Origin of the sequence: Vibrio sp. 10N.222.54.A3, from assembly GCF_041474095.1 — a bacterium.
Lineage (GTDB): Bacteria > Pseudomonadota > Gammaproteobacteria > Enterobacterales > Vibrionaceae > Vibrio > Vibrio crassostreae_C.
This window is the reverse complement of record NZ_JBFRTN010000009.1, coordinates 1-57671: the sequence shown is the minus strand read 5'-3', so window position 1 is coordinate 57671 and position 57671 is coordinate 1. Positions and strand designations below refer to the sequence as shown.

The window sequence follows — 57671 nt, the reverse complement described above, 5'->3', positions numbered from 1 at the left end:
TCAATCGCTGAAGAGATGGCGGTATCTGAAACGGCTTTTCTCGCGCTTAACACTATGACGCTTAAATGGTTCACTCCCGAAGTCGAAGTGAAGCTGTGTGGACATGGCACACTGGCAACGGTTCATGTGATGAAAGAACAAGGACTGCTTGAGACAGGTGATAAGGTCGTGTTTAACACCTTATCTGGGGAATTATCTGCCGCCGTTTGTGAATCGTCTATCGAGCTTGATTTTCCTAGTACACAGCTATCATTGCGTTCTGAACCCAACCTCACGCTGCTTGAACACCTAGGTTTAGATCCGCATCAAGTAGTTTCATTCAGAGAATTTGACTCTAAGCAGTTAATCGAAGTTTCCAACGAACAAGTGTTATTGGAGCTTTCACCAAACTTTGATGCGTTAAAAGGTATTCAAGGGCGAGGTGTAGTGGTGACAGCGTTGGCAGCAAATACGGAACTTGATTTTGTTTCTCGCTACTTTGCACCTTGGGTTGGGGTTAATGAAGATCCTGTGACTGGCTCGGCACATTGCGCATTGACGCAACACTGGGCAGAAAAGCTCAACAAAAGCAGTTTCAGTGCTTATCAGGCGTCTCGTCGTGGTGGCTATATGTCGACTGAATTATTGGCTAATGGGCGAATAAAGTTAATCGGCTCTGCGACCACTGTGATTAGTGGTGTGTTGAAGCTTTAGATTTTTATAGAAGCTTTAGAGCGCTGTTTGCTCTGTTTTGTTGTAACCGCCTAGTATGTTTTATTCGATTATTCACCGTGAAAGAAGCGGCTAGGGCGGAATGTTATTATTGAAGGAATCACCGTGTCTGCCTTTTATCTTTCCCAAGTATTAGTCGCGATAGTCATTTGTTTTGATCTTCTGTCATTCCAATTCAAGGAAAGGAAGAAAATCGTCACTTGTCTGTTCTTTGCTGGCGTTCTTATTTCGAGTCACTTTATCCTTCTTGAACAATGGACAGCGGCGAGCTTAATGACGATTGCCACGATTCGCTATTTGACGAGCGTATTTTCTACCTCGTCTAAGTTTAAATATTTGTTTTCTTCGATGTCGGTGGTCGCAACCGCAGTGACTTACTCAGGGCTGACCAGCATATTGAGTTGCTTTGCCTCCGTATTTCAGACCTTTGCTGCCTTCAATAAAGATGACCGTCGATTAAGAGAATTGATGATCATCGGAACCAGCTTTTGGTTGGTTCACAATTATTTAGTTGGTTCGCCAACAGCGGTTGTTATGGAGGCGCTGTTTATCTGCAGTAACTTGGTGGGCTATTACCGTTTTTACTTCAGAAAGAGTGCCACTGCTTAGGTTTACAACTGAAGCTAAGGCCCAAATTATTAATCAATTCAATACTAGCTAGGAGAGCTTGATGCCAAACATTTACAATGATGTTCCTTCATCAATACCCAATGAAATATTCAATGACCTGATTGCCAACGACAGTGTTCGAATTGAAAGAATATTGTCGCATGGACACAGCTCCCCGGAAGAGGGTTGGTATGATCAAGATGAGAATGAATGGGTGATGGTGATAGAAGGTCAAGGCGTCATCGAGTTTGAAGATGGACGCGTTGTTACCTTGTCTAAAGGGGATTACACCAATATTGCTGCGAGAGAAAAGCACAAGGTTATTGGCACAGATAAAGATACGGTGACGATCTGGCTCGCTGTGTTTTATCGTTGATATCTTGCTCTAAAGCTGAGGCTGTTAGGTTATAAAGCTTGCTGATTCAGCTGTTTATTTGCACCTCAGAAAGGACTTAAGACAAAAAGGAGTATGTTGTGGTTAGAATTCGAAACTATCAAGCGAGTGATGACAAAGCACTGTGGGAGATCTTCTTTCATACCGTACGTAACGTGAATGTTCGAGATTATTCTCAACAGCAAGTCGAAGCTTGGGCACCCAGTAGCTTTGACTTTGCGTTATGGCAAAAGCGTATGAATGGGTTACAACCCTTTGTGGCTGAGCTCGATGGCTGCGTTGTTGGCTATACTGACCTGCAACCTAACGGCTTGATTGATCACTTTTTCTGTCACCACGAATATCAAGGGAAGGGTGTCGGGAAAGCGTTGATGGAACATGTTTTCACTGTGGGTCGAGTTCGTGGCGTATCGAGATATTTCTCTGAAGTAAGTATTACCGCAAGGCCTTTTTATGAGCACCTTGGCTTTAAGGTAGTAAATGAACAGGAAGTCGAAATGCGTGGCGTAAAGCTGACCAATTACGTGATGGAAAAGATAGTTGAAGATGGACAAGGCAGCTGAAAAGGCGGACTCGTGTTCTTAGGGATACAGAAACCGAGTTTGAAATATTAATGAACCTTATTAAGGATAACTTTTTCTGATCTATTGATATTGTCGATGAGTTCAAATTGTGTGCAAGATAATTTGTCTAATCTAAACATTGAATGAATACAAGGAGTGTTGTTCATGAGTCATGTGAGTAGATCTAAACTATATACATTGGTGTCGATGTTGTCCTTCGCTGTTGGCGTTCTTGCCTTAGATGCTGGGGTGTCGGGGTTATTTCCTCTCTTTGTTGTCGTCATCTCATTTTTTTCATTCGTCATTAACTCGTTTCTTTGTTTGTTCGGAGGTAAACGCGAAGATGGCTTTGATGCCTATCAAAAAGCAAATCAGACTCGGTCTGAAGCACTGGTCAAAGGCTTAGAAGACTCGAGCAAATAAACCTATGCCTTCAGGCGAACGGTAATCTCATTTTTGATACAGTTTTCACCTGTTTTTGGTTCTCTTCTTCAAGAAAAATCATCACTTTAGAGATAATATCCACTTCAACTAATTTCAGTGAAGGAAGAAAAGTGGGTATTGAAGCTTTAGCGTTTGTGATGGACGCATTAATCACCGCATGTTGTATGTATATCGCCTCTAAAATGTCATTCGTGGTCGCAGATTTTAAATCCCTTCTTACTATTGCTGTAATTGTTGCTCTGGTGTCATTGATTCCGACAGTGGGCTGGGTGTTAGGGTTGATTCTGTTTGTGTTCTTACTCGGGAAAGCGACGCACTCTAGTATTGGTGACTGCATCTGGGTAGTGGTCTTCACGAAGGTGGTATCGATGGCGGCCTTTCTGATATTCGGGCGCTTGTTTATGTAATCCGGGTTCTTGCTTATATCAAGGCAGGCTTGGCTAGTTTGATACCGATCTTAACTTGGTATTTAAACGTCAAAAGGGTGTGAACCTGTCACACCCTCTAAGAACCTTTGATTTGTGTTCATCTTTATTATTTAGGCAGTAATACAGCATCAATCACATGGATAACACCATTGCTTGCTTCAACATCTGCCATCACGACCTGCGCTTTGTTGATCATCACGTTGCCGTGATCAATTCCTACCATTACCGCTTCGCCTTGCACTGTTACGGCACTATCAAGTTTCATCACTTCAGACGCCATTATTTTCCCTGGCACCACATGATAGGTCAGTACTGCAATCAGCTTGTCTTTGTTTTCTGGCTTCAACAGCATATCAACCGTTCCTTCTGGTAGCGAAGCGAACGCTTCATCCGTTGGCGCAAACACTGTGAAGGGACCGTCACCTTTCAATGTTTCAACTAAGCCTGCCGCTTTTACCGCTGCTACCAAGGTGTTGAAAGAGCCGTTTTCAGCCGCCACGTCAACGATATCTTTCTTCATTCCGTGGTGGTCAGCGTGAGCAAAAGCCGTAAAAAGAAGCGTCGCAACTAGCACTGACATGGTTTTGATTAATTTATTAAACATATTGTCTTCCTTTGAGTTTTGTCCGTTATTTTCGAGAGGTATTACGAAAGCACAATCGTGATAGATCAATTTGTTGTGTCTTTGAGTGAATGGTTAGCGATATCGACAGCGTCAAGCGAATAAACTTATATTGTTAAATGCTTGTTACAATTCCATTTTGATGCTTATAGTTATTTGATGCTTATAGTTATTTGGTGATTATTCAAGTAATGGATGTGAATATGAGGTTTGTTTTACCAGTAGTCTTTTCTGCATTGGCTTCAATGCCTGCATACAGTGGCCTTGCTCCAAGTGAAGGCTTCAGCGGTAACTTCAGTGTATTGGCCGGTTTCTACTCTGACAGTAGTAATTTGAGTACTGAACAAGATTCGAATCAAGCCACCAACACCCAGGAAGGGGAGAGTGAAAACCAAGGGCTACTCGGCTTTTTGGGTACTGTTCAATATACTTTTGGCGAATCGCTGACTCACCAAGTGTATGCGGGTACAACACGAGAGGATATTGCAACAGGTACCATTGCGTTTGAGATCGGTTATCGATATCAACTTTCTGGTGGCACCATATTGGATTTTTCTGTTCTTCCTACGCTTGTCTCGGGTAAGGCTTGGTCTGATCCTTACGCGGTTGGTGTTAATCGAAACGAAACCGATTTAAAAGGTAATGTTGGGCGATTGCAAATGACCAACATAGGCGGCACTGGCTTTCGAACGGATTTCGCGATTGGTGAGTCCGACGTTGATGATGAGCTGTCTGGGACTTCATTGGGGCTATCTGCTGAAGAGATAGCACTGCTTAATAGGGAACGAACCTATGTGTATGCCAAAGCAGGATACCCTTTCATCTTAGCTAACCAAGCGGGTGTGTTCGTTCCATCCATGGTGTATTTCCACTCTGATGCGGAAGGCGGAGCGTTTAGCTTTGATAGTTACGGTATTGAATTAAACTACGCCAAGAAGATTGGCCGCCACGGTTTTGTTGTCACGTTGGATGCACATGATCGTCAGTACGATGAAGCGAACCCAATCTATGGAAAAGCGCGTGAAGAGAACGAATACGGTGCTTTTTTAGCGTATGAGTTTGGTGGTTTGATGGGCTATAAAGATTGGGCATTCATTACTTTATTGGGCTTAAGAAGCATAGATTCTAATACCGATTTCTATAACTCCGAGCAAGTATTAGCGAGTGTGGGTGTGGATTATAAATTCTGATATTCACACTATGTTAAAAATACTCATCAAAGCAGAAGTTAAAGTTCAGTCTTTCTATTTATTTAATTATTTCGGGCACTTACATCTTTAAAGGTTGTAGGTGCCCGTTGCTATCCGTAATATGAAAATTAGCTTATGGACAAAAATAATATGATAAGGAAGCGCTTTGGAAATACAAATTAGACATCTTGAACCCACCGATAACCAAGATATTTTTGATATTTATCGACACTCGTCAGTTTCAGAAAATACCTCACAAAAGCCTTATCTTAGTTCTGATCAAGTGGAGCGACTGTTTGGCCATTCAGACCATTTCACTCTGGTTGCGGAAGTATCCGGTAAAGTAGTGGGCCACATTACTTTATTCATGACCACCAAGGTGAGAGACAGACATTGCGCTGGTCTTGGTATTGCTATTCACCCGGATATGCATGGTAAAGGGGTCGGTAAGGCTTTAATGCTAGAAGCGATCAATCAAGCCGATAATTGGCTAAACCTCGTGCGTCTTGAGTTAGAGGTTCATGCAGATAACCACTCCGCGATTGCTTTATATGAACGAGTGGGTTTTCAGTTAGAAGGCGCGAAAAGGCTGAGTACATTCAAAGCGGGTAAGTATATCGATATGTTACTGATGTCGAGAATTCGACCAGATTATCGTTGATATCGAGCTAAACGGGTTCCTGCTATACAAATCGGTTTTTACTATGTTACTAAGTAATTGATTAGTGAAATTCACACTGAACTCTGTATAGTAGCAACCGTTTGCTTCGTATAACCCCAATGATATGGTTTGGGGGTCTCTACCAGCTCCCGCAAAGTGCTGATTACGAAGGGTTTAGATCACAATTGTGTTCTTACTCTTTGTAATGGCGTTCAAGAAAACCTCCTGTCTATTATTCAGAGTAAGTGCACACCTAAAATCCATAGTAGGTGAAATATGAACGCATTTATTCAAGGGCTCCCAAAAGTAGAGTTGCATTTACACATTGAAGGTTCGCTCGAACCTGAGTTACTTTTCCAACTTGCTCAACGCAACGGCATTGATCTGCCTTATTCGTCCCCAGAGCAGCTAAGACGCGCATACGAATTTGATGATTTACAGTCATTTCTGGATATCTATTATCAAGGTGCTGATGCACTGCGCACAGAACAGGATTTCTACGACTTAACATGGGCTTATCTAGAACGCTGTAAAGCCGACAATGTTATCCATACTGAAATTTTCTTTGACCCTCAGACACATACCGATCGTGGCATTGCATTCGACACCGCTATTAACGGCATTCATCGTGCGCTTGAACAGGGTCATAAAGAGTTGGGCATCACATCTCAAATCATCGCATGTTTTCTGCGCCATTTATCTGAAGAGAGCGCCATTCAAACGTTCGCCGATGTGTTGCAGCATCAAGACAAGATCGTCGGGGTTGGGCTTGATTCTTCCGAATTAGGACACCCACCAGAGAAGTTCAAGCGTGTATTCCAACAAGCAAAACAAGCAGGTTTCTTAACGGTGGCGCATGCAGGAGAAGAAGGGCCTGCTCAAAATATTGTCGATGCGATTGAAATGCTCAGCGTGAGCCGAGTGGATCATGGTGTCCAGTGCATGACAGACGAAGCTCTAATCGAAGAGCTGATTGAAACCAAAATGCCACTGACGGTGTGCCCACTGTCGAATATTAAATTGCGTGTATTCGATGTGATGGAAGACCACAACATTGTCGAACTGCTCAGAAAGGGTGTGGCTGTAACGATTAACTCGGATGACCCTGCTTATTTTGGTGGTTACATGTCGGATAACTTTAATGCGGTGAGCAAAGCTCATGAGATGACGCATCAGGAGTTAGCGCTGTTTAGTTTGAATGCGATAGACGCGAGCTTTATTGAAGCGCCATTGAAGCAGCAATATCGAGAGCTTGTTCAAGGTTACTTAGCTAAAGCTGATTTTGACCAGAATTTCTAGCCGCTGTGCCCATTTACTAGCAGCTGAGTATAAAGCGCTAGGATGGCCAACTAAAGTGGATGGTAAAGTGTTATCGACTGAGTCTGCTTAATCTCTATAAGCCTAAATCATCTAGATGAAGACAAAAAAGAAGCTGGCAGTTTGCCAGCTTCTTTCATTTTTAAATTAAGCTCATTGAGCTACTTGTTCACGTAGTCTTTGAATTTCTGCTTGGTTTCAGCATCCGCTTTTTCGTACCAGAAATAGAGCATCTCTTCAGCTGTATTTGCTGCATTTCCGTCAATCTTTGCTGGAAGCGTTACCGGTTGTGCGACAGCAGCTGCTACGCCCGCGCTAGCACCTACTTTAAGTGCAGCGATGCCGCCTTTCTGGTTGTACTCCTTCGCTTCTTGTGGGTACTTACGACCAATCTGCATGCCATCTTTGATAAGTTTGTCTTGCTTAACACTGATTGCATTTTGGTTTTTATCAACCAGTTTCCAATCTAAGTTTTGAAGGCCTTTTTTCGCTTCGTTGGTGTTACGGAACTTAGGCATGTCAAACGTCAATGCTGTGTCTGTAGCATCAAAAGTAGCAATAATGGTATCGCTATCGACAAACTCTCGGTCGTTACCTTGGCTGAAAGCCAGTTGATATTTGAAAACGATTTGGTTTACGCCATCTGGAACGGTGATCGTTTTGCTCGAAGAGAAGAAACCACCGTCAAGATCGGGTTTAGCTTCATTTACAGCTAAGACTTCGACTAAAGCATCTGCGCTAGAAGGAACTTCAATTGTTACGTCAGCTAACACTTGTGGTGCTGCGATAATTGTCGAAAGCAGCGCAATGGATTGTAATGTTTTCATAGTCATACAGTTATTTAGGTGAGTAGTTCTACACTCGCATGCATAAAGAAGTATTTCAAGTTGCCTTGTCTCGATTTGGAAAAATTCACCGAAACTTAACCAAAGCCTAGTTTTTGAACGTGTCGACTGTATGGTTTCTGTGCGAGTGAGGGCGTGATCTTGAACTTTCCTCTGTCACGTCATCATCGACGTCCAGTGAGGCTTGAGGAGAAGGTAAAGAGATATAAATAGGAATAATTGCCGCCACCCAAATGGTATAGATGGTAATGACTCGGTTGAAGGCGACAAACCAGGTTTCGCTGCCGCTACCAGATAAGTAGTAACCCAATAAGGTAAGTAAGGTGCAGCCAATAGCCCACATCACGGCTGATAGTGGATCTTTCGTTGTGGCTGCGAGCAAGATTATCGTTATGTAGGGCACGGCCATGGCAATGCCCAAAGGAACATGACAGTCGACCACAAAAATGATTGTGGCACCGAGTGCTAAGAATAAATGTGGGCCAGTGCTAGGTAAATTTACATTCCATATCATATGACACCTTCTTTTACCCCGTTTTTCGTTGCTGATGGAGTTTGTGTATTAATCGTGTTGCTTGATGGCTGTTGACTATCAAGCGATTGATGAGTTGCTGAAGTAATTCAGCCTCGGGCATGATGTGCTTCTCCGTTACCTTCTCAGCTTCGGTTGCGAGCTCGAATACTTCACTCATTTCATACCTTGATGCAATCGCTTTAACCGCCTTTAATGTTCTGGATAGATCATCTTGCTTGGCATCCGAAAATAGCTCTATCAACTCATCGATTTCGTTTTCTAGCTCATCAACGAGAGAAGTTAAGCATTTGAGTTTCTCGTCTGTTTTAAGCTCATCGTTAGTTAAAAATTGGCTACGCGACAGTTCTTCCTCTGTGAGTGGCAATTTGTTCTTAGGGTGACGCGTTAACATCGTGATGTTACTTTTTTCCTTGTTTGGAAGATTGTGTGTGTTAACGGAGTGATGGCGGTTGACCTCAAACTGTTGGTGAAACTCGTTGATGGCGTTTTGTAAGCTGTTTTTCTGTAACGGTTTGGTGAGTACAAAGTCTGCGCCTGATTCGATGAATTCATCGTGGGCCTCTTTGAATACATCGGCGGTACATGCAAAAACAACCGTAGTCAGCTTGAGTTCGCCACGGATTTTTTGAATCGCTTCAATACCGTTCATGTTGGGCATATGGTTGTCCATTATGATCAGGTCATATTGGTTTGACGCCAACTTATCTAAGGCCTGTAAACCGTCGTAGGCATTCTCAACCGTTAAGTTTATCGACTCACAGAACTTCCTAATCACCATTGCGTTGATCTTGTTATCTTCGACTAACAATACTGAGAAGTCATCGAGAGTCTCATTGGTTTTGGTTGGCGTTTGGTCGATGACTTGTTCTTCAAGCTCATGCATTTCTAACGGCAAAGAGATCTTAAATTGAGTGCCCAAACCAAGCTGGCTGGAAACCTTAATTGTTCCGCCCATCAGTTCGACTAACTGCTGAACAATGGAAAGCCCTAACCCTGTGCCACCAAACTTACGGGTTGTTGAAAGCTCGGCTTGTTCAAAGGCGGTAAATATATGGTCGATTTTGTCTTCTGCAATGCCAATACCTGTGTCAGTCACTAATATATTCACGCTTGGTGGGGTAGTCGGTGCAATCAAGAATTCCACTTCAACCTTTCCTGACTCAGTAAACTTGACTGCGTTGCCTGCTAAATTAAATAAGATCTGACGTGTACGTGCAGAGTCACCAATCAACTGAATATTGGTAGGAATGTTATCTTTAATGATAAAAGCGAGGCCTTTGTCTTCTGCAAGAGGTGTCAATGTTTTATCAAGGTGTGTCACGACGTCGGTGACAGAGAACGGGCTGTATTCCAACTCCATCTTGCCTTGCTCCACCTTAGAAAAATCAAGAATGTCATTCAATATGGTGACGAGATGCTGACCAGAGTCAATGATGATTTGGGCGTGTTTACGAGTATTCTCGCTGTGTGAATCCTCCTTGATTATCTGAGCGATGCCTAATACGCCATTCATTGGGGTGCGTAACTCGTGGCTCATGGTAGCGAGAAAGAGAGATTTTGCTTCGCTGGCTTTTTCTGCTTTGTCTGCGGCTTCTTGATAGGAGAGGTTGTTTCTTTTGAGTTCGAAGACTCGAAAAATAAACATGGTGAATGAGAACGCTAAAGTCAGCAACGCCAAAACGATAATAAGCTTAACGATGATACTTTTAAGTTGGTCTTGCAGATCGGTAAACTCATGCTCAATATGTTCAATATACTCCATGCTGTGTGCTGAAAGTACTTGAGATAACAGCTGACTTTGTTGTTGGTTGAGTTCGGTAAACGTTTTATAAAGGTTCGCCAGCTCGGAGTTAACACCTGAATGGTTAATTTCGATTCCCCCAACCAACACACTCGCAAGAAGCGCGCTTTGAATGTCGATATTTGCGTTGTTTATCTCAGCATCAGTTGAGTTGCTCTCTGTGAGTTGTAGAGTCAAAGATTGCAAAATAAACTGACGAGCCACACTAAGTCCTACTAGGTTGTCTAGCGTATCTAAGTTCGACATTGAAGCATCGTAAAAGCGATCCAATAATTGCGCTGTCGGTAAGTGTTTAAAGAACGTAGAGTGAATATTCTCGCTTTGATAACTTTCTCTGAGTAGTTGCAACTCTCTTTCTAAAGCAACCAAATCTGCAGACATTTGATAAGGGTTGGAAATACCCGCAAGCGCTGCATTGGTGATATGATCACGCATTTCTAATACTTCATGGCCTAACTGCCGAATAGGCACTCCATATTCGGTGACCTTTTCATGCTCGGAGTAGGTCAGCATAATAAAGCTAATTAAGCCGATGAAAAGCGATACAAACAGTAGAAATATGAGTCTGATCTTATTCATTTTCAAACTCCACTAACATTTGAGGACGGTTACCGGTTAGGGATTCGAGGAAGACTTTAATATCGTTTATGGTCTGTTTTTCAAACGTTTTACCGAGTTGGCTTTCACCCATTATTTTGATCGCTTCTTCGAGTGTGGCTGTTTGCCCGTCATGAAAATAGGGTGCAGTGATCGCCACGTTTCTTAAGCTCGCAACACGAAATAAATCCTTATCTTGTGGTTTAGCGGTAAACATAAAACGACCTTGGTCTTCACTTCGCTCGGCTCCTGTTTTCGATAACCCAAAGTAACCAAATCGCATCACCATGCCTCCACCAATGTTGGTACCTTGGTGGCAACGAATACAGCCTTCTTCTTGAAAAGTTTCCCAACCTCGTTTGGCGGTTTCAGACAGTGCTGCGTTGTCACCTTGTAAATACAGGTCGAAAGGGGCATTGGGTGTGGTCAAACCCTGCATAAATTCAATAAGAGCAGCCTTAATTGAAGCTTCGTCAATGGGCGTTGATTGTTCTTGGAATAAGTCGATGTAAGTTTTCGATTGAGACACATAATCCGTAATATGTTGCCAGTTTGAATCCATTTCATCGACGTTGTGCACTGGGCCATCAATTTGATCGCCGAGATTATTCACCCGACCATCCCAGAAGAACCGATAGTTAAAGACTGCGTTAAAAACGGTGAGTGAATTTCTCATCCCTGCGCCGTTTACGCCAATCGAAACTGGAATCACCTCTGCGCCGTTGGTTTGCAGGCTATGACAACTTTCACAGCTCACACTGCGGTTAGAAGAAAGGTTCGGGTCTTTAAATAGCACCCAACCAATTTTGGCCAGTTCATGATTTATCTCGGGAGAGTTTGGAATCGGGGATATGGGTTGGCTTGAAGCGACGGTTTTATGTGCGTGCTTTTCTTCGGAATGTGCGGAGTGCCCTGAAGAGTGAGAGTCATCATGATCGCTTTCATGGGCGTGATCTTCTTGGTGTTCGAACGAGGTGTGCATTTTTGAAGAGGCCGCGTCATAAACTAGCATAGCGACTGAAACGACAATGACAGTGATGCTTATTCCTGCTAAATATGGCGTTTTCATAACATTAGTCCATCTAGTTTTGACAATTATGGCAATTCAGAATCCTTCTGATATCACCTTCATTTCACTTTCCAATGATAGGTGTTATTTATAAACCTAGTTGCGCATACTTGATGTTGCAAGACAAGTGGTAAGAAATTAAATCGCTTAGGTAGTTGTCTAGCGGGGATTGATCGGGAGATCTTAGTCAGAATTGAATGAAGCTCTTTCAATTGAATTTAAGCCGAATGGCGTTAAACGAAAAAAGCCGTGGTAACTCAAGTGAGTTATCACGGCTTTCGTACTCGATTATGTATTTACTATCAATCTTAGTGCAATACACATCTATACAGTTTGAACAATCTACACCGCCTATCTAAGCCTAAGCTTATTTAGCTTGCGCTGCTGCCGCTTCTAATTGCTTAAGTTTACCTTGAAGCATGTATGCATTCTGGTTGAAGTTACCAGGGTTCAGTACTTGGCTATTCTGCATAGGGTAATCTGGTAGCGTCGTCATAAACTCTTGAACCTGATTTCCTACTGGAACGAATAACCACATGTTGTCTGCCATCCAGCGTAGGTACATACCAGACTCGTGCGGTGCTTTCTCGAATGGGTCAGCACGTAGGTGAACAACTTGAGGCCAGTTTGGTTGGAAACGAACTGCATCCACAATGTTACCATCCATCACAGCAAACGAAATCTTGAAGTCATTCCAACGTACTGCGTTTAGCTCAGCGTTAGCAGAGAAGTAAAGCATGCTGTCACGAGGGCCTTTCTCTTCTTTACCTTGGAAGTAAGGCAGGAAGTTGTAACCATCTAGGTGTACGCGCCAGTTTTTACCGTTGTAAGTTGCACCTTTGTCAGATGCTAGCTTCTCAACCACTTTATCATCACCAGCGGCTGCTAGTAGAGTAGGAATCCAGTCTTGGTGGCCCATGATATCGTTGATTTTAGTTCCAGGTTTGATAGTCCCAGGCCAGCGAACTAGCTGAGGCACACGCATACCACCTTCGTAAGTTGTACCTTTCTCACCGTGGAAGTAAGTTGCGCCGCCATCAGGCCAAGAAACCGTTTCAGCACCGTTATCGGTAGAGTAAATTACGATAGTGTTGTCAGCGATTTTTAGTTCATCCAGCTTGTCTAGAAGCACACCAACATGGTCATCATGCTCTAACATACCATCAGCATAAATACTGATACCTGACTTACCTTGGTATTTCTCTTGTAGGCGAGTCCACACGTGCATACGAGTGGTGTTGTGCCAGATGAAGAATGGTTTGTCAGCTTTTACCGCTTTTTCCATGAATGCTAGAGATTCTTCTAGGAACTCTTCATCCGCATGCTCCATACGCTTACGCGTCATTGGGCCAGTATCTTCAATCTTACCGTCAGCAGTAGACTTGATTACACCACGAGGGCCGTAGTTCTTACGGAACTCTGGGTCTTTAGGGTAGTAATATGTTTCAGGCTCTTCTTCTGCATTTAAGTGGTATAGGTTACCGAAGAACTGGTCAAAGCCGTGGTTCGTTGGAAGGTGTTTGTCTTGGTCACCCATATGATTCTTACCGAACTGAGCTGTCATGTAGCCTTGTTCTTTAAGAAGGTCTGCGATCGTTGGAGCCCAATCAGGGATACCGTGGTCCGAACCTGGCATGCCGATAGTCAATAGACCAGTACGGAAAGGTTCTTGACCTGTTAGGAATGCAGCACGACCAGCAGTACACGATTGTTGACCGTAGTGGTCAGTAAATAGTGCGCCTTCATTCGCAATACGGTCAATGTTTGGCGTTTCGTAACCCATCATACCGTTGTTGTATGCACTGATGTTGAAAACACCAATGTCATCACCCCAGATAGCAAGAATATTCGGTTTTTCCGCTGCTGTTGCCGCTGAAGAAGCTGCTAATAAGCCAACACCTAATGCTAGTTTATTAATTTTAGTACCCATAAGGACTCCGATTCACTTTTAAGATTAATGCGTTAGAACAACGCATCGATGAGCAAATGTTATTCTCAAAATTCCGTTACGTCCTTTTATAGTGCTTATAACCAATCGTTATGATGCTTAGGTAACCTATTGATTAATATCAGCTCCAGTGGGTACGTAGAATAAAGCCTTAGTTTGTATGTGTGATCCTTATCATGTTTGTTGGCGTAAACCTTATCGATGATTTCTGTATCCGTATCTCAATAAAAATGACAAAAAGATTAATAGCTTAGGGAATCTCGCGCATGTGTAAAAAATGGACTATACGTTGTAGGGCAGGATGCAAATAACTTACGAAGAGGTTTCTATGACAGCGAAATATGGCGCTAAACGTCGATTAGCGATTTTGGGTACAGCGATGATGGCCGCGTCCAGCGCCACTTTTGCGGCTGAAAAGCCAAATATATTGGTTATTTGGGGGGACGATATTGGTCAATCCAATGTGAGTGCATACACCTTCGGTCTCATGGGTTACAAAACCCCGAATATTGATAGCATCGCGAAAGAAGGGATGATGTTTACGGACTATTACGCAGAGCAATCTTGTACTGCGGGTCGCTCTACCTTTATCACGGGACAAAGTGTATTACGAACGGGTTTGAGTAAAGTAGGTTTGCCGGGCGCAGACATTGGCTTACAAGCAGAAGACGCGACAATCGCAGAAATGCTGAAACCTATGGGTTACATGACAGGTCAATTTGGTAAAAACCACCTTGGCGATAAAGATGAATTCCTTCCAACAGCACACGGGTTTGACGAATTTTTTGGCAACCTTTACCACCTAAATGCTGAAGAAGAACCAGAGAATGAAGATTACCCAACCGATCCTGAGTTTCGTAAGAAATTTGGCCCTCGTGGTGTCATTAAGTCATTCGCTGATGGCAAGATTGAAGATACCGGTCCACTGACGCGTAAGCGTATGGAAACGGTTGATGAAGAAACACTAGACGCGGCACTTGATTTTATGGATCGCGCAGTGAAAGCGGACAAACCATTCTTCGTGTGGTGGAACGCGACACGTATGCACTTTAGAACGCACGTGAAAGCCGACAGTAAAGGCGTAACCGGTGTCGGTAACTACGCTGATGGTATGGTTGAGCACGATCGACACGTTGGGCAACTATTGAAGCAAGTGGATGAGTTGGGTATCAAAGACAACACGATTGTTTTCTACTCAACGGATAACGGCCCTCACATGAACTCTTGGCCTGATGCGGGTACAACCCCGTTCCGTGGTGAGAAAAACACCAACTGGGAAGGCGCATACCGTGTACCAGCAATGGTTCGTTGGCCTGGTAAGATTGAACCAGGAACCGTATCTAACGAAATCATGCACCATATGGACTGGATGCCAACCTTCGTTGCCGCAGCTGGTGATGACCAAATCAAAGAGAAACTACTCAAAGGTCATACTGCCGGTGATAAAACGTTTAAGGTTCACTTAGATGGTTACAACTTCCTTCCTTACCTAACGGGTGAAGAAGAGAAAGGCCGTCGTTCGGAGATCTTCTACTTTACCGATGATGGTGATTTAGCGGCGCTTCGTTACAACCAATGGAAAGCGGTGTTCATGGAGCAGCGTGCAACGGGTACCATGCAAATTTGGGCTGAACCGTTCGTGACGTTACGTCTTCCTAAGCTGTTTAACCTGCGTATGGACCCATACGAAAACGCAGACATTACATCGAATACATACTACGATTGGTTGTTAGACCATGCTTATATGTTCGTTCCAGCACAGGCGTATGTCGGCAAGTTCCTAGAAACCTTTGCTGAATACCCGCCACGCCAAAAAGCCGCGAGCTTTAGCTTGGATCAGGTAATGGAAAAACTTCAGGAATCTCATAACAAGTAAGTGATTGTTTGAGTGAAACTGAACAGATTGAAGAGCTCTTAGGAGCTCTTTTTTTATGCGCATACCGATGAGTAAATCCCGGTCGTGAATATGAGTCACAACTATCGAGCTCATTGCCACTAAATAATTGTAAATTCGTTGTTTTTACGTCTACCTTATTAAGCATAAGGATGTATAAAAACAAGGAATGTTATGTCTGCATGGTTGTGCTCACTGGTAAACGGATTGAAACACCAGCGAGTCGCAGTATTATCCGCAATCTTGTCTTCACTGATGTTGTCGCTGTTCAGTCTGAACGCCTATGCCAACGAGCAAGACCCTAATATCAACTCTGATATTTCAAAGGCCAACTCTGTAGCTTCGCACGTTAGCTCTGATGCTTTACCTATCGGCTCTAAAGCCACGTATGTCGGTTCGGAAGCGTGTGTTGATTGTCATAGTGCAGAAGTCGAAGCGTGGGAGGGCTCTCATCATGATATGGCGATGAAGCACGCTACAGACGAATCTGTATTAGGCGATTTCAACGATCAAACATTCACTCATGACGGTAAACCCAACCGATTTTTCCGCAAGGGCGAAGAGTTCTGGGTCAATATTGAAGGGCAAGACGGCCACTTTAAAGATTACAAAATCAGCTATACCTTTGCCTTTGAACCACTACAACAATACATGGTTGAATTTGAAGACGGCCGTGTACAGTTGATTCCTTTCGCTTGGGATTCTCGCACTGAGGGCGAAGGCGGTCAACGCTGGTTTCACCTCTATCCTGATACCACCAACACCGATGAATTCTACTGGACCAATAGCGGTCAAAACTGGAACTTCATGTGTGCCGATTGCCATTCAACGAATCTAGAAAAAAACTACGACAGCGCGAGTAATACCTACAACACTACTTGGTCTGAGATTAATGTTGGTTGTGAAGCGTGTCATGGCCCAGCGAGTGAGCACGTTGAAAAGGCTCAGCTAGCAAAAGCTAACGGTGGAAAGGATGCTCCAGTCTCGGCGCATTATGGTTTTGACCGCGACTTGTCGAAGTCGGTCAAAGAGTGGATCTATCAAGAGGGTAATTCAACCCTGCAACCAAAAGACATCATCCATACCAATCAAGTTCAAACCTGTGCTCAATGCCACAGCCGTCGTACTCAGTTAAATGAAACGGGTGATCACGTTAACGGGTCTTTCTTTGATAAGTATCGCTTGAGCTTGATTACCCCAGAGCTTTACCACAACGATGGTCAAATCTACGATGAAGATTACGTTTACGGATCTTTCCTTCAATCCGTGATGGCTGAAAAAGGCGTCACATGTACTAACTGCCACGATCCTCATACCGCTGAACTAAAAATTGCGGAAGAAGCCGTGTGTAGCCAATGTCATATTGCATCAGAATACACGCCTGAAAAGCACACATTCCACGAAGCGAATACTGAAGCTTCACAATGCACGACTTGTCACATGCCAGAGACGACTTACATGGAGGTCGACCCAAGGCGTGACCACAGTTGGCATATTCCACGTCCTGATATTAGCCAACACATTAAAACGCCGAACGTGTGCACTAGCTGTCATGCAGATCAAACCGACCAGTGGGCAGATAAGCAAATCGGTGAGTGGTTCCCAGATTCTAAGTATCGTAATCAGCAGCACTTTGCCGTTGCCTTTTATGCTGACTCGATAGGGCACAGAGGTGCAGAGGATGCGTTGGCATACTCGGCTCAGGACTCTAGCTTAAGCAATATCATTCGTGCATCGAGCTTAGAACGTTTGGGCGGTAATACGGGTAAGAATACGCTTATTTCGCTGGCAAGAGCGGTGAAACATGATGATGAAATGATCCGTTTGGGTGTGGTACAAGGCTCGTCTGGTTTCCCATTCACTGACCGTTGGCAAATTCTAGAGCCGCTACTGAAAGACCCTGTATTGTCGATTCGTTCAGAAACCGCAGGCGCATTAGTGCGTTATTGGGGAGTAATGAACCCTCTGCAGAAAGACCAAATCAAGCCTGCATTAGAAGAGTACATTGAAATACAGCAATTTAATGCCGACAGAGGATTTGGACGTACTAACCTAGGCAACGTTTACCGAGATTTAGGCCAGCACGACAAAGCGATTGAGTTTTATCTAGGCGCTATCGAGATTGAGCCTTATTTCGAAAACAGCTACGCCAATTTAGCGGATTTGTATCGAGCGCAAGGTAACGAGGCAAAAGCGTTGTCGACCTTGAAGCAAGGTATTGAAGCTCAGCCTAAATCGAGTGTTTTGCCATACAGCACAGGATTGTCTCTGCTTCGTGTGAAAGATTACGAACAAGCAACGGACTACCTTAAACAAGCCGCTGAAACTGCGCAAACCGACCCTCAATATTGGTATGTGTACGGATTGGCTTTGGAAAAATCGGATGTGCTTGCGGCAAGTCAATCACTGCATAAGGCTTACCAATTTAGCCGCAACCCACAGCACCTGTATGCCCAGTGTGAAGTGTTGGCGCGAAACAGTCATATACCGGGCGTACCAAAGGCGTTTGAGCAATGTATTTCATCATTGAGCAAAGTGGCACCGCCGGAAGCCATTAACCAATTGAAAGCTAGGTTTAAATAAAGCGATGAGGTGAGCTTGGCTATCGAGCTTGCTGCTTATTCCGCTTGTAACCAATTATCGCGTTTATAACTAATAGTTATGGGGCTTGTGAGTAGGATGTACGCAGCCAGATTGAATTAAGGGAAGACCTATGAACCATGCGCAACAAGCAATAAACCAACTGATTGAACAAACAGAGAAAAGTGTTATCGGTCAGAGCCACGTCGTTCGGGCTCTGGTGATAGGGTTATTGACTAATGGCCATGTGCTTTTAGAGGGACTTCCCGGTACAGCGAAAACTCGCTCAGTAAAATCGCTGGCGAATCTACTGAACACCAGTTTTGGTCGAATTCAATTTACGCCAGACCTGCTGCCATCTGATGTGACGGGCACGGAGGTGTATCAAGAGCTTGATGGAAAGCCTCAGTTGCATTTCCAACCGGGTCCTATTTTCAACAGCATTGTATTAGCCGATGAAGTGAACCGTGCGCCTGCAAAAGTACAGGCTGCTCTGCTTGAAGCGATGGCGGAAGGGACGATTACGGTGGGTGGTCAAACTCACATCCTACCAGATTTGTTCATGGTGCTAGCCACACAAAACCCAGTTGAGCAAGAAGGTACGTATCCACTGCCTGAAGCACAAATGGACCGTTTCATTATGAAAGTGACAGTCGACTATCCAGAAGATGAAGCTGAACGCGACATCATTCGACTTGTGCGCAGTGAGGAACTCGGTAGCGAGACCAGTTCAGAATTAGTCACGCCACAACATATTGAACCTGAGTTGGTACTTGAAGCTCGGCGCCAACTTCCAGACATTGCCGTTTCTGATTTAGTTGAGAACTACATTGTGGCCTTGGTGATGGCAACTCGTAAGCCAGAGCGTTACCCAGAATCAAACTTGTCTAAATGGATTGAGATTGGTTCAAGTCCGCGTGCTTCGATCGCGTTGGATAAATGTGCTCGCGCTTATGCATGGTTGCAAGGACGTGACCATGTCACGTTGGACGATGTGCGTGCCATGTTACCAACCGTATTAGGTCACCGATTCTCGTTGTCTTACGACGCATTGGCCGATGGTGTTGACCATCAAAGAGTGGTTGAAGAACTGCTCGATAATGTTGAGATTGGATAACTAGGGGGCGTCATGGCGAAGCCAACACAAGCTCCCAAATCGCAAGGCCTTGATCCACGACTGTATTGTGATTATTCAAGGTTAGTGCGAATTCAGGCTCAAGCTGAGTCGTTTTCACTGTTACCTCATTTAAAAGCGGGCAGCGTACTTTCGGGCAGACATAACTCTTTGTTCCGTGGTCGTGGTTTGAACTTCGAAGAATTACGTCATTACCAATTGGGTGATGATATCCGTAATCTCGATTGGAAAGTTACGATGCGAACGGGTAAGCCTCATGTTCGTAGCTATACCGAAGAGAAAGACCGTAATGTGATGATCTGTGTCGATCAGCGCAGTTCGATGTTCTTTGCGTCTCAAAACACCATGAAATCTGTTGTGGCTGCCGAAGTGGCGGCATTGTGTGGATGGCGAGTGCTGAAAGATGGTGATCGAGTTGGCTTCGTTTTGGCCTCGCACCAAAAACTGTTTCATACCAAAGCTCAGCGTTCTCAATCGGACTTATTGGCTCAGTTAAAACATCTTACCAAAGCGAATCAAAGCTTAGGTGTCAGTGTGAGCGATAGCGAAGGTGTTGGATTTAGCCAGTGGATTGAACTGATAAAACGAATGAGATTAAAGCAATCGACCTTAATCTTTATTAGTGATTGGCGAGATTGCCAAGAGCAACATCTTGACCGACTAAAGCAACTGCAACAATACAACGACATCTTAGCCATTATGGTCACCGATCCATTAGAACAATCATTGCCTCAAGATCTGGCAAGCGCAAACTGGTTGGTGGGTGATGGTCGCTTTCAACTTAATCTGGATAGCCAATCTAAGGTTAACCTCGCAAGTGAAAGCCTTGCCCAAAAAGCGGCACTTCAGAAACTGTCCCTTGCTAAATTGATGGCGATGAAAAACCTCCCCTATATAGAATTAGACACGTCGGGCAATCACATATCACAGCTGCAGAAACTAGTGGGAGGGCGCTAAATGGCTGTTGAACATACTCCCCCAAGTACCTATATCCTCCGCGAACTGCACGATGTAGCGATTCCTGACAGTGTGAGCTGGGCTCCTCAAACGATCGGCTGGAAGATCCTTGGCGTTATTCTGTTATTGGTCGCTATCTATCTGTCTTATCGCTTGGCGTTAAGGTGGTGGAATAACCGTTATCGCAAAGAAGCGCTTCAAGAACTCATGGTACTGGATGCAAGAGACAAGAACTCAACCGAACGAACCTTTAAAGTCCTCAAAGTGGTGCTTCGTTACCTAGACAGCAGTAATGCCAAGTTGTTTGGCCAAGCTTATGTGAACCGTTTGAACGCTTATCTGCCTGTTAGCGCCAACACGAGTGAAAACAGCAATGCGTTCTTTGCCGATGAAGTTTCGGAATTATGGATGCAAAGCCTAATTGACCCTAATGTGCGTTTGAGCTTTGAACAGCGTTTAGAGGTAATTCAAACCGCGATGATGTGGCTAAAACTTCACAAACCGAATGTACAGGTAACGGTTGAGGGGCAAGACAATGTTTGATGTTTTATCTGCCAGTTTTGAATTTGCGCATCCGCTGTGGTTTATTGCGCTGCCTTTACCGTTGTTGGTCTACTTTGCGGTGCCAGCTTATCGAACTAAGCAAATGGCGATTAAGGTGCCATTTTTTCGAGAATTGGTAGAAGCGATTGGGGAAGCACCGTCAGAAGGTGCAAGCCAGTTAACTCCAAGCTGGTGGCAACGAACCACGCTCATTATTACTTGGGCATTAGTGGTGTGCGCGCTCGCTAAACCAACCATTCTTGGTGAGCCGCAAGTTCGCGAACAATTAGGTCGTGATGTGATGGTAGTGGTCGATTTATCTGGCTCAATGGCAGAACAAGACTTTACCTCTAAGCGGGGCGATAAAATATCTCGTTTGGACGCGACCAAAGAAGTGCTGGCTGATTTTGCGACTACCCGAAAAGGGGATCGACTCGGTTTGATTCTTTTTGGTGATGCAGCGTTTGTACAAACGCCATTTACAGCTGACCAAGATGTCTGGCTTGAACTGCTTAATCAAACCGATGTCGCTATGGCAGGGCAAAGCACGCACTTAGGTGATGCAATTGGCTTGGCGATTAAGGTGTTTGAACAAAGCGAAAAGCAGAGTGCTGCCGTTCAAGATTCAAGTGTTGATGCCAACGAAAAAGAGAAGGTCGTGATCGTACTAACCGACGGTAATGATACAGGAAGCTTTGTTGAACCGATTGATGCCGCCAAAGTGGCGAAGGCGAAAGGCGTTCGTATTCACGTGATCGCCATGGGTGACCCACAAACCGTTGGTGAAGTGGCTTTGGATATGGAAACCATCAAACGAGTGGCTCAAGAGTCTGGTGGCGAAGCCTTTGAGGCGCTTAACCGCGACGAACTAACCAAAGCCTACGCTCAAATCGGTGAACTAGAACCACAATTATATGAAAGTACCACTTATCGCCCTAAACAGGGGCTGCACCACTATTTGATGGCGATTGTTGTAGTGATGTATTTGACCGCATTCAGCTTAGCAACGATACGCCGAAGATCGCTGCTCGCTTCTTCTGTTAAGAATTTGAAAGGAGAGAGTGATGCCTGATTCTCTCACGATACAACAGTTTTTTACCCAGTTTCATTTTATCCGACCATTGTGGTTGTTGGCCTTTATTCCAATGTTTTTCCTGTTATGGGTTCGTTGGAGAGAAGAGACCAAACCAACGTGGAAAGACATTCTACCTTCACACTTACGTGATGCTTTGACGATTGGCGAAACAGGCTGGCGTAAGCAGCTGCCATTGAAGCTATTGGTGGTGATTGTAACTATCGCCATCATTATCTGTTCTGGCCCAACATGGCAGCGTGAGGCTTCGCCTTTTGGTGAAGACAAAGCGTCGATGTTGGTTGTGCTTGATAACAGTGAATCTATGCTCGCTAAAGACTTACCACCGAGTCGCTTGGAACGATCTAAGCAGAAAATTAGAGACTTATTGGCAGCTCGCAAAGGCGGTAATACGGGCTTAGTGGTTTATGCAGGCAGCGCACACGTGGCGATGCCCGTCACGCAAGACAGCAAGGTGTTTGAACCGTTTCTAGCGGCTATCACACCCGATATCATGCCTGTTTCAGGTAAGTCAGCAGAGGAAGCACTGCCACTGATTAATCAGCAACTGTCTGGTGAGTTAGGCTCTTCTGTACTGTTGGTATCAGATGGTGTAAACCCAAGCACCATTAGGGCGTACGAGAGTTTCTTTAACGACAATCCGTATCAGTTGCTCATTCTCGCCGCAGGAAACAGTAATGTGGTGAGCGATAACCCTGTCGACCTAGATTCACTGCGTAACTTAGCGAGTAAGACGGGTGGACGAGTGATTGAAGTGACCGTTGATGATTCGGATATCCAACAACTGAACAGAGCGGTTGAAAGAAACATGCAGCTCAACGGCGAATCTTCAATGCCTTGGAAAGACATGGGCTATGGACTGCTTATTCCAATGGCTTTCATTATGTTGCTATGGTTCAGAAAAGGGTGGTTGGTGCAGTGGTGTGTCGTTGGTTTGATGATCACAAGCAGCATGTATTCACCAGACACTTTGGCGAAAACAGTCAACTTAACCGCTGAGAAACCCGTTGTGGTGGAGTCGGTTACTACTTGGGACAAAACAGCTCAATGGTGGTGGGACTTATGGTTAACGCCCGATCAGCAAGGTCAACGCCTGTTGAATCAGAAAGAATACCTTCAAGCTGCCAAACATTTTACTGACCCAATGCGAAAGGGCGCGGCTTATTACTATGCTCGTGATTTTAAGCTCGCTCACAGTGCATTCCTGCAAACAAAAACTGACCTTGGTTTGTACAATGCAGCGAGTGCGTTAGCTAGGCAGCGTGAATACCTTGCCGCACGAGACCTCTTGAAATCATTAAGTGAGAAAGAGGATCTGTCACCAGAACTAAGAACGGATGTGGAGAACAATCTTGCTGTGCTTAGTGGAATTGTCGAAGAGGTAAACCGAACCAGTGAAAGCCAGTCTGGAACCACAGATGGCCCTGAAGAATCTTTAGAACTCGAAGACGATCAGCCGCGAACGGGTGATGGCGCTGAAGAAGAAACGGTAGCGGAATTGATGCTTAAGGAAACACTTAACGCCAATGAAATCTTGGGCAGCCAAGAGCTTGCCGACAAGTGGTTAAAGCGAGTAGAAGCCGATCCTAAGTTCTTCTTGAAATCCAAATTCCAAATTCAGTTAAGAGATCCTGCGCCTTCCATCGAACAAGCGTCAAAACAGGAGCAAACGCAATGAGTCGATATGATTTAGCTCTTGAATCGATTCAAGTAAAGGTAGGGCGCTCAGAGTCCTTTAAACTAACCAAGACCTTGCTTGTGTCGATGGTTCTATTGATTAGCACTGTTTTCCCTACTTTTGTTTCTGCTGCAGATATCTTCGATCTCCAAAAAAGTGGTGACGTTGAGCTTATCGCTTGGGTAGGGGAAAAGCCAAAGTCAGGCGATAAGATAACGCAGACTAAAGTGAGCGTTAATGAGCAGGTAATTCTGAACATTGAGGTGGCGACGCCGCGTTGGTTAACGGGAGGGACTCGAATCGGCAGTATCGAAATCCCTAACGTGATCGCTAAGCAACGTAACCAACTCGCGACTAATTACACGGAACGGGTCAATGGCACTACATGGTCGCGTCAACGATGGGAAGTGACACTTTATCCGATGACTTCTGGCGAGTTTGTCATTCCAACCGTGCCGGTTCGTATCCAAGTTTCTGCTCCTGATGGTTCAAACGTGGGCGGCACGCTTTACACGCAGCCGATTAAGTTTGAAGCTTCGTTGCCTTCAGGTTTACTCGATAATGAAACGCCTTGGTTTTCTGCGACAGAAGTAGATATAGAGCAGCAATGGCAACGCTCAAGTGAAGAGCTAAAAGTTGGCGATGCTATTACTCGAACTATCACGATTAAGGCAAAAGACAGCTTTTCTGTGTTGCTGCCAGATGTGTTGAACAATGAATCGACCCAGCAGTACCAAGCTTACCCGCAACCTAATCGTTTAGATGATACTCAAGATCGTGGTAACTACCGTTCCAGTCGAATTGAGGAGACGGTTTATGTTATTCAGCAGGGCGGTGAATTTACGCTGCCAGAGTTTTCATTTCAGTGGTGGGACAGCAAAAATCAACGCCTTGAAACCGTGGTGATAAAAGGGAATCTGTTTGAAGCCAAACACACAGTCCAATCTTTCATCAAGGCTTACATGTCAGTGTTTATTAGCGTTGGTCTGGCACTGTTGTTCAGTGTGGCGTGCTTTGTTTCGGTTAAACGTTATTATGCGAACCGCCCAACACCAGGTTGGTTGGTACTACGTCGTTTACTCAAGCAAGGTAATTGGGCTGCATTAAGAACCTTTATCTACCGTCAATTGCGAAACCAAACCTCTCAGTTAGAACTGAATAAAGTGCAACTGGATAAAGCGCAACATGGTAAATCAAATGGACAAAAGCGTTGGCTAGAAGATAGCGAAGCCCTTCAACAAGGATGTGAAGATAAAAACGTATTCACTCGTTTATGGAAAGGGTTACGTAACTTGCCCAGTGACACATCAAACTCAAGCAATTCTCGTTCAATTGCCGCTCGCTTGAAAATCCCTAAAGCCTTGCCAGACTTGAAAGATAGAACTAAGTAGCAAACTTTAGTCATTCGCATCGAACATAATCGACAGGTTCTCTACTATGGAGAACCTGTTTCTTTAATATGGAACTGTATGAAAAGTACCGAGCTCAATCTAATTCCTATATTTGTCGCTATTTATGAAGAGCAGAACTTATCTAGAGCTGCTAATCGCATGGATATAAGCCAACCAGCAGTGAGTAAAGCACTTGCAAGGTTGAGAGATATCTATGATGAGCCACTGTTTCATCGCACCACATCAGGCGTAGAGCCAACCACATTCGCTATTGATATCTATCCTGCAATGGCCGCTGCACTTAAAAACTTTACTTCCACCTTATCCGCATCAAGAGACTTCGATCCTAAAACCTCAGGCCGCGTGTTTTCCATTGCCTGCGTCTCGGCGGCGAGCTACGAAATGATGCCAAAAGTCATGCGGTTAATCAGCCAAGTCGCACCAGGTATCGCGTTAGAGGTTCATCCTCTGTTTACCGAAGACTATGAGTCTGATTTAAGGCTGCAAAGACACGACGTGATTGTTGATATGACGCCTAAAGGAAGAACCATGCTTAAGCACGAGGTGATTTCTACAGAAGAGCTGGTGGTGGTGTGTAGTAGTGATCATCCTACGGTTGGCGATACCATCGATATGGAACAGTTCTTAGCACTCGAGCATGTGGTGGTCTCTAGGTGGCATGCGCGCAAAAGCTTATTAAGCTCTGAGCACTATAGTGACCTTGAGAAACGTAGAATCGTGTATCGCGCAGCGGGCGTTGTAGAGATGCTTCCTGTTATCGAAGGCTCTGAGTACATCGGAGTAATGCCTATTTCATCAGTGCATTGTTTTGCTGAAAAGTACGCGGTAAAAACACTACCATTACCCTTCGAGTTGGAAGACCTCGATATGTGTATGATTTGGCATCCAAGCCGTACTAATGAACCAAGCCATAAGTGGTTACGAGCTAAGATCAAAGCGGCAGCAAAAGAGTTATCAAGTTAGCCTATACAAGGACATAGCCATGGACAGCATTCGCGTGATTTTAAACGGAAAGAAAGCCAATATCCCGGAATTAAGGCAAGCCACCTTTGCGGCGAGGGACAATGATATTGACCTGCAAGTTAGAGTGACTTGGGAATCGTCGGACATGTTTCGTTTGGTAAGCGAGGCAATATGCGATGGTGTTAAGCGTCTGATTGTTGTCGGTGGCGATGGAACGGTGAATGAAGCCGTTAACGCGCTCAACCTGTTCCGTGCCAGTGAAAGACCACAACTGGCGCTTGTCCCAATGGGCACTGCGAATGATTTTGCTACCGCAACGGGAATACCTAACGATATTTCGGGTGCTTTTGAACTAGCGCTGGAAGGCAAGGCGTTTGCGGTGGATAGCGTGCGTGCGAATGACCGCTATTTTATGAATGTCGCTGCGGCGGGTTTTGGTGCTGAAGTCACAGCTGAAACGCCAGTCGAGCTTAAAGATTTTCTCGGTGGCGGTGCGTATACACTAACAGGTGTGGTGAAAGCACTTGGCTTTAAGCCCTACAGTGGCACGTTGCCCATAGACAAAGGCAGCTTTACCGGCGAGATCCTTGTGGGTGCTTTTTGTAATGGTCGCTTAGCGGGTGGAGGACAAGAGTTAGCACCCAATGCATTGATTGATGATCGCTGTTTACCCAGTCGGGTATCGAGCTATCACGCGCCACCATGGCAAGGTGGGTTATCCAAGTCAGTGAGAAGTTCGCCCCGCTGTATGCGGCCTTGAAGGAGAACCTACTTCAACAAGTGGTGGTTCAGGCGGATGAAACGCCGCTCAATGTGCTCAAAGAAGAGAAGCAGTGTTATATGTGGCTTTACTGCTCAGGCGCTGACTCGCCCGAAGCGGCACTGCCGAATGTGAAAAAATCGCCTTGTACGACTATCAAAACAGTCGCGCGAGGGTGTGCCCCGTGGACTTTTTAGGTGACTACAACGGTTATCTACAAACCGATGGCTACACGGCTTATCATGGTCTGCATCACGTCACTAATGTGGGGTGCTTAACGCAAGTTCATGGACGCGAAGAAGCTTCAAGGGGAAGGTAAATCGGGCAAGGCTGATAAAGTGCTGGCTAAATCCCAAAAACTCTACGGGATAGAATCACGCTTAAAAGGTGCGCCTGCCGAAGAGCGAAAAGCAGAGCGTTAAGCGTATGCCAAGCCGATACTGGATGAGCTTTACCAATGGATGACAACCCAGAAGGTGATAGGCTCTAGCCCACTAGGCAAAGCAATAAAGTACTAGCTCGGGCAATGGCCTAAACTCATTCGTTATATCGACGATGGTCACTTATCTATCGATAATAATCGCGCTGAACGCGCAATTAAACCGCTGGTTATTGGCAGGGAAAATTGGCTATTCTCCAACACACAAACGGTGCTGAGGCGAGCGCGATGCTTTACAGTATCGTCGAGACTGCAAAAGCCAACGGTCTTATCCTCTAAGACTACATGGTCAAGTGCATGAAAGAGCTCGCGAAAGCAGAGCCTGATATCGACGCACTTCTACCTTGGACCTCTTCGGGTCAAGTCAAAACAGACCTCAACAATATTGGCTTTGGCCTCGAAACTTACGTTTGGTGCTAACTATGCCATCGGACTCTAATAACATATTTGGGTTCTTTGATGAGTTTGAAGCTTCAGAAGGAGAGTCACAGCAACCCCCTATAGAGCTGTTTCAAGAACCCGTTGAAATTTTATCAACCCTAGATAGTCAGCCAAAGAAGGTACAACAAGAAGTCTTTGTGATAAATAAAAAGCGACATCCACTCACGGTAGTGAATATATGTAGGATCACGTCCTGCATAAGCGATTTATTCAAATTTAAAGAGTGAATTAATATCGCACCATAAAGAAAAATACTTCAAATACTCCAGAAATGAGCATGGCTGAGCATAGGGATTCTCAGGTTTGATGATACCAATATCAGGTCAGATGGCCGAACACATTTATGGGTACAACCATGAATTTAACGCATCGCTCACTCATGGTTATCGCTATCACTGTTGCTCTTTCTGCGTGGGGTAGTGATGAAACCAGCTCACGTCCTATTAAGCCAGAACCGCTTCAGACATTACCAACAGAGCAGGTTTCAGTATCCATCGGGGACGCGACTCTTTTCGCAAATAGAGAGTCTGTTGTGATCAATACCTTAGCAGGTGACGAGCAACGCGTATCCATTGAAGCGTTTAAAGGAATCACTTACGCCGATCAACAACGTTTTCAGCACAGTCACTCCGTCAATTAGAACACAATGCTGATAGCGCTATAGATGCGACACAATTTGGCGCCGTGTGCCCACAGCTTAAAATAACCTAGCAAGAGCAATCTGAAGATTGCTTGAATCTTAATATTTGGCGTCCTTCGGAGATCAATGGTTCAGAGTCATTACCCGTGTATGTCTTTATTCATGGTGGGGACTTTGAATATGGCGCAGGTTCTGATACCGACATTAACGGTGATACCGTCGTGGCTAAAAGATACCATTCGATATACGGGTGGCGTTGGCGCTGGAAAGGCGAACCTCGATATTTTCAAAGAGTTCAGTATAGGTGCGTCGTACAACAAAACGATTCAATTCGGCACAAAAACCTCGGGAGTCGCTGCGCTTCAGCAGCTCCAGTTTCGAGTGGCAAACACACCATTGATGCTGGGTGTGAAACAGATTATTGGCCAGAGCTCGGTAGAGTTTGAGACCAGTAATGAAGATGTGAATAACGCTATCAATGGCGTTATTCAATATTTTATGGGCGAAAGCTCGGTGACCTCTGGGCTGGGTGTTGTCGCGGAATACGATAATGCGATTGATAATCGTTGGACCGTTTCTGCGTTTTATGGCCTGGATAAAGCGACAGTAGAGGGCAGTCTGTCAGACGATGAAAGTGTCGATGCGTATGGTGCTGGATTTCGCTATCAGATAGCTTGCCGATATGGGTTACACATGGGGGTAGACCTCGCTTTTAGTGACGTTGACAGCGCGTTTTATATAACGGTTGGCAGTGGATTCTAATGATGGAAAGGTGGGTGTTAGTCAATCGATTGATTTTTCTACATGCAGCATAGTTTTCATAACAATCATGAACTAATATTCTTTTACAACAAACATAACAGGTATCAATATGAAAAATTACGACCCAAATGAATTGGACGCTACGCAAGTATTACTTGATGGTGTCGATACAGATAAACGTTCGACTTTGACTAAGTTAGCGGTTGGGGCTGCGGCACTGCCTTTTGCCTCTGTTTTACATGCAGCCCCTGAAAAACTGGTTGGCCAAAACATCAAACTGATGCCTAACGAGAAAGGGCCATTTGATATCGTTATCGAAAATGGCCGTGTTGTTGATCCTGAAACTGGACTCGACGCAATTCGTCACGTCGGTATTAAAGGTAAGCGTATTGCTGCAATCTCAGACAAAAAGCTGCAAGGCAAAACAATCATCGATGCTGAAGGTCTCGTGGTTGCACCTGGCTTTATAGATATGCACGCTCACGGACAACAACTTCCTGCTGCCCGTGCTCAAGCATTCGATGGCGTAACCACCGCTCTTGAGATGGAATCTGGTCTATTCCCAATCGGAACGTACTACGATATTACTGCTGCTGAAGGTCGCCCGATTAATTACGGCGCTTCTGTAGCATGGACTTACGCTCGTATTCAAGCAAAAGAACCTACGATGCCTGCTCCTGATGGTACGATTGTTTGGTTCCAGAAAGCTTTTTCTAAAAACAATTGGCAAAATACCCTAGCAACCCCAGATGAATTAAAACAAATTCTGGGCTCGGTTGAGCAAGGTCTTAAAGAGGGGGGCTTAGGCATTGGTATTAACGCGGGTTACGCACCAGGTTATGGCCACAAAGAGTACTATGATCTTGCTAAACTAGCAAAACGCTATGAAGTACCAACTTACACTCACGTTCGTTATCTAAACAGCGCAGAGCCAAAATCAAGCTTTGAAGCATACCAAGAACTCATTAGCCTGTCGGCGACAACGGGTGCACACATGCACATTTGTCACCTCAACAGCACGTCAGTACAAGATATCGAAGATTGTGCCGATTTAGTTCAATCCGCCATTGATCAAGGTTTAGCCGTTACTACTGAAGCTTATCCTTATGGTGCTGGCTCTTCCGTTATTGGCGCAGAAGTTTTCCGTGGTGACGATTGGTTACAACGTTGGGGTGTACCAAGCGCTAGCTACATGGAAGCGAATGGTAAAGCACTAAACCAAGAAAAAGTCACTGAACTACAAGCATCAGCGCCCGGTACCGTGGTTGTCATGCACTTCTTAAAACCCGATGAGAACAAAGAAGATCGCGCTAAAATGGACCGTTCAGTATTGTTCCCAGGTGCAGCTATCGCTTCAGATGCAATGCCTTGGATGGATGATAAAGGCGTATTAATTGAAGGTGATGTATGGCCACTTCCAAGCAACGCAATAGCTCACCCTCGCTCACTTGCTTGTTTCTCTCGTTTTATTGAAAAATATGTCGAGGAATACAAAGCGGTAACACTAGTAGAAGCGATGGAAAGAACTAGCTTAAACGCATGTCGTATTCTTGAGGATGCTGTGCCACAAATGGCAAATAAAGGTCGTATTCAAGTAGGTAAAGATGCTGATTTAGCTATTTTCAAACTTGATGAAGTAAAAGCCGTTGCAACATTTGATAAACCAAATGCCCTTTCTACAGGCATGAAATACGTACTTGTAAACGGGACACCTATCATTGAAGCTGGTGAAATGTTGTTAGATTCAAACCCAGGTGAAGCGGTTCGCAACAAAGTTACTGGCTAAGTTATCCTGACTTAAAAGGTTGGGCATTAGCTCAACCTTTTTTATTGCTTACCGAGTAAATATAGACAACGAAAATCGAAAGAGAGCATGCTATGAGCAAGAAGCCTATTCCAGTAACAATTTTAGCCGGATTTTTAGGAGCAGGGAAAACGACCCTACTAAACCATATATTAACCAATGCAAATGGAATGCGCATGGCTGTGATCGTCAATGATTTTGGATCAATCAATGTTGATGCGGAGTTAGTTAAATCTGAAAGTGAAAATATGATCAGCCTAGAGAATGGCTGTATCTGTTGTAACCTTGCAGAAGGACTAGTCGTTTCGGTAATGCGTTTACTCGCATTAGAGGAACGCCCAGACCATATTATTGTTGAAACTTCAGGTATCGCAGAACCCAAAGAAGTGGCACTTCAATTTGAAGATCCGGAACTGCAAGCACACGCACCTTTAAATGCAATCGTGACGACGATCGATGCGGAAAACATTTTAGGGCTAGAAGGCCCAATGGAGACGTTGTCGAAGCAGCAAATTCAAGTGGCTGACATTGTTCTGGTTAATAAAGTTGACCTAGTCGATGCTGATAAACTAGAGCAAGTCAAAGCATGGTGCCGAGTACAAGCTCCGTTTGCTAAATTGATTGATATTTCATTCGGCGAAGTGGATTTACCTATCTTATTTGATGCCCCTGAAAGTACGCGCTTTGTCACTAACAAAATAGCGGCTGATCAAAAGGAATGCCAGCACCATGATTGTCATGATGAGCACTGTCATCACGTGAACCATGATTTCGAAACATTCAGCTTTGAAACTGATAAACCGCTTAATCTACAAAGTTTGTATCCTCTACTGCAACAGTTTTCAATTGATGCTTATCGCATGAAAGGTATTTTAAATTTAACCGATCGTCCTGATCATCGCTGTGTATTTCAGTGCACGGGTCAGCGAGCCAATGTGACGGTTGGAGATGCATGGGAAGATGATGAATCTCGTTCGTCACGGTTAGTCTTCATTGGACCTAACGGTGGCCTTGATAAAGAGAGTATGCGTAAAAAACTGAACGCACTGGTGGCGTAGTTAGAACGGAAATGGAGTAGATGGCAAGCCTATCAACCTAGCGCTTGCCTATACCTAGCTTACCTCTGCCTACTTTGCATTGACTCATCCTAAGCATCCTTATCTTATTGAATTATTGGCTAATTTCGATTCTATTCGGTTTTTCCAAATCCATATTGCTCATTCCCCTCGCCATCTGAAACAAAATAGTCTTATCGATTTTCGAGACTCTGTTCATCAGTACCTTCTCAGAATCGTTTAACGTCAAAAAGCAGATAAAGACTCAATCGTGGGTTATTGGGGCGTGTTGATCAGCGATTGTTAGCTCGATGGTTAGTCCTCAATGATGGAATCAAAATGACGACTAAATATAGAATAAACCATGATTTGTCCCGCCATAATCGCGCCAAACATCAGCAAGGCGGACAGACCAATATTCGGAATGGGTAAAATGGAGGTCGCAAAGAAGGACTCACTTGCTCCGACAATGATTCGACTACCGGGGACAAGAATGATGATCCCTTGAATAATGTATATGAGTGGTGGAACGTGACGCAATTTTCCCATCCCCAACCCGTAAAGCGTAATGAGTATTGTGCTTACCCATGTACCTACAACCCAATCGGAAGTAAACCAATGTGGCCCCCACATGCCAATTGCCGCGACAGGAAGGCCTAAGAGAATTTCTGTCATACTTGCGTTGAAAATAAGGCCAATAGCGACAGAAATCCCGATCAGTGCGGTGACATGAAGAACGAATGGGATTTCATCAATAAATACCGGTACCGATAATGGTTGATTGATTATGTTGGCTAAGCCTAACCCCATAACAATGCCGATGAATATTTTCATTACTATGAGTGCGCTTTGTGCAAGCAGTTCGATACCTGACCGAAAGTCATTGAGAGCAAGACTGGCTAAGCCGTTGGTGACGGTTAACCCAGGAATAAAAAGGACAATGGAAGAAATGCACAGTGCCAATGTTGGTAAGCCGGGAACCTGTGCCGCTATCATACCGGTTAAAAAACTGGCTACTAAGGCGACAAAGAACTCGACAAGAATGCTTCTTGGCCCAGTCAGGAAAATTTGTGCTAGCCAGGCTATAGCGCCCAGAATAATGGATAAACCGACCGCCAGATAAGTACTGCCAACTAACATTAAATAACATGGCGGAAGCAATAAATTGGCAAAGCACAAGGTACGATTCGAGTAGGTTTCTGAACCTTCGTAATGGGAATGAGTCGAAAACCCTTTAAGCGTTGCGACTAAATCACGTAAGTTAACCGAGGGTGGTTTTTTGTTTTCCATCACGACTTTTTGCGTGGGTTGCTCAAAAATAGTGATGACTTTTGTCGGGGTCACATCAATAGAGACATCAATGTTCTGGCGTTTTGCATAAGCTTGAGTGTATTGAGCTACCGAGTAAGGCGCACAACCAGATTGATGTAATCGGTCCGAAAAGCTCAAAATTTCTTGCTGGCATTGTTCGATATGATTTGTTTGTTTCATTCTGTTTGTTTCTCAATAACCAAGGCGATATATGTTTGAGGGGCATTCTAATTCAATAGTATCCTCATTCAAGCGTAACCAATAGTCGTGTATAGAGGACGGGCTCCTACAAACGAACAAGGCAATGGTTAAAAAGATAGGATTCATTGAATGAGAGGTTATCAGTTTATCGTTGAGGTAAATCAGTCATTGTTGAAGCTGCAACCTCAAAAATAGATCCGCTCACGCAGCTATTTGAAGGCGTAAAACTCCAAATCCATGAGGTGATTGATTTAACTCTGAGGCTTTTAGAAAAGCTCGGTAATGAGTAAAGGAAACTAATATTTAGGAAATGGAAGCCTAAATAAGATTGATGATGAGCGTTAGAATCACAACTAGAATGGAACCGACATAAGCAATTTCAATAATGTTTGAATCAATCCAGTTGCAGTATGCTTGAATTGCTAAACTCAGTTTGTTTTTCATAATGGCCTTTGGAAAATTAACCGAAATCTACTGTAAATAATAGCTTATTATGAGTGAGCTTTGATGACGGTTTCAAAGGTTCCTTAGCGCTAACAGTGTGATTGCGGCGCTCAGGTATTAACAATATCGTCCCGTGGGTTCATGGGGCGGATACAGTCGATAAGGTTTAAGAGCAGAAAGTTGGGCTAAAAAAGAGGTTCGACCTAGTGAGTCAGAAACAGATAAACGGCTCTTTTATTGAGTGGGTGCTGGATTCGAAATCTAGCTCACGAAACCTTAGAGATTGAGTCTACTCAGTGATCTCTTGCAGCACTTCTCCGATTGACCCGCTTGGTTGGGTGATACCCAGTTTGTTCGAAAGCGTTGGCGCAATGTCATATGGCGTCACTGGTCGCGATACCTTCTTAGCTTCAACGCCGTAGCCTGCAAAGATCACAGGCACATGAGTGTCGTATTTCCACGGAGAACCATGTGTAGAGGCAATTTGGAGGCCTTCCATGTCGTTAATGTAGCTGCGCGGTGCAAATACTACGTACACGTCGCCAGAGCGAGCAGGGTGGTAGTTGTTTTTAATTAGCTGCATCACATGCGTATCCGGTACTCGGTTAGCCGCAATGTCACTACTTGATACAGCAAACGCAACACCTTTCACTTTTGCAATTTCATCCGCAATAGCTTCTTGGACCTTAGCCAGATCAAGCTTCTTCTCAGCGATCAGATCATGATTCAGATAGATGTAAGGTTGTGCGTACAAGCGAATCGCGTCTTTGGTTAAACCAAATTCATCCTTCAATCGTTTCTCAACACCACTCGAGAGTAGTGTGTCTTTATTGAAGTATTGAGCTTGATTGAAACCAAGCGCATTTGCCGCAGGTGAAGATTCAGGTACACCGTGGTCGGCAGACAGCACAATCAATGTGTTTTCTAGCCCGACTTGGTTATCCACGGTTTTGAAAAGCTTAGCGAGAGTCTTATCAAGTCGGATAAGGTTGTCTTCTGTTTCTAGGCTTTCAGGGCCGTAAAGGTGCACCACGTAGTCATTTGATGAGAAACTCACTGACAGATAATCGGTCACGTCGCCTTGGCCAAGCTTCTCTTGCATCAACAAGGTGCTAGCGAAGTTTTCCGTGATTTCGTCACCAGCAGGGCTGACGGTTAGCGTTGTGCTGTAGTACTTGTAACTTGCCGGGCCATAAGGATGAGGGAAGGTGCGTTGGAAGTCACCGAGTTTCACTTTGTGTTCGGTATCGTGTTCTTGCAACGTGTATTTATCACGCGGTAATGAGAGCTCCCATTTCTGTTTGGAATACTGAGCAGCAATCGCTTTCTCGTTCCAGCGTGATACCCAATCTGGATACTCGTCATAGTAATAGTTACTGGTGACAAACTCCGATTGTGCTTTGGAGAACCAGAAGGCTTTACCACTGTGTCCTGCCAATGAGATTGCGCCGCGGTCTTTCACTGATACACCGAATACTTTTGATTTGCCACTATTGGAAATCGTCAGTTCGTCACCAAACGTGGTGGAGAGTATTGGCTCTGGAGAGCGGCCATCGCCTTGTGCTGTCTTCTGCGTTGGGTCGATCTCTGTTGCTTTATCGACACCTGCACCAGAGGTCAGCATTTGGTAGTTACCGTCTTCTACGTTATACACCAAACGTTCTTCGCTACGGTCATACCAAACGTTACCTACCATGCCGTGTACGCTCGGTGGAGCACCTGTTGCAAGCGACACATGGCCCACGATCGTTTCCGTGTTGCCATGTTGGTAGTTTGCGTTGGTGTAGTAGGTACCATCATCCATTAAGTACCGGAAACCGCCTTCACCGAAGTTGTGCTTATATCGTTCGATTAGATCTGCGCGCAGGCCATCTACCGTGATTTGAAGGACTAGATTTGGCTTTTCCGCAGCTGAAGCTGGGAGAGCGCAGAGTAACGCGAGGGTTAGTCCTGAAAGCTTGGTGTATTGCATAGAGTTTCCTTATTCACTGTTGCCGCTGAGTTCTAATGTTTGGTCAGGTTTCCAACGTTTGGCCAGATTTGTAACGTGTGTGCATTGCGAATCGTATTTTTAGTATTGTTGGTGACGATTAGTGAACCATAACCTTCGGCATCTTTAGTTAGTTCGCTTCGTTAGCTAGTTCACATCCTTAACTAAACGCAGCCCCATATCTGACATAGTGATCGATTGGCTTGCGAAGTCACGACGGTAACTTTCAGATTCATTTTCGTCATAAGCAAAGCTGCCACCGCGAACCGATTTGTGTGATAAACCGACGTCGCTGTGTTTTGCGTTGTTAGGGTTGTCTGTTGGACCGAATCGGTAGAAGGTGTCATCGAAGGCATCGATAACAAACTCGCCCACGTTTCCTGTCATGTCATATAAGCCTAGTTCATTTGGTTTCTTTAGCCCGACTGGATGTGCGCTATTTTTAGAATTTGCTGAGTACCACGCAACATCATCTAAGTTATTGGAACCACTGTAAGTATAGCCTTTACTTTTATTGCCACCTTTGGCTGCAAATTCCCATTCAGCTTCAGTAGGAAGACGGTATTCTTCACCCGTTAATTCATTCAACTGCTCAACAAAATAGTTTGCTTGCTGCCAACTAAGGTTATTGACCGGAACTTGTGGGTTTTGGAAATAACTGAGAGATGAACCCATCACCGATTCGAACAATTCTTGAGTCACCTCAAACTTCGCAATATAGAAACTATCTACAGTTACATTACGTGCAGGACGCTCTGCTTTGGTCGCTTCTGGACCGTTCGACCCCATGGTGAATGTGCCGCCTTCAACCAACACCATCTCTTGGTCAATTTGTTGGGCGATGGGGTGTGTAGGCACGCTTGCACAGCCACTCAGAAGGATAGTCATGGTGACGCTGCTAATTGTTGCTAACTGTTTGTAATTAAGAAATTTCATCACGTGCCTCAGATGTTCGAAATAGGGTCTAATTCTAACGTTTAAGGTCATTCCTATTGGTTATAAAGGGTATAACATGTCACCTGATCGAATAGGAATTATGATGGGTCCAGAATACTAAAATAGGTAGGTAAATCATGCATATTACTCAAGGTCCACAATATAACGGTAAAGCGTCTAAGCGCTTGCATGTCATGGCTAAGCCGATTGGCGCAGCATGCAACATTGACTGTAAATATTGTTACTACCTAAGTAAGCAAGATTTGTTGGAGTACAAGAAAGGCAGTTCTCCAAGAATGGATGATGAGACGTTAGAAACCTACATCCGACAATACATCGAAGGTCAAAACACGCCAGAAATTATCTTCTCATGGCAGGGCGGTGAACCGACAATGCTAGGTTTGGCGTATTTTGAACGCGTGGTTGAGCTACAGAAAAAGTACCAACCTGAAGGTGTATTGATTTCAAACGATTTACAAACCAATGGTACCTTGCTGAATGATGATTGGGCGGAGTTTCTTGTGAAGAACAACTTCCTGATCGGTTTGAGTATTGATGGTCCCGAAATGCTGCACAATGCCTATCGTGTCAACAGAGCTGGCCGTGGCACATTCAAACAAGTGATGGCGGCTGTGGAGCTGCTGCACAAACACCAAGTGAAGTTCGCAACGCTTACCTGTGTGAATAACCTCACCAGTCAAAATGCACTTGAGGTCTATCGCTTCCTACGTGATGTTGTGAAGTCACCGCAAATGCAGTTTATTCCTATCGTTGAACAGAAAACGTTCCGAACGGTTGCACCACAAACATCCCAAGTGAGCGAACAGCTCAAACAAGGCGACAAACGCCTGATCCCCGGCCATAAAGATTCGATCATGGAATCGTGGTGTGTGTCGGATTTGGCTTGGGGTAATTTCCTTATTTCTGTATTTGATGAGTGGGCTAAGAACGACATCGGTAAGGTGTTTGTTCAGTATTTTGAAGCAAGTTTAGAAACGTGGATTGGGCGTCCGAACCCATTGTGTACCTTGAACGAGATATGCGGAAAGGGTTTGGCAATGGAGCCAAATGGCGATGTTTTCTCATGCGACCACTATGTTTACCCTGAGTACAAAATTGGCAATATTCATCACGAGAAACTTGATGATTTGGCGTACAGCGCACCACAGCAAAAGTTTGGTTTTGCTAAATCCCGCACACTGACCAGTCAATGTCAGCAGTGTGATTACAAGTTCGCTTGTCATGGTGAGTGCCCTAAGAACCGCTTTATCAAAACTCGTGCAGGCGAACCGGGCTTGAACTACTTATGTGCAGGTTGGCATAAGTTCTTTTCTCATGTCGATAAGTCGATGGCGTACATCGCTCGCGCGATGGGGCATCCGGTTGCTCATGGTAAATTCAGCGACTCAGTATTGATGGCGCATCGAGCAAAACAGGCGCAACAAGCTACGTTCGAGACCAAGTTTTAACTCGTTCTTTGGATCAACAGGTCCAAGATAAATTTAATCAGATACGAGTCTAAGGACAGGCTAAGTTCTCCAGTTTAAGGTAATACTATGATGAAGAAGAGTTTAGCGACGGCTGTTGCTTTATTGATTTCAACGTCCGCATTAATTTCAACGTCTGCGATGGCTGCGAATAGCGTTCAACAAACGGTTGACGCGCCAGCACAAAATATCAATCAAGTGCTTGAAATGACGGACACTCAAACCCGCATTCAACAGTTGTCTTACATGGCACAAGATCAGAATCAATCTGTTGAAAATCGTACTGGTGCACTGCAAGAGCTTGCTTCATATCCAAGCCAAAATGCGCTGGTGGCGGTGGCAAGAGGCTTAAAAGATCAAAACCCTGAAGTTCGTGAAGCGGCGGTTATCGGTTCTGAACCTTACCAACTTGAACATCGCTGGGCGTTAGTTTCACCCTTGCTAAAAGACAGCGATACCATGGTTCGCCATACGGCAACGTCAAACCTAGTCCGTGACTTCAATGCATTGGATGACGAGCAGAAAGCACAAATTGAACCACCAGTCATAGAGCTTATTAGCTTCTTGGAAACGCAAGAATCTGAAAAGTACCAATTACTGTTTGCTGATGTGCTTCGTTGGCACAATGACTGGGATAAGGCGGAAACGGTTTATCTAGAGCTGATCAATACGCATCCAAAAGAAGCGCAAGTTTGGTTGAGCTACGCAGATAATTTTCGAGCTCAGAACAAAGATAAGCAAGCAGTCGAAGTATTAGATCGTGGTTTGGAGAGCGTGCCAAACAACGCCGCTCTGCATTATTCGAAATCGTTGACTCTGGTTCGCCTTGAAGACAAAACTGCGGCAGCCAAAGAGATTGAAGTGGCTGCGAAGCTAGCGAAAGATAACAGCTACTACTGGTACCTAAATGGGGTATTACAAGAAGAGTTGGATATCGACAAGTCGACTAAATCGTTCGAGAAAGCATATTTGATCTCTGGTTCTCCAGAGCAGCTATACGCGGTATGCGATATCTATGTGCGCTACGGAAATGAAAAGACCGATGATTGCTTAGGTGAGCTAGGTAAAGTAGCTCCTGACTATGTTATTGATCAGTTGAAAGATAAACGAGTAGCGCCAAGCTCATAATATCCTAATGAGTAATTAGCGAAGCCTATAATGAAAAGCCAGTCGACACGTTCGACTGGCTTTTTCGCATCCATGAACTGCTTAGACGAGGTTCAAGCAACTAAAGACAAAATAAGGGCAAGCCTGTTACTTGCCCATTTCGTTTTATTATTCACCCATAGAGCTTGATGCACGGCGTCTGTCGGTCGCGCCATAGATCTTGCCATCTTTGACTTCAATGGCATTCAAGCCACTGACGACTGGAATGACATGCACCGGATAACCGAGCTGCATGAACTCTGGTACTAACATTTCGGCGTAGGTTTTCTTTTCGACGAGCAAACCCGTTGGGTCGTAAGGTTTGGTGCGATCAATCTTGGTCTTTGTCTTTTTGGTAAAACAGCGCAAAAGTACCGCCGCCAATCCCAGTCATATCCGGTTCAACCGCCGACATTGTCATCTGCATCGCCACCATTGCATCGACTGCATTACCTCCTTGCTTGAGTACCGAATACCCAGTGCTGCTTACATATGGATTCGTTGCACTTACCATAAACTCTTCGCCAGTTTCGTCTGGCGTAATTGGAAAAGGATTTGGGTTAGCCGCGAAACCGACCGCTGAAACCAAACTTAAAGATAAAGTCGCTATTCGCATGCGTTCTCCGTTTAAGGTATCTGTTTATTCGCTCTTAGGTTGACCAAATTAAGGTAGTGAAGTTCTTTAGTTTGCAGCCTTCTTACACAATATTGACGGCTCTGACATTAATCGCCAAACAAACTAAATGTTTTTCTATTAAAGGATAGTTAAGACCAATGTTATGGCTTGTTAAGCATGACAATTCAAAGACATTAAAAAGCCCAAGGTTATTTGATTACCTTGGGCTTTTATTTAATGGTGATTGTCTAATTTTGGGTTAGAAGACGAAACTCAACATGATGGTATAAAGGACGGCATCTTTGTCATCAAAACCAGTAAGTGCGTTGAAATTCTCAACAAAGGCACCGTTTGCTTTACGAGCCTCAAAATATTGCACTTCGCCATTGATGGAGACGTTAGGTAACACATCGTAATCCACACCAATTAGGTAGCTGTTTCCTGTTAGGTGTTCGTGAGAATCAAACTCTGCTCCGTAAACGACGTATGGAGTGAATAAATCTAGTCTGTAGCCCAAACTAGCGTACATCGAGGACGAGATGTCACTGATCTGTCCTTCACTTGTCAAAACAAATTGACCCAGTTCGTATTCTGCTCCTAATGACCAAAGTTGAATGTGTTGGTTGTCTTGTTTGCTACTGAATGGAGCTGTTATCGAAGTCCCAGGGATTGTAATCGTGCCAGAAACGGTTTGATCAAAATTGGAGTCGAGGAATGACAAGTTCCAACGATAGTTTTCACCGCTCAATTGAAGATTGGCACCGAACATTCGGTTGGTTTCAAATTCCAGTTTTGTAGTCGAGTTGAAATCTACGTCATTTTTATCTTTTATGCCGATAAACGGAGTAAGTAAAAGAGTAGCTTCGTCACTGACATCGTGAGTCCAGCTCACTTTTATGCCATTGAAAGCTGTGATTCCGAGAACGCTGTTATACACCTCTGTAGGTGGCCTCGCGGTCATATAGGCTTGGCCTACATAGTAGTACTCAGAGGCAAGGAATAATGGTAGTCGTAATCGACCAATGCTGACATCAAAGTCATTAAATTCATAACCTAAGTAAGCCCACTCTAGCTGCGGCTCACTCCAATCATATTGGGGTGGCTTGACAACTTGCACGGAAGCTTTGAATGAGTTGTAGAAGTAATCGAGTTGAACACCAAATGTGGTATCACAGTCGTAACAGCTCTCATCAGTAAAACCGCGGTTGATGATTAATGGATTATCGTTATCCGATGTTGCCCAAGACGTTGAGCCAAAGCCACTCAAGGATAAATTATCGGTAAGTTCGATATTCGCAAAAGCCGGAGAGGCCATTGAGGCACATAACACTGACGTAATTATTCTTTTCATATTATTTCTCCGAACTTATAACGTAGAGAACGTTGGCATTTTGAGGAACCGAAGAGAGTGGGGAGTAACCAATACGGTTTGGTTTGTCATCAAGCCAGTCGACTAAGCTGTCGGTTGACGCCGTTTTGATTTCTCTTGGATAACGCGCTTTTCCTGAAAAAGATAAACCAGCCCAGTGTGCATTCATTTGAGCGGCATTTTTTCCAAGCAAAAGCTGATAAAAGTCCTCTCTTTCGGCACTGTTCTCAGGCCAATCAGACAGTTCAACACGTTTGCCATTGAGGTGCTTAGTTTTCCCTCTATAGAGCTTTCGCGCTTTGTTTATTGATATCTCTTCAAATCCGGAGTCTAAAGAAAATATGGCATAATCTTCAGCGGCGTGAGCAGGGCTTAGAAAAAGCAAGCTTCCTAATAGCCCTACCGCGACTGGCAACATGACTCTGCGGGGAAGTGTTTTTATTGTTCTAATCCAATCCATGAGGTATCTCCTAACAAGTCGCACTTTCTATTTGATGGAATAGCTTTTCTTTTCTTACGGGCTTCGCTACGTATCCATCCATTCCGGAATCAAAGCACTTTTGAATATCATCATCGATAACACTGGCGGTTAACGCGATAATAGGAGTTTTGCTTAAGCCTTGGTTTTTCTCGTGTTCTCGAATCTCCTTAGTTGCCGTGAAACCGTCCATAACAGGCATCATGCAATCCATCAAAATAATGTCGAAGCTACTGTCGTTCTGGTACATATCAACGGCAATTTGTCCGTTGTCTGCAATTTCAAAGGCATATCCGGCCTTCTTCAGCATGATAGAAGCTACTTTTTGATTGACGCGGTTGTCTTCGACTAGCAAGATTCTCTCTGATTTGCTCGGAATTGCGTTTTGTTCCGCTTCTTCAGGCAAAGTACGTTTGGTCGCAGCCCCGTTGATAATTGGAGTGACAGTTGCAGGTTGTTTCTTAGGTTGAGCTTTATAGGAAGCTGGTAGTGGCATAGCTTCTACCGCGGTGAGTACTTTCTCTTTAAGCATTTCGAACTTGAATGGTTTTGGTACATAGTCATCCATACCAACGTCGAAACACCTCTGAATATCGTCATCGATGACACTGGCGGTCAATGCAATGATAGGGATGCGTCGCGTCGCTTCTGTTTCTTTTTCAATTCTTCGGATGTTGCTTGTTGCATCAAAGCCATCCATAACCGGCATCATGCAGTCCATGAGTATCGCCGCGTAATGAGGATTAGCGGTGAACATGTCCACAGCTTCTTGACCATTATTAGCGAACTCGAATTCAAAACCACTTTTACCGACATGAAGACCAGCAATTTTTTGGTTGATCTTGTTGTCTTCAACGATGAGGATTTTGTGTTGGATCTCGACTGATGTCTGGCTTGCTTCTGATAGTTCCGCCAAACCTCGTGTATCACAAAGCTCAATAGCTTTAATTAAACGCAAGCCGAGTAGGGGCTGTGCGACTTGTGCAGTAACGCTGTCACCAAGATCCGCTGGCTCACTTAAGAAGGAACGTATCAAACAGATAGTGATGCCGTTTTGGTGCAGCTTTTCTAAGTTATCTGCGTGGGTATTAGCTAGGAATGCGTCATCTTCGGCGAAAACAACAGTAATAGGTTTAGTGTGTTTTTGAGTGGAGAGCTGCTCTGTAATTGCCGTTATATCATTCGTTTTATCGGTAACCTTCAAACCATAAAGGTTAAGGTCGGACTCGATTCGCTCGGAGAGCATGTTTTCGTTACCCAGCACATAAATATCAGCCGTTGCTGTACTTGGTTTTGGCAGTATCAAGTCAACGGGTAATTCTAAGTCGAAGTAGAAACAGCTGCCTTCCCCCTTGACTGAATCGAGCTGAATCTGCCCGCCCATCAGTTCGACCAACTGTGTACTGATGGCGAGGCCAAGACCAGTACCGCCAAATTGACGTGTAGTTGAGTCATCTTCTTGAGCAAAGGGCTCGAATATTTGCTTCTGTTGTTGTTTATCGATACCAATACCTGTGTCGCGAACGGCAAATCGAATGGTGACATTATCATCAGATTGTTCGAGTGTTTTGATCGACAGTGTTACGCCACCTTCAGCCGTAAACTTCACTGCATTCGACATAAAGTTCATTAGGATCTGTCTTAAGCGGTGATCGTCGATCATCACGCGAGCTGGTGTATCTGGGCTGATATCAACGTTAATCGATATTCTTTGTTCTTTCGCTTTTGGTGCCACAATAGAGGCGATGTCGTATATCGACTCTCTAATCGATGCAGAATGCGGGCTGATTAATAGCATGCCAGACTCAATTTTAGAGAAGTCTAAGATATCGTTGATTAAGCTAAGGAGCAGTTGGGATGAAGTTTCGATCGTATCAACATAGTCACGTTGTGTCGGTGTAAGCGGCGTATCTGCGAGGATTTCCGAAATACCAATAACACCATTGAGCGGGGTGCGAATTTCATGAGACATGTTGGCCAAGAAGCTACTTTTTGCTTTGCTGGCTTGTATTGCGTTGTCTTTCGCGTGTTCGGCATCCTCTTTGGCTCTCTCTGCGTCTTCTTTTGCTACCGTCAATCTCTCTTTCGCGAGCTCTCGTTCGATGGTCAATCGTTCAACTTGCTGAGCAAACAGACTGAGTTCATCTTTACCTTGGATTAATTTATCTAAAGAAGGGCGCGTGTCATCATTTTCGCTTTTTAAGAAAGCTAACACCAAATTAAGGTTGTTAGTGACTTGTCTCGCCAAGCTAAGAGTTAAACCCATAACAATCGCTGCCAGCAAAGCGACGATTGAAATAAACAGGGTTCGTTGTATTTGCGCGTCATAGATGGCTTGCTCAACTTCTTGTTGAAACTCTTGCTTGATTACGCCGCCAAGGCTTTGTAATAAGTTGAGCCGTGCGCTCATCGCTTCTAAGCCGACAGACACTTCTTGTGGCGTCAGTTGGCTGATTGTATTTAGGTCGAGTAGCGCGCTTCTTATCTCTTGGCTTTGAGCAAACACATCATTTCGAAACACTTCAACCATCAAAGAAACTTGATGTTCGTTGGCGTTCAATGAAACAAAGCGCTCTAAGAACAATTGCTGTCTTTCACTCAAGGTTTTGATCTGTTCGGCGAGTTCTGGGTCGTACTCTTGGCTGATTTGGAAGATCTCAATCAGTGAACTACCAAGCTTGAACTCTTCGTTCGACCAAAACATCAACCACTCAAGTTGTTGAAGGGCAGTGAGGTGCTGTTGAATTTCACGTTTAGTGTTTTCAAAAGGGACTTTCTCTACTTCAAGTAACAGTTGCTTGTATAAATCGCTCTGCCATTCGAGGGCATCCAATTTATCGTAAGTGTCAGTCACTTGCATCGTCGATAAGGTCGCTTCGCTGAAATCGGCAACAAGTTGATTCATTTCATCAGATGCGTCTAAAAAAATGATGGGAGACAGGTTTTTAAGTTCTGCCTTTACTTGGTTGCTTTGAGTAGCAAACTCTTCAGGGCTAGAGGCTAAGGTACTTCTATACAAAATAGAAATATCTTGAAGATAGACAGATAACTGATTGGTTCGTTCAAAATCGGTTAACTGAGTCGTTAATATATAAGCCTGTCTACCTGCTAGGAAGAGTAATAATGAAATGGGAAGTAGAACTAAGCCAAAGAGTTTATGTTTGACTGAAAGGTTATTCCAAACCGTAATCGCCATATAAGGATCCATCCAACTGTCGTTATATAAAAACAGTAGAATAAAAATGCCGATATGGAAACTTTGAAACGGTAAATTTTACGTAAGTGTGGGAGAGGTATAAGTTCTTGTGATTCCAGAGCTTATTTTGAAATGCGTTCTTTTATTAGTAATTTATAGCGTTTGGCAGTTTGTTTAATTTTATGCTTATTGATGAATCACTTAAAAAGCTTACTAATGAGGACGATTGTTATCGAGGCTTAATTCGAAAAGAAGTTGCTCTAATACGGTTTTTGCAGAGGGTTCTAATGTCCAAATACCGAGCATTCTGTTAAGTGCGGCGCGATACACTCTGTTTTTTAGTAAGAAGGCGAGTGTGCTCGTATCATTGCTGAATACGTGCATTTGTACGATGGTGAGCTCTGCTTTGTTCTCAATGTCTATTTTCTGAAGATTGAAAGCGGGTAGGAAGGCAGACTCATACCAAACCTCAACGATCTCTCGAAGCTCCATCTCTTCTTCAGGTACATCGCACTCCTGAAGTTGGTGGTTTTCAGGAATTGCGGATAAGTAAGCTACATCAAGCTTGTCTGCAACGAATGTGTACATATTCTTCCTTGTTACCTGTGGTATTGGGGCGAATCATCCCTCTCGTTTATGAATTTGTCAATTATATCCATTGCCCTAAATAGCGAATTGTGATTAAGCGTTGAGGTTTTAGCTTAAGCTGTTTAAGTATTTGTCTGTTAAGCCAAAATATTTCAAATTTCCATCCGGCTCTAACACTAAACTCATGTTTGATGTTGCGATCAAACCAGGGTCGTTAGTCGAAAAAATCACGGTCTTATTCAACAATTTATCGGAGAACAGGCGATTAAAGTATTGAGCGTTTTCTTGCTCTGCACCGTTGAACGGTTCATCAATAATAATCAGAGATTGCTCACAGTTACCTAAGCCGAGTGCCAGACGCAATTTTTGTTGAATTCCATTCGGGAGACTTTTGCATTTATCCACGCTTAACTGAGTAGCCAAGCCTTCCGGAAGCCATTCATCTAATTCGAAGAAGCTGATCATCTCTTGCATCTTGTCTGTTGGAATCAGTCCGTTGTGTAAAATGAAGTTGGTCTCGAGTGAGCCTTCAAAAATATGCAAATTAAAAGGGATGTAGTTAATCGAGGTGCGATAACGGTAGCTATTGAACTGTTTAATGTTATAACCATCGACAGAGACTGCGCCTTGATAGCGGTCTTCTAACCCAGCAATGATTGAAATTAAGGTGGTTTTGCCGCAGCCCGTTGGGCCACAAATGACCACTTTTGCACTGGGTGGGATTTTGAACCCCAAGTTAGTTAAGCCGGTTGCTGCTCCCGCGTATCGGTGACTGACACCGCTGCCCACGATGCTGCCTTGGAACAGGCGAATAGGCGGGCTTTTCTCTAAGGTTAATTTGTCGTCATTCATCGACATTAAATTGTTGATCTGTGCGGACGAAGCTTTGATCGACTGGAACTTGGAAATTGAGTTATAGATACCCATGATTGGGCCTAACGCTTTCCAAACCAGAATAACGGTCGCGAGCATGGCACCCGCATCAGAAGTACCTTCCATCACGCCAATAACTGCAGTCACGATACTTGCTGTGCCAATCACTTGGATCAAACTACCGCCAGCGGCCTGAATCTTACTGTTCGTTACGGCAACGTTCTCTGCATCGCTGGTGCTTTGCATATGCGATGCGCTGAATCGAGATTGAACGACACGAAGTAAAGGCAGGCCTTGGATAGTCTTGATACCACGAAGAATTTCATTCCATTGATACGAAACCATCGCATTGGCACGCGAACTTTTGGATGTGGCTTGCGAGTAGATATAGCGCGAGTAAATACAGAACACTAACATCAGTATTAAGCCGCCCATCACCACCAATGCCGCTGTACCAGACATCAGAGCAATGGCGATGATAAATACAATCACAAACGGCATATCAAAATAGCTAAGCGTTGATTCTGCGGTCACCAAGCGTCGGAAGGTATCGATATCTTTCAAACGCGCTAACTGAGAAGAGACCCCAGCTGTAGATGTCATCGCATAAGGTAGCCACAGCAGCTTAGATATAACGGCTTGCGAGATGTGCACGGCGAGATCTTTACCGGACGTGGCAATGATATTTACCCGCATCTTTTTAAAGAAATACTCCGAGAAGCCAACAATAATGGCGAATAAGGTTAACCAATAGAGTGTGGCTTCGGAGCTCGAAGTCAGTGCGAAGTTATATACACTCATAATAAAGAATGGCTGCAATGCACCGAGAATACTGATGACGAAGCTCAGAATGATCAGGCTTTTAAGTTCATTGTTATAACGATAGAAAGCGTATTTAATCCAATTACTTCTGTCTTGCGATTCCGGAGGTGGTTCGCGGAACAGACGAGAATATTCGCTAATCGCAATCAGCAAGCAGGGCTTTTTACACATTGGGTATTCAATGGTGTTGTTGTTCGTGTAATCAAACAGCAGCAACTTTCCATCTTTGGTGCCTAAGAAAATCGCACTTAGATTCTCTATTTCAATAAAGCATGGGTGTGGGTGCTTATCGATATTCTCGAGTGTCTTTAGTTTAGTAACATCACAGCGATATCCAAGGCGCTCTATGGTTGCTGTAAAGCTGTCGCCATCTTTGGGTTTTGGAATAAAAGCATCGCTGAGTATTGCGGGTGTGCCTTCCCATTCGAGTGCTATCAGGGTGTAGGCCAAACCACGAATAAGTGGCGATTGACTGTAACGTTCGTCGTATCCACTAGATTCAAAATCCAAGACACGTTGCGGCACATTATTGAAGTCAACTAGGATACTCATTGGTCACCTCCGGTAAGTTTTACGCGTTTGAGGCGGTGATTAAGTTTGTCCATTTTATTGCTGGCGATGATCAATATTTTGTCATTGGCGCGATAAGCCGTACTGGTGAGAACGACTCTCGCAAATTCCTCATCAAAGACACAATCGATGTCATCGAATATCAATACACGCTTACTGGCGAGCAGGGCACGAACTAATAATAAGGCGTAGCCAACTTGGCGAGAGAATGGGTTACGCATATGGCCTTTGAGTTCTGTATAAAACCCGGCAGGAAGCCCATCAATTTGCGCTTTGATGTTCATGGTTTCACACAGTGCAAACGCCGTGTTATTCAAGCTTGGTCGGAAACAGGTCAGGTTATCGATAATCGTCCCTTCTACGAACGAACTGGTCTTATCAACCATCAGAACACTGTTACGCCAAACGTTGTAATTGACGTCATCCAAAGGCGTGTCGTTAATCATGATATCGAGTTTGCTATCACTGTTCTGACGCGTAATACAGTTAGCGAGGTGGGTCTTACCTGAACCACTTTTCCCTGTCAGCAAATAGGCTTGTCCGAGTTCGAACTCGATACGCTGCTTTTCAGAATACTTAACCGAAATACGTTCAACTTCTGTTGTTTCATGTTGGTGTTCAACAGAGGCGGCCAATTCAAGGAGGTCAGCGATACGTTGGATATGGAGTTTGTTTAACTCCCAGCGGCTCGCGGTTCTCATTACCTGTTGATATGGCGCAAAGTAACGGTTGGTTAGCATGATGATCGCGGCCATGATGCCTTGACTCGATTCCATATTGATTACGGCAGTCGCCAAGACCACAACAACGCAAGCAATGGATAGCTGTTGGATGAGCGCCAAAATCAAGCCAAAGTTCGACTCGATTTGCTCATATTTGATGTTCTCCACTTCACGCTCTTCGACCATTTGTGTCATCAGGCTTTCAACGCGGTACTCCATGTTTCGCGCTTTAATATCAAGCGGGCTAGAGATGATCTCAATGATTTTGGAGGTAGTTAACCCTTCGATGTCTGACTTATTCTGCAAGCTACCAATTTTCTGTTTGGAAAGACTCCAAGCGAAAATCGCTAAGACAGCCGAGGCAATTAGAAGGGTGATACCTGCCCATATGTTGATGAGACCGATGATAAGTATAGTAATCACGCTAACAGCAAGGTTGATAAGCGCTCGAACCGATTCTCCACCAAAGAAGGTCTTAAGTTCAGGAATGGTTGAGATTCGTTCTAGGTATTCGCCTGGTTCCAAACGACGGAATTTAGATATTTCCGCCAAACAGATGGATTGGAATACCTTGTTGGTTAGGTTGGTTTCAAACTGCCTCATGATAACGGAAGATATCTTCTCTTCCTGACTTTTTAAGTGGTAGTCGAGGAAGATGGAAATCAAAATAATCGCGAACAATAAGAACAGCGTATCTTGTGCTTGGTTGGGTAACACTCGGTCAAAAATGATCAGAATAGAGAAGGGCAGTACCAAACCAAACAGGGTCGATATTATCGTTGAGAAAGTCAGATAACACTTATCTGCCATGTTGATCTTTTGCGAAAACTGCTCAGTTTGCATTGCGACCTCCTTTCCTCAACGACTCCGTTGAGAGAAGATGTTTAGGCACCAAATCTTGATTGTCTCGTCCCTCAATATCGCTCATTAATTGCATCACGCTTTCGATAGATTGAATTGAGAGTATTCCCTTAATTTGCTCAAGCTTGATGGTCTCGATGATGTAGTCGTATCGTGCGCTTTCGTAGTCTCTTAAGGCGCTGAATAGTTTACTTTCCGCCGCCAGCAAGTCGGTGATAGTACGCGTGCCCAATTGGTAGGCTCTTTGGATCCCTTTATAAGACGCGTAGTTGGCGCGAATGATGTTTTCGTAACTGCTTATAGACTGCGAGAAATCGTTAATGTTGAGCACGGAGGTATTCACACTGTTACGTGTGGTGTAAAGCGAATCTTGGTAAAGCAGCTCAGTACGTTCGATGGCCGTCGATGATTTTTGATAGCCGTAGTAATCAGAGCCACCAGACAAGATAGGAACTGCTAGGTTTAACCCAACACTGGTTGAGTTACTTTCGCCTGTCGCTGTAATGTCGGTTTTGTCGAAGTTATTGGCGTCATCGTGTCGATAGCTGGCTGAAAGCGATACGGTCGGTAAGAAGTTCGAACCGCTCTCTTTTAAGCTTCTGCGGCTTCTCTCGACGTTTTTCTTAGCCACTAACAAGTCGTTGTTGAGCTTTAACGCTTGATCCATGATTGATCGTTGTTCGGTGTCGTTTATCTCTTTTAAAGGCACACTTTCGTAGATATCTTGAGACGGAGTGATAGGGTATTGAATCTGAATCGATAGCCCGTTGAGAATGACGCGACGGTCTTTCTGCAAGGTTCTCAATCGATTCGACACACCTTCTTTCTGAGCAATCACTTCGTAAAGCTCACTGGCGGCTGTATTGCCGAGTTCCACATTGCGTCGCATCTGATGTTCACGCGTCTCAGACGACTTAAGCTCTACCTTGGTCGCTTTAATTTGTGCGTTGTTTTTCAAATACTCAAAGTATTGAGAGCCGATTTCTGAAATAGTGCTTTGGATTTTGTTCTCGTGTTTAATCTCTTCAATGTTGAAGTCGAGCTTTGCCGTCCCATATTTGAAAATATCGCCCAGATTGAAGATCGATTGAGAAAGGGAAAGGCTGTAGCTGTTCGAGTTATAGCTTGAAGTTTCATCAGGCACACTTGATAGCAAGGTTTCATTTTCATTCCATGTGGTATCGGCAGCACCATTGAGGGAAGGAAGAAATTTTGAGCGGCTGATACCAATGTTGTACTCGTTCTCTTCGACCCCTTTATCACTCGCCCGAAGAGAAAGGCTGTTCTGCAGACCGAGTTCTACCGCCTCAAGCAGGGTAGTCGCCGATGCTGAAGGTGTCGTGCTTAATGTAAGCGCAGCTATGATGCTGCTAGTTAAGTTTTTGTACCGCCACATACTTGTTGATCACCTTGATGATTTGGTCGCTTTTATAAGGTTTGCTGATTACGTAATCCATTCCGGCCTCAATACAAGCCTGGTGTTCGTTACTGCTGGTCAATGCGGTTGCACCTATGATGGTACAAGGGTTTTTCTCGTTTTCTTGTTCGAATTGGCGAATGCGTTTTGTGGCTTCGATGCCACCCATACCCGGCATGATGCAATCCATGAAGATGATGTCAGAACGCTTGTTCATAAAGTGCTTCACGGCATCGGCGCCATCGCCAACCATGTCTGGTTCATATTCTTGTTTGGTCAAGATTCGTTTCAGTAAAATTTGTTGAACTCGGTCATCCTCTACGATAAGGAATGAGCTGTTTTCCATCTGTTCTTCCGATGCTTCCGCTTCCATAATGGTGAGTAGGTTTGGAATGAACTCATAAGGGATAGCAGGAGCGTTGATGATTTTGTCGACGAAGCTATGACACTCTTGTGCTTGCTGAGTGTTGGTCACTGACAACAGTAACTTGGTATTTGGGTGGTTCTTAAGCTGAGATTTCACCGTCTTGCTCAACGACGGCAGCTTGTTGGGTTCAAAGGTATCGGTCAACATTATCGCATCGTAATCACCGAACGTTTTCGCCGCTGAGAAAAGCTCATTTGCAGTGCGAATCTCGGTGATATCAAGCCCCAAGTTACTGAGCATTTTCTTCATCACATCGATGCGAACTTGAGTATTAGCACACAAGAGTAAACGCTTGCCATCAAAGCGAGTTTTCTCTGTGTGGAAGTTCTTAGCCTTAAGATCCAGTTCAATCTGGAAACGTTCCTGAGCCCCTGATTGGAACCAGTGACTCTCGTAATATCCGTAATCTTTTAATACGCTTTTTGCTAAGTCATCTGTGCTGGCTGTATGGTCTTTGTGGGCGCTCCAATGGAGTTTATTGAGCTTGGCAACAGAGACATCCAGCGTTGATAAGAAGTTGAGGTTGATGGTGACACGGGTATTTTCCATGTCAGAAGCCGCACCCGATTCAATCGTCACAAACAGCTTCTTATTTGATTTGAGTTGAATAGCGTTAGAAAGTTGAAGGAACAGTATCCAGAATAAGCTGGTGGATTGGCCTGCAACACGATTCGGTAAGTTGTCTGAGATAAAACAGTCAAGTTCGCCTTCATTTCGCTGAATTTTGGCACTGATATGAATCATCAATTCCGACAAGACGTTGAGTAGTGAAAATTCTTTCGACTTACTTTCCGTACCCTGTGAAATCAAGCGATTATAGTTTTCTGCTAACTCAGATAGTGTGCTACACGCAGAGGTAATATCGTTCGCCATCAACACGCCGTTTTCATCGGTTTCTTGAACCAGATATTGGACGCCACCGTTGATGGTGTTTGTAATTCCGCGAATCTCATAGCCGATCAGCGCATACAGTTGTTTGTAGAGATCGTTGTTGCGCTTTTGGTCTTCTAATTTACTGAAGATAAGTTTGAGATGAGAGTAGATCTGACGCTGTTTGGGGTTGATGCTCACTTCATTAAGAAGCTCTTCAAGACGTTGTAAATCTAGCTGCTTCAGTTCTTGATACAGGGCATCGAATTCATAGTCGATCTCTCGTTCGTTGGAGCTGGATTTTTTCAGTTTCAACATAGCAACTGAGTTGGATAGAATCGTAATCACAGCCAATATCACGACCACCATAAACAACCAGATAAAGAACTCGTTTTTTTCTGACATTAAGTCATTTGCATGGTTGTTAAACATGGTGCGATAGTTGTCGTCCATCTGCAGATAGTTATTGGTCAATGAAAGGTACAAGCCTAATACGTCGTTACGTGTTTTTGCGCTATCGGAGAAACGATTAATCGCCAATTCCAGTTGTGTGTATTCAGTTGCCCCAACCAAGCTGAACTCGGTTTTGTTCAACGAGGCTAAAGAGCGAAATTCATCAATTTCAAGCTTCAAGTTAACCAGGTTGAATTCGTTAGTGCCGCAAGTGTTGGTACTTAAACACTGTTGCAGAGTTTGAATATCTTGTTCTATGGTCTGATTAAGCTTCTGGGCTTGTATGAGCAGTGGGGCGCTTTGCACTTGTGCGACTGAATCTATTTTTGACCAAGAAAAGTATAAATAGAAAGCGAGCGCAGCCAATACCACGCTAAATAGTATGCTTAGACGTAGGGCGGGTATGGAAATATTGTACGAAGGTTTACCGCTCATTGATTATCTCTCATCGAAAGCATCCTCGATGGCTGACATCACCGGTTTCGCAGCGTATTCGATCACGCGACGCGAGCCTGTTTTCACATCAGCGGTAAACTCCATGTAAGGTGATAACTTGTATTGAGTGCCTCCTCGTTCAAGAAAGTTTCGGTCAATTTCAATCTCAGCTAAATAGAATTCAGCGTCTTCTTCTTCGTATGATGAACGGCTGATTGAGGCGATGGTTCCCTCAACAAACCCGTATTTTGCAAAGTTATAGGTATCCATTTTTACTTTCACTGCCTGACCAATTTCGACAAATCCCATGTCTTTACGTGGGATCTTCGCTTCACCGTGTAACGAATTATTTATTGGGGCAATATCGGCGATACTTTCTCCTGGCGGAATCACAGCAGAACGGAAATTGAAGTGAAGTTTATCGACCACACCATCGACTGGCGAGTAGACGACTAGGCGATCAACCTTGTCGGAATGCTGCGGTTGTAAGATTCGCTTTAGCTTGAGGTCTTTGTTCGCTTGAATGATTTGTGCTTGGTACTCAGAGTTTCGATTCTCAACCAAGTCACGGTGTTGCTTTTCCAGTTTGTCGAGTTGGAAACGCTCATTCATCACAGATTCGTCAAGGTTCTCAATCTCACGCACCATATTCGACTCTTGTACTTTCATGTTAAGAACGTCGACATAAGACGCCATCTCTTCTTTATAGAGGGTGTTTTTGATGTTGAGCTGCTTACGTATCAGAGAGAGTTGATTCTCTGAACTTTTGCGACGCTTTAACATTGAACTGATCAACGAGTTCTTGTGCTTAATATCGTGTGTAATGAGTTCTTCATTTGAACGGTTTTTAGAGAATTCTTGTCTCCAGGTATTCATGTTGACCTGAACTTGCTCAGGGTATTTCTCAATGAAAGCGTCGAAGTTAGGCTCTATCATGTCGCGTAAGCTTTCATAACGAATCTTATCGAGCTCTATCTGAATAATTTCAGTATTGACGGTATCAAGTTGAGTGTTACGGTCAAGTGAGCGTATTCGAGCGATAGGTTGGCCCTCATAAACGACTTCCCCTTTTCTGACTAACAATTCTTCTAATATCCCGCCTTCTAAATGCTGAACTTTCTCAACATCCGATTCCAATAGCAGTTCGCCACGTACAGAAACAACAATATCGATACGTGCTTGTGACGCCACCGCAATAGCGACCAAAGCGAGCAAGAATATAATGAGCAACGTTTTGTGAACGCTGGTCATGGCACTAGCAAGCACAATAGTGTCATCAGCTGTGACCTTAGAAGCCTCGTTATTGGAAACGAGTGCTTTTCTGAGGTGATGTTCTATTTGGTTATTGCTCATGACTGACCTCGGTTACTTGCCATCTATTACTTCCTTAATATCCAACAAGTGGTTGATTTGTCGATTGACGTTGTGCAATTCAGTTTTTACATCCTCTATTAGATCTTCCGGCGCAGGAAACTCGTGTCTACTCAAGTGTTCCAATTTGGCCATTTTTGGCGGAAGGTCTTGGTCGCAAAGCAACGTTAAGATGGTCTTCAATCGTTTTGAGTAACTATTGAGTTCATCAAAATGATTACCGTTATGAAGCGCTTCTATATTTAGGGCTGCGTCAGAAAAGTCATTGTAAAAGTCGCCTAATAGCAATTGCAGCCCTTTGTGGTTGTTGTCGACCGAGCGCAACAAATTCGTCATGTCTATCATCGCTCCACTGCCTTAATTGCTTTAATCACAATAACTAAGGATCTTTAAAGGCAGTTTTCAAATTTTTTTTGATTCTTTCTCTTTAAAAAGAAATTATGAAAAATGTTGTATAAAAAATTGGTTTTTCAAAATGATGTCCTTTAATGCCTCTATAAATACGATCAGTTAGCTAGTAGCAACGGAGGCTGTAATGGCAGGCGAAAATAACCAAAACAACCAAAATGAAGATCTAAATGACGCGGTAGAACAAACGGACACGAACGACGCGGGTACGCCCTCCCAACAGCAGAATCAGCAAAATCAACAAAACACGATTGCGTCGACAATAGCGACGGGTGCTGAAAATGCGGATGCGGCAGACGAAGTTAACCAGGCTTTAGACGAAAATCCGAGTGGTGCAGGTAATGCTGAAGATGCCTCTGTTTCTGGTGCGGCTGTGCAAGAAGAGACGCCAGAAAGTGATGGAGATTCAGACGCTGCACAATCCAATGTAGTTGGTGGAGCCGCTTCTGAAGCTGGCTCGGATAACGCTGCTGGCAGTGGTGGCGGTGCTGGAGCGGGCGCACAAGCTGTAGGTGGTGATATCGCAGAGGCTGCGACAGGTGGTGTAGACGCTGAAGGTAATGAAGAACAAGGCCAAGCTGCGCGTACTTCAGCAGCGCCGAGTGCGACATCTTCAGAGTCGGGTGACCAACAAGTTGGTGATGAGCTAGATTCACAAACAGTAGAAGAGACGTTTGCAGTTGATGTTCAAGCTTCTGACGAAGAGACCATTAGCGAAGTAGAGGATGACTTTGATTCTGAAACGGTAAGCGAAACGTTTAAAATCAAAGTGGAAAGTGAAAATGATGCGCCAGAAGCTGAACAAGATCTGGCTTACATCATGGATGAAGATGGCTCCATAACATTCACTCAAGAACAATTACTCGAATACGCAAGTGATGTAGATGGGGACGAGCTTGTTGCTTCTAACGTTCAAGTTGGTGATGATGCAACAGTTCAAGACAATGGTGATGGTACTTTCACCGTTGTTCCTTCAGCTGATTTTAATGGTGAACTTGACCTTACTTTCGACATCAGTGACGGCCAAGAAACGATTAGCAGCGCAATTGATTTAACGGTACGCCCGATTAATGACGCGCCTGTTCCTGAAGATAAAACGTTTGAAATCGAGGAAGACGGAACTCTTGTATTCACCGACGCTGACCTCCTTTCTGGTGCTACAGACATCGAAGGTGACAACCTTACAGTTGAAGGTGTGACCTACGATGGTGGCGACGGTATTCTTACTGACAATGGCAACGGTACGTACACCTTTGCGCCAAATGAAAACTTCAATGGCGACGTAAACTTCGGCTTCGATGTATCAGACGGCACCGATACGGTCTCTGCCAACATCGATGTGAGTGTAACTGCCGTTGATGATGCACCGGTGTCAGGCGATTTAGCGTACTCAATCGATGAAGATGGTTCTATCCGTCTAAGCCAAGAGCAACTGTTATCACAAGCATCTGATGTTGAAGGCGATGACCTTACTGCTAGCGGCCTAATGGTTGACGGTGATGCAACGGTTGTAGCTAATGATGACGGCAGCTTCACCATCACGCCAGATGAGAACTTCAATGGTGATATCGATATTAGCTTCGATATCTCAGATGGTACCAATACGGTTCAAGCATCGGCTGACCTAACCGTTAACCCAGTTAATGACCTGCCAGTACCTCAAGACCAACAGTTCAGCGTTGAAGAAGACGGCACACTTATTTTCACTGATGCTGACCTATTAACAGGTGCGACTGATATTGAAGGCGACAACCTAACGGTTGAAGGTGTGACCTACGATGGCGGTGACGGTATTCTTACCGACAATGGTAATGGCACATACACCTTCGCACCGAATGAAAACTTCAATGGCGACGTAAACTTCGGTTTTGATGTGTCTGACGGCACCGATACGGTCTCTGCAAACATCGATGTGAGTGTAACTGCGGTTGATGATGCGCCTGTGTCTGGTGACTTAGCTTATTCAATCGATGAAGACGGTTCGATTCGTCTAAGCCAAGAGCAACTGTTATCACAAGCCTCTGACGTGGAAGGCGATGACCTGACTGCCAGCAGCCTAACGGTTGGCGGTGATGCAACCGTTACTCAAAACGATGATGGCAGTTTCACGATTACGCCAGATGAGAACTTCAATGGCGACATTGATATCAGCTTCGATATCTCAGATGGTACCAATACCGTTCAAGCTTCTGCCGATTTAACCGTTAACCCAATCAATGACCTGCCAGTTCCTCAAGATCAGCAATTCAGTGTTGAAGAAGACGGTACTTTACTGTTCACAGACGCGGATCTGCTTACAGGCGCAACGGACATTGAAGGTGACAACCTAACGGTTGAAGGTGTGACCTACGACGGTGGTGACGGTATCTTGACCGACAACGGTAATGGTACGTACACCTTCGCTCCTAATGAAAACTTTAATGGCGACGTAAACTTCGGTTTCGATGTCTCAGACGGCACCGATACGGTATCAGCTAACATTGATGTGAGCGTTACGGCAGTTGATGATGCGCCTGTATCGGGTGACCTCGCGTACTCAATCGATGAAGATGGTTCTATCCGTCTAAGCCAAGAGCAATTACTTTCTCAAGCGTCTGACGTAGAAGGCGATGACCTGACAGCTAGCGACCTTACGGTTGGCGGTGATGCGACGGTTGTAGCCAACGATGACGGCAGCTTCACGATTACGCCAGATGAGAACTTCAATGGTGACATCGATATCAGCTTTGATATCTCTGATGGCACCAATACCGTTCAAGCTTCAGCAGACCTAACCGTTAACCCAGTTAA

At 44.4% G+C, this 57671-nt stretch carries 45 protein-coding genes, 4 pseudogenes and 1 riboswitch (1 of these 50 running past the window's edge); of the genes and pseudogenes, 28 read left to right on the top strand and 21 right to left on the bottom strand.

Annotated features, from left to right (window positions below):
- The 6 genes from AB4507_RS02770 to AB4507_RS02745 form a co-directional block, all read left to right on the top strand.
- A protein-coding gene (locus AB4507_RS02770; protein WP_065584627.1) for a PhzF family phenazine biosynthesis protein crosses the window boundary here: on the top strand, nucleotides 1-693 show its 3' portion. It extends 108 nt beyond the left edge of the window; only the last 693 of its 801 coding nucleotides appear in the window; its start codon lies beyond the left edge, outside the window; its stop codon occupies nucleotides 691-693.
- Between the two features lie 123 nt (nucleotides 694-816).
- The gene (locus AB4507_RS02765) at nucleotides 817-1320 is read left to right on the top strand and encodes a YgjV family protein (protein WP_372182197.1); all 504 of its coding nucleotides are present in this window, start codon (nucleotides 817-819) and stop codon (nucleotides 1318-1320) included.
- A gap of 61 nt (nucleotides 1321-1381) precedes the next feature.
- Nucleotides 1382-1696: a cupin domain-containing protein gene (locus AB4507_RS02760; protein ID WP_017060022.1), complete on the top strand. Its 315-nt coding sequence runs from the start codon at nucleotides 1382-1384 to the stop codon at nucleotides 1694-1696.
- Nucleotides 1697-1794: 98 nt separating this feature from the next.
- The gene (locus AB4507_RS02755; RefSeq protein ID WP_017064712.1) at nucleotides 1795-2277 is read left to right on the top strand and encodes a GNAT family N-acetyltransferase; all 483 of its coding nucleotides are present in this window, start codon (nucleotides 1795-1797) and stop codon (nucleotides 2275-2277) included.
- 165 nt (nucleotides 2278-2442) lie between these two features.
- Nucleotides 2443-2700: a hypothetical protein gene (locus tag AB4507_RS02750; RefSeq protein WP_048611086.1), complete on the top strand. Its 258-nt coding sequence runs from the start codon at nucleotides 2443-2445 to the stop codon at nucleotides 2698-2700.
- Nucleotides 2701-2831: 131 nt separating this feature from the next.
- Entirely contained in the window at nucleotides 2832-3128 is a 297-nt protein-coding gene (locus tag AB4507_RS02745; RefSeq protein ID WP_017064710.1) for a hypothetical protein, read from the top strand.
- A 127-nt stretch (nucleotides 3129-3255) separates the two neighbouring features.
- Here the strand turns inward: AB4507_RS02745 and AB4507_RS02740 are convergent, their stop codons facing one another.
- Nucleotides 3256-3753, bottom strand: a complete 498-nt coding sequence (locus tag AB4507_RS02740; RefSeq protein ID WP_137000979.1) for a fasciclin domain-containing protein — start codon at nucleotides 3751-3753, stop codon at nucleotides 3256-3258.
- Between the two features lie 221 nt (nucleotides 3754-3974).
- Between AB4507_RS02740 and AB4507_RS02735 the strand changes: the two genes are divergently transcribed.
- From AB4507_RS02735 to AB4507_RS02725, 3 genes are all read left to right on the top strand, one after another.
- Nucleotides 3975-4961 carry a DUF2860 family protein gene (locus tag AB4507_RS02735; RefSeq protein ID WP_061038370.1) on the top strand — a complete coding sequence of 329 codons (987 nt, stop codon included), beginning with the start codon at nucleotides 3975-3977 and terminating at the stop codon, nucleotides 4959-4961.
- Nucleotides 4962-5127: 166 nt separating this feature from the next.
- On the top strand, nucleotides 5128-5622 hold the full coding sequence (locus AB4507_RS02730; RefSeq protein ID WP_372182196.1) for a GNAT family N-acetyltransferase: 495 nt from the start codon (nucleotides 5128-5130) through the stop codon (nucleotides 5620-5622).
- Between the two features lie 86 nt (nucleotides 5623-5708).
- A riboswitch (purine riboswitch) is annotated at nucleotides 5709-5808 on the top strand.
- Between the two features lie 90 nt (nucleotides 5809-5898).
- Nucleotides 5899-6921 (top strand): adenosine deaminase, encoded by a 1023-nt coding sequence (locus tag AB4507_RS02725; RefSeq protein ID WP_372182195.1) that lies wholly within the window; start codon nucleotides 5899-5901, stop codon nucleotides 6919-6921.
- A 179-nt stretch (nucleotides 6922-7100) separates the two neighbouring features.
- On the opposite strand, the gene AB4507_RS02720 is transcribed toward AB4507_RS02725, so the two are convergent.
- The 5 genes from AB4507_RS02720 to AB4507_RS02700 form a co-directional block, all read right to left on the bottom strand.
- Complete coding sequence (locus AB4507_RS02720; protein ID WP_136982119.1) at nucleotides 7101-7766, bottom strand: DUF2057 family protein; 666 nt, start codon at nucleotides 7764-7766, stop codon at nucleotides 7101-7103.
- 106 nt (nucleotides 7767-7872) lie between these two features.
- Nucleotides 7873-8298, bottom strand: a complete 426-nt coding sequence (locus tag AB4507_RS02715) for a hypothetical protein (protein WP_372182193.1) — start codon at nucleotides 8296-8298, stop codon at nucleotides 7873-7875.
- Nucleotides 8299-8311: 13 nt separating this feature from the next.
- The gene (locus AB4507_RS02710) at nucleotides 8312-10699 is read right to left on the bottom strand and encodes an ATP-binding protein (protein ID WP_372182191.1); all 2388 of its coding nucleotides are present in this window, start codon (nucleotides 10697-10699) and stop codon (nucleotides 8312-8314) included.
- Entirely contained in the window at nucleotides 10692-11786 is a 1095-nt protein-coding gene (locus AB4507_RS02705; RefSeq protein WP_372182190.1) for a cytochrome-c peroxidase, read from the bottom strand. Before AB4507_RS02705 ends, AB4507_RS02710 begins: the two co-directional genes overlap by 8 nt.
- A gap of 367 nt (nucleotides 11787-12153) precedes the next feature.
- A complete protein-coding gene (locus AB4507_RS02700; RefSeq protein WP_017064704.1) occupies nucleotides 12154-13716 on the bottom strand; it encodes an arylsulfatase in 1563 nt (520 codons plus the stop codon).
- Nucleotides 13717-14062: 346 nt separating this feature from the next.
- Between AB4507_RS02700 and AB4507_RS02695 the strand changes: the two genes are divergently transcribed.
- The 16 genes and pseudogenes from AB4507_RS02695 to AB4507_RS02620 all read left to right on the top strand — a co-directional run bounded on the left by AB4507_RS02695 (nucleotide 14063) and on the right by AB4507_RS02620 (nucleotide 31893).
- Nucleotides 14063-15610, top strand: a complete 1548-nt coding sequence (locus AB4507_RS02695; protein ID WP_017060009.1) for an arylsulfatase — start codon at nucleotides 14063-14065, stop codon at nucleotides 15608-15610.
- A gap of 192 nt (nucleotides 15611-15802) precedes the next feature.
- The gene (locus AB4507_RS02690) at nucleotides 15803-18211 is read left to right on the top strand and encodes a tetratricopeptide repeat protein (protein ID WP_372182188.1); all 2409 of its coding nucleotides are present in this window, start codon (nucleotides 15803-15805) and stop codon (nucleotides 18209-18211) included.
- A gap of 130 nt (nucleotides 18212-18341) precedes the next feature.
- Entirely contained in the window at nucleotides 18342-19325 is a 984-nt protein-coding gene (locus AB4507_RS02685; RefSeq protein WP_017060007.1) for a MoxR family ATPase, read from the top strand.
- 12 nt (nucleotides 19326-19337) lie between these two features.
- A complete protein-coding gene (locus tag AB4507_RS02680; RefSeq protein ID WP_372182187.1) occupies nucleotides 19338-20300 on the top strand; it encodes a DUF58 domain-containing protein in 963 nt (320 codons plus the stop codon).
- Entirely contained in the window at nucleotides 20301-20843 is a 543-nt protein-coding gene (locus AB4507_RS02675; RefSeq protein WP_372182186.1) for a DUF4381 domain-containing protein, read from the top strand.
- Complete coding sequence (locus AB4507_RS02670; RefSeq protein WP_372182185.1) at nucleotides 20836-21915, top strand: VWA domain-containing protein; 1080 nt, start codon at nucleotides 20836-20838, stop codon at nucleotides 21913-21915. The genes AB4507_RS02675 and AB4507_RS02670 overlap by 8 nt, the downstream gene beginning before the upstream one ends.
- Complete coding sequence (locus AB4507_RS02665) at nucleotides 21908-23614, top strand: VWA domain-containing protein (RefSeq protein WP_372182184.1); 1707 nt, start codon at nucleotides 21908-21910, stop codon at nucleotides 23612-23614. The genes AB4507_RS02670 and AB4507_RS02665 overlap by 8 nt, the downstream gene beginning before the upstream one ends.
- Complete coding sequence (locus AB4507_RS02660; RefSeq protein ID WP_372182183.1) at nucleotides 23611-25005, top strand: BatD family protein; 1395 nt, start codon at nucleotides 23611-23613, stop codon at nucleotides 25003-25005. Before AB4507_RS02665 ends, AB4507_RS02660 begins: the two co-directional genes overlap by 4 nt.
- A 78-nt stretch (nucleotides 25006-25083) precedes the next feature.
- Nucleotides 25084-25989, top strand: a complete 906-nt coding sequence (locus AB4507_RS02655) for a LysR family transcriptional regulator (protein WP_017059228.1) — start codon at nucleotides 25084-25086, stop codon at nucleotides 25987-25989.
- A 19-nt stretch (nucleotides 25990-26008) separates the two neighbouring features.
- Nucleotides 26009-26749 carry a YegS/Rv2252/BmrU family lipid kinase gene (locus AB4507_RS02650; protein WP_102332858.1) on the top strand — a complete coding sequence of 247 codons (741 nt, stop codon included), beginning with the start codon at nucleotides 26009-26011 and terminating at the stop codon, nucleotides 26747-26749.
- Nucleotides 26650-27608, top strand: a pseudogene (gene tnpC / locus AB4507_RS02645) (IS66 family transposase); the annotation flags it as partial. The gene AB4507_RS02650 and the pseudogene tnpC, both read left to right, overlap by 100 nt.
- 376 nt (nucleotides 27609-27984) lie before the next feature.
- Nucleotides 27985-28269 (top strand): hypothetical protein, encoded by a 285-nt coding sequence (locus AB4507_RS02640; RefSeq protein ID WP_017062010.1) that lies wholly within the window; start codon nucleotides 27985-27987, stop codon nucleotides 28267-28269.
- A gap of 92 nt (nucleotides 28270-28361) precedes the next feature.
- A pseudogene (locus AB4507_RS02635) lies at nucleotides 28362-28436 on the top strand (hypothetical protein); the annotation flags it as partial.
- On the top strand, nucleotides 28420-29031 hold the full coding sequence (locus AB4507_RS02630) for a hypothetical protein (RefSeq protein ID WP_372182182.1): 612 nt from the start codon (nucleotides 28420-28422) through the stop codon (nucleotides 29029-29031). The pseudogene AB4507_RS02635 and the gene AB4507_RS02630, both read left to right, overlap by 17 nt.
- 109 nt (nucleotides 29032-29140) lie before the next feature.
- A complete protein-coding gene (locus tag AB4507_RS02625) occupies nucleotides 29141-30817 on the top strand; it encodes an amidohydrolase family protein (protein ID WP_102319826.1) in 1677 nt (558 codons plus the stop codon).
- Nucleotides 30818-30909: 92 nt separating this feature from the next.
- Complete coding sequence (locus tag AB4507_RS02620; RefSeq protein ID WP_372182181.1) at nucleotides 30910-31893, top strand: GTP-binding protein; 984 nt, start codon at nucleotides 30910-30912, stop codon at nucleotides 31891-31893.
- 312 nt (nucleotides 31894-32205) lie between these two features.
- Here the strand turns inward: AB4507_RS02620 and AB4507_RS02615 are convergent, their stop codons facing one another.
- The 3 genes from AB4507_RS02615 to AB4507_RS02605 all read right to left on the bottom strand — a co-directional run bounded on the left by AB4507_RS02615 (nucleotide 32206) and on the right by AB4507_RS02605 (nucleotide 36772).
- Complete coding sequence (locus AB4507_RS02615) at nucleotides 32206-33381, bottom strand: threonine/serine exporter family protein (RefSeq protein ID WP_017064690.1); 1176 nt, start codon at nucleotides 33379-33381, stop codon at nucleotides 32206-32208.
- A 754-nt stretch (nucleotides 33382-34135) separates the two neighbouring features.
- Nucleotides 34136-35818, bottom strand: coding sequence for an alkaline phosphatase family protein (locus tag AB4507_RS02610; protein WP_372182180.1), 1683 nt, complete (start codon nucleotides 35816-35818; stop codon nucleotides 34136-34138).
- 165 nt (nucleotides 35819-35983) lie between these two features.
- Nucleotides 35984-36772 carry an SUMF1/EgtB/PvdO family nonheme iron enzyme gene (locus tag AB4507_RS02605; RefSeq protein ID WP_017060470.1) on the bottom strand — a complete coding sequence of 263 codons (789 nt, stop codon included), beginning with the start codon at nucleotides 36770-36772 and terminating at the stop codon, nucleotides 35984-35986.
- 137 nt (nucleotides 36773-36909) lie between these two features.
- Between AB4507_RS02605 and AB4507_RS02600 the strand changes: the two genes are divergently transcribed.
- Nucleotides 36910-38241 carry an anaerobic sulfatase maturase gene (locus AB4507_RS02600; RefSeq protein ID WP_017071217.1) on the top strand — a complete coding sequence of 444 codons (1332 nt, stop codon included), beginning with the start codon at nucleotides 36910-36912 and terminating at the stop codon, nucleotides 38239-38241.
- Between the two features lie 87 nt (nucleotides 38242-38328).
- Entirely contained in the window at nucleotides 38329-39387 is a 1059-nt protein-coding gene (locus AB4507_RS02595; RefSeq protein WP_017060468.1) for a HEAT repeat domain-containing protein, read from the top strand.
- 147 nt (nucleotides 39388-39534) lie between these two features.
- Here AB4507_RS02595 and AB4507_RS02590 read toward each other — a convergent pair.
- From AB4507_RS02590 to AB4507_RS02535, 12 genes and pseudogenes are all read right to left on the bottom strand, one after another.
- Nucleotides 39535-39747, bottom strand: a pseudogene (locus AB4507_RS02590) (gamma-glutamyltransferase); the annotation flags it as partial.
- Nucleotides 39743-40021: pseudogene (locus AB4507_RS02585) on the bottom strand (gamma-glutamyltransferase); the annotation flags it as partial. The pseudogenes AB4507_RS02585 and AB4507_RS02590, both read right to left, overlap by 5 nt.
- Before the next feature lie 259 nt (nucleotides 40022-40280).
- On the bottom strand, nucleotides 40281-41372 hold the full coding sequence (locus tag AB4507_RS02580) for a porin (protein WP_102321120.1): 1092 nt from the start codon (nucleotides 41370-41372) through the stop codon (nucleotides 40281-40283).
- 1 nt (nucleotide 41373) lies between these two features.
- Nucleotides 41374-41850: a hypothetical protein gene (locus AB4507_RS02575; RefSeq protein ID WP_017060466.1), complete on the bottom strand. Its 477-nt coding sequence runs from the start codon at nucleotides 41848-41850 to the stop codon at nucleotides 41374-41376.
- Between the two features lie 10 nt (nucleotides 41851-41860).
- Nucleotides 41861-45064, bottom strand: a complete 3204-nt coding sequence (locus AB4507_RS02570) for a response regulator (protein WP_136982104.1) — start codon at nucleotides 45062-45064, stop codon at nucleotides 41861-41863.
- 213 nt (nucleotides 45065-45277) lie between these two features.
- Nucleotides 45278-45652, bottom strand: a complete 375-nt coding sequence (locus AB4507_RS02565; RefSeq protein ID WP_017060464.1) for a hypothetical protein — start codon at nucleotides 45650-45652, stop codon at nucleotides 45278-45280.
- A 108-nt stretch (nucleotides 45653-45760) separates the two neighbouring features.
- Nucleotides 45761-47899, bottom strand: a complete 2139-nt coding sequence (locus AB4507_RS02560) for an ATP-binding cassette domain-containing protein (protein ID WP_102321118.1) — start codon at nucleotides 47897-47899, stop codon at nucleotides 45761-45763.
- Entirely contained in the window at nucleotides 47896-49482 is a 1587-nt protein-coding gene (locus tag AB4507_RS02555; RefSeq protein ID WP_052879653.1) for an ABC transporter transmembrane domain-containing protein, read from the bottom strand. The genes AB4507_RS02560 and AB4507_RS02555 overlap by 4 nt, the downstream gene beginning before the upstream one ends.
- Complete coding sequence (locus tag AB4507_RS02550; protein WP_372182179.1) at nucleotides 49472-50896, bottom strand: TolC family protein; 1425 nt, start codon at nucleotides 50894-50896, stop codon at nucleotides 49472-49474. The genes AB4507_RS02555 and AB4507_RS02550 overlap by 11 nt, the downstream gene beginning before the upstream one ends.
- The gene (locus tag AB4507_RS02545; protein ID WP_372182178.1) at nucleotides 50871-53102 is read right to left on the bottom strand and encodes a response regulator; all 2232 of its coding nucleotides are present in this window, start codon (nucleotides 53100-53102) and stop codon (nucleotides 50871-50873) included. Before AB4507_RS02545 ends, AB4507_RS02550 begins: the two co-directional genes overlap by 26 nt.
- 3 nt (nucleotides 53103-53105) lie before the next feature.
- The gene (locus AB4507_RS02540) at nucleotides 53106-54455 is read right to left on the bottom strand and encodes an HlyD family type I secretion periplasmic adaptor subunit (protein WP_017060459.1); all 1350 of its coding nucleotides are present in this window, start codon (nucleotides 54453-54455) and stop codon (nucleotides 53106-53108) included.
- Nucleotides 54456-54467: 12 nt separating this feature from the next.
- Nucleotides 54468-54818, bottom strand: coding sequence for a hypothetical protein (locus tag AB4507_RS02535; RefSeq protein ID WP_017060458.1), 351 nt, complete (start codon nucleotides 54816-54818; stop codon nucleotides 54468-54470).
- 190 nt (nucleotides 54819-55008) lie between these two features.
- Between AB4507_RS02535 and AB4507_RS02530 the strand changes: the two genes are divergently transcribed.
- Nucleotides 55009-57671: tandem-95 repeat protein (locus AB4507_RS02530; RefSeq protein WP_372182177.1), on the top strand; the 2663-nt coding region annotated here is incomplete at its 3' end.

What these genes read in the sequence shown, in the direction of transcription:
- AB4507_RS02630 (WP_372182182.1), top strand. Translation starts at nt 28,420, where the DNA reads ATGTCTTTATTCATGGTGGGGACTTTGAATATGGCGCAGGTTCTGATA.
- AB4507_RS02560 (WP_102321118.1), bottom strand. Translation starts at nt 47,899, where the DNA reads ATGAGTATCCTAGTTGACTTCAATAATGTGCCGCAACGTGTCTTGGAT.
- AB4507_RS02545 (WP_372182178.1), bottom strand. Translation starts at nt 53,102, where the DNA reads ATGAGCGGTAAACCTTCGTACAATATTTCCATACCCGCCCTACGTCTA.
- AB4507_RS02725 (WP_372182195.1), top strand. Translation starts at nt 5,899, where the DNA reads ATGAACGCATTTATTCAAGGGCTCCCAAAAGTAGAGTTGCATTTACAC.
- AB4507_RS02540 (WP_017060459.1), bottom strand. Translation starts at nt 54,455, where the DNA reads ATGAGCAATAACCAAATAGAACATCACCTCAGAAAAGCACTCGTTTCC.
- AB4507_RS02555 (WP_052879653.1), bottom strand. Translation starts at nt 49,482, where the DNA reads ATGCAAACTGAGCAGTTTTCGCAAAAGATCAACATGGCAGATAAGTGT.
- AB4507_RS02685 (WP_017060007.1), top strand. Translation starts at nt 18,342, where the DNA reads ATGAACCATGCGCAACAAGCAATAAACCAACTGATTGAACAAACAGAG.
- AB4507_RS02705 (WP_372182190.1), bottom strand. Translation starts at nt 11,786, where the DNA reads ATGAAAACGCCATATTTAGCAGGAATAAGCATCACTGTCATTGTCGTT.
- AB4507_RS02575 (WP_017060466.1), bottom strand. Translation starts at nt 41,850, where the DNA reads ATGGATTGGATTAGAACAATAAAAACACTTCCCCGCAGAGTCATGTTG.
- AB4507_RS02710 (WP_372182191.1), bottom strand. Translation starts at nt 10,699, where the DNA reads ATGAATAAGATCAGACTCATATTTCTACTGTTTGTATCGCTTTTCATC.
- AB4507_RS02675 (WP_372182186.1), top strand. Translation starts at nt 20,301, where the DNA reads ATGGCTGTTGAACATACTCCCCCAAGTACCTATATCCTCCGCGAACTG.
- AB4507_RS02700 (WP_017064704.1), bottom strand. Translation starts at nt 13,716, where the DNA reads ATGGGTACTAAAATTAATAAACTAGCATTAGGTGTTGGCTTATTAGCA.
- AB4507_RS02760 (WP_017060022.1), top strand. Translation starts at nt 1,382, where the DNA reads ATGCCAAACATTTACAATGATGTTCCTTCATCAATACCCAATGAAATA.
- AB4507_RS02650 (WP_102332858.1), top strand. Translation starts at nt 26,009, where the DNA reads ATGGACAGCATTCGCGTGATTTTAAACGGAAAGAAAGCCAATATCCCG.
- AB4507_RS02605 (WP_017060470.1), bottom strand. Translation starts at nt 36,772, where the DNA reads ATGAAATTTCTTAATTACAAACAGTTAGCAACAATTAGCAGCGTCACC.
- AB4507_RS02715 (WP_372182193.1), bottom strand. Translation starts at nt 8,298, where the DNA reads ATGATATGGAATGTAAATTTACCTAGCACTGGCCCACATTTATTCTTA.
- AB4507_RS02565 (WP_017060464.1), bottom strand. Translation starts at nt 45,652, where the DNA reads ATGTACACATTCGTTGCAGACAAGCTTGATGTAGCTTACTTATCCGCA.
- AB4507_RS02580 (WP_102321120.1), bottom strand. Translation starts at nt 41,372, where the DNA reads ATGAAAAGAATAATTACGTCAGTGTTATGTGCCTCAATGGCCTCTCCG.
- AB4507_RS02655 (WP_017059228.1), top strand. Translation starts at nt 25,084, where the DNA reads ATGAAAAGTACCGAGCTCAATCTAATTCCTATATTTGTCGCTATTTAT.
- AB4507_RS02600 (WP_017071217.1), top strand. Translation starts at nt 36,910, where the DNA reads ATGCATATTACTCAAGGTCCACAATATAACGGTAAAGCGTCTAAGCGC.
- AB4507_RS02550 (WP_372182179.1), bottom strand. Translation starts at nt 50,896, where the DNA reads ATGTGGCGGTACAAAAACTTAACTAGCAGCATCATAGCTGCGCTTACA.
- AB4507_RS02620 (WP_372182181.1), top strand. Translation starts at nt 30,910, where the DNA reads ATGAGCAAGAAGCCTATTCCAGTAACAATTTTAGCCGGATTTTTAGGA.
- AB4507_RS02670 (WP_372182185.1), top strand. Translation starts at nt 20,836, where the DNA reads ATGTTTGATGTTTTATCTGCCAGTTTTGAATTTGCGCATCCGCTGTGG.
- AB4507_RS02740 (WP_137000979.1), bottom strand. Translation starts at nt 3,753, where the DNA reads ATGTTTAATAAATTAATCAAAACCATGTCAGTGCTAGTTGCGACGCTT.
- AB4507_RS02735 (WP_061038370.1), top strand. Translation starts at nt 3,975, where the DNA reads ATGAGGTTTGTTTTACCAGTAGTCTTTTCTGCATTGGCTTCAATGCCT.
- AB4507_RS02640 (WP_017062010.1), top strand. Translation starts at nt 27,985, where the DNA reads ATGAATTTAACGCATCGCTCACTCATGGTTATCGCTATCACTGTTGCT.
- AB4507_RS02720 (WP_136982119.1), bottom strand. Translation starts at nt 7,766, where the DNA reads ATGAAAACATTACAATCCATTGCGCTGCTTTCGACAATTATCGCAGCA.
- AB4507_RS02690 (WP_372182188.1), top strand. Translation starts at nt 15,803, where the DNA reads ATGTCTGCATGGTTGTGCTCACTGGTAAACGGATTGAAACACCAGCGA.
- AB4507_RS02750 (WP_048611086.1), top strand. Translation starts at nt 2,443, where the DNA reads ATGAGTCATGTGAGTAGATCTAAACTATATACATTGGTGTCGATGTTG.
- AB4507_RS02660 (WP_372182183.1), top strand. Translation starts at nt 23,611, where the DNA reads ATGAGTCGATATGATTTAGCTCTTGAATCGATTCAAGTAAAGGTAGGG.
- AB4507_RS02610 (WP_372182180.1), bottom strand. Translation starts at nt 35,818, where the DNA reads ATGCAATACACCAAGCTTTCAGGACTAACCCTCGCGTTACTCTGCGCT.
- AB4507_RS02535 (WP_017060458.1), bottom strand. Translation starts at nt 54,818, where the DNA reads ATGATAGACATGACGAATTTGTTGCGCTCGGTCGACAACAACCACAAA.
- AB4507_RS02595 (WP_017060468.1), top strand. Translation starts at nt 38,329, where the DNA reads ATGATGAAGAAGAGTTTAGCGACGGCTGTTGCTTTATTGATTTCAACG.
- AB4507_RS02625 (WP_102319826.1), top strand. Translation starts at nt 29,141, where the DNA reads ATGAAAAATTACGACCCAAATGAATTGGACGCTACGCAAGTATTACTT.
- AB4507_RS02570 (WP_136982104.1), bottom strand. Translation starts at nt 45,064, where the DNA reads ATGGCGATTACGGTTTGGAATAACCTTTCAGTCAAACATAAACTCTTT.
- AB4507_RS02680 (WP_372182187.1), top strand. Translation starts at nt 19,338, where the DNA reads ATGGCGAAGCCAACACAAGCTCCCAAATCGCAAGGCCTTGATCCACGA.
- AB4507_RS02615 (WP_017064690.1), bottom strand. Translation starts at nt 33,381, where the DNA reads ATGAAACAAACAAATCATATCGAACAATGCCAGCAAGAAATTTTGAGC.
- AB4507_RS02695 (WP_017060009.1), top strand. Translation starts at nt 14,063, where the DNA reads ATGACAGCGAAATATGGCGCTAAACGTCGATTAGCGATTTTGGGTACA.
- AB4507_RS02665 (WP_372182184.1), top strand. Translation starts at nt 21,908, where the DNA reads ATGCCTGATTCTCTCACGATACAACAGTTTTTTACCCAGTTTCATTTT.